The organism is Dactylosporangium siamense (assembly GCF_016862795.1).
GTDB lineage: Bacteria > Actinomycetota > Actinomycetes > Mycobacteriales > Micromonosporaceae > Dactylosporangium > Dactylosporangium siamense.
The window spans coordinates 57672-115342 of sequence record NZ_BONQ01000156.1 but is presented as its reverse complement, the minus strand read 5'-3'; the positions used below and the strand labels follow the sequence as shown (position 1 = coordinate 115342).

46 protein-coding genes (2 of these 46 cut by a window edge) are annotated in these 57671 nt (G+C 72.4%); 22 read left to right on the top strand and 24 right to left on the bottom strand.

The window, feature by feature from the left end:
• A protein-coding gene (locus tag Dsi01nite_RS48095; protein WP_203853193.1) for a lysophospholipid acyltransferase family protein crosses the window boundary here: on the bottom strand, positions 1-106 show its 5' end (the start). 608 nt of this gene lie to the left of the window's left edge; only the first 106 of its 714 coding nucleotides appear in the window; its start codon is at positions 104-106; its stop codon lies off the left edge, out of view.
• Positions 107-266: 160 nt separating this feature from the next.
• On the opposite strand from Dsi01nite_RS48095, the gene Dsi01nite_RS48090 reads away from it, so the two are divergent.
• Positions 267-1331: an AI-2E family transporter gene (locus Dsi01nite_RS48090; RefSeq protein ID WP_239136845.1), complete on the top strand. Its 1065-nt coding sequence runs from the start codon at positions 267-269 to the stop codon at positions 1329-1331.
• A 235-nt stretch (positions 1332-1566) separates the two neighbouring features.
• Here the strand turns inward: Dsi01nite_RS48090 and Dsi01nite_RS48085 are convergent, their stop codons facing one another.
• Positions 1567-3459, bottom strand: coding sequence for a hypothetical protein (locus Dsi01nite_RS48085; RefSeq protein WP_203853192.1), 1893 nt, complete (start codon positions 3457-3459; stop codon positions 1567-1569).
• 24 nt (positions 3460-3483) lie between these two features.
• Positions 3484-4002 (bottom strand): YflT domain-containing protein, encoded by a 519-nt coding sequence (locus Dsi01nite_RS48080; RefSeq protein ID WP_203853191.1) that lies wholly within the window; start codon positions 4000-4002, stop codon positions 3484-3486.
• A 120-nt stretch (positions 4003-4122) separates the two neighbouring features.
• On the opposite strand from Dsi01nite_RS48080, the gene Dsi01nite_RS48075 reads away from it, so the two are divergent.
• The 3 genes from Dsi01nite_RS48075 to Dsi01nite_RS48065 are packed head-to-tail and all read left to right on the top strand — an operon-like array spanning position 4123 to position 6217.
• Positions 4123-4371 (top strand): PspC domain-containing protein, encoded by a 249-nt coding sequence (locus Dsi01nite_RS48075; protein ID WP_203853190.1) that lies wholly within the window; start codon positions 4123-4125, stop codon positions 4369-4371.
• Positions 4372-5082 carry an alpha/beta hydrolase gene (locus Dsi01nite_RS48070; RefSeq protein WP_203853189.1) on the top strand — a complete coding sequence of 237 codons (711 nt, stop codon included), beginning with the start codon at positions 4372-4374 and terminating at the stop codon, positions 5080-5082.
• Positions 4985-6217 carry an ATP-grasp domain-containing protein gene (locus tag Dsi01nite_RS48065; protein ID WP_203853188.1) on the top strand — a complete coding sequence of 411 codons (1233 nt, stop codon included), beginning with the start codon at positions 4985-4987 and terminating at the stop codon, positions 6215-6217. The genes Dsi01nite_RS48070 and Dsi01nite_RS48065 overlap by 98 nt, the downstream gene beginning before the upstream one ends.
• A 19-nt stretch (positions 6218-6236) precedes the next feature.
• On the opposite strand, the gene Dsi01nite_RS48060 is transcribed toward Dsi01nite_RS48065, so the two are convergent.
• Positions 6237-8420, bottom strand: coding sequence for an acyltransferase family protein (locus Dsi01nite_RS48060; RefSeq protein WP_203853187.1), 2184 nt, complete (start codon positions 8418-8420; stop codon positions 6237-6239).
• A 177-nt stretch (positions 8421-8597) separates the two neighbouring features.
• On the opposite strand from Dsi01nite_RS48060, the gene Dsi01nite_RS48055 reads away from it, so the two are divergent.
• Positions 8598-8879, top strand: a complete 282-nt coding sequence (locus Dsi01nite_RS48055) for a hypothetical protein (RefSeq protein ID WP_203853186.1) — start codon at positions 8598-8600, stop codon at positions 8877-8879.
• On the opposite strand, the gene Dsi01nite_RS48050 is transcribed toward Dsi01nite_RS48055, so the two are convergent.
• Positions 8839-9444: a nucleotidyl transferase AbiEii/AbiGii toxin family protein gene (locus tag Dsi01nite_RS48050; protein WP_203853201.1), complete on the bottom strand. Its 606-nt coding sequence runs from the start codon at positions 9442-9444 to the stop codon at positions 8839-8841. The two genes, Dsi01nite_RS48055 and Dsi01nite_RS48050, sit on opposite strands and share 41 nt — an antisense overlap.
• Positions 9445-9588: 144 nt before the next feature.
• A complete protein-coding gene (locus Dsi01nite_RS48045) occupies positions 9589-9927 on the bottom strand; it encodes a hypothetical protein (protein ID WP_203853185.1) in 339 nt (112 codons plus the stop codon).
• Between the two features lie 174 nt (positions 9928-10101).
• On the opposite strand from Dsi01nite_RS48045, the gene Dsi01nite_RS48040 reads away from it, so the two are divergent.
• On the top strand, positions 10102-10554 hold the full coding sequence (locus Dsi01nite_RS48040) for a hypothetical protein (protein WP_203853184.1): 453 nt from the start codon (positions 10102-10104) through the stop codon (positions 10552-10554).
• A 41-nt stretch (positions 10555-10595) separates the two neighbouring features.
• Positions 10596-11252: a hypothetical protein gene (locus Dsi01nite_RS48035; protein ID WP_203853183.1), complete on the top strand. Its 657-nt coding sequence runs from the start codon at positions 10596-10598 to the stop codon at positions 11250-11252.
• Between the two features lie 546 nt (positions 11253-11798).
• On the opposite strand, the gene Dsi01nite_RS48030 is transcribed toward Dsi01nite_RS48035, so the two are convergent.
• A complete protein-coding gene (locus Dsi01nite_RS48030) occupies positions 11799-13682 on the bottom strand; it encodes an MDR family MFS transporter (protein ID WP_239136842.1) in 1884 nt (627 codons plus the stop codon).
• Between the two features lie 157 nt (positions 13683-13839).
• Between Dsi01nite_RS48030 and Dsi01nite_RS48025 the strand changes: the two genes are divergently transcribed.
• From Dsi01nite_RS48025 to Dsi01nite_RS48015, 3 genes are read left to right on the top strand one after another with little or no spacing between them, the layout of a single operon-like run.
• On the top strand, positions 13840-15465 hold the full coding sequence (locus tag Dsi01nite_RS48025; RefSeq protein ID WP_203853182.1) for an ABC-F family ATP-binding cassette domain-containing protein: 1626 nt from the start codon (positions 13840-13842) through the stop codon (positions 15463-15465).
• The gene (locus tag Dsi01nite_RS48020; protein ID WP_203853181.1) at positions 15462-15863 is read left to right on the top strand and encodes a PPOX class F420-dependent oxidoreductase; all 402 of its coding nucleotides are present in this window, start codon (positions 15462-15464) and stop codon (positions 15861-15863) included. Before Dsi01nite_RS48025 ends, Dsi01nite_RS48020 begins: the two co-directional genes overlap by 4 nt.
• Positions 15850-16356 carry an NUDIX hydrolase gene (locus Dsi01nite_RS48015; protein WP_203853180.1) on the top strand — a complete coding sequence of 169 codons (507 nt, stop codon included), beginning with the start codon at positions 15850-15852 and terminating at the stop codon, positions 16354-16356. Before Dsi01nite_RS48020 ends, Dsi01nite_RS48015 begins: the two co-directional genes overlap by 14 nt.
• A 1-nt stretch (position 16357) precedes the next feature.
• Here Dsi01nite_RS48015 and Dsi01nite_RS48010 read toward each other — a convergent pair whose 3' ends face one another.
• Positions 16358-17647, bottom strand: a complete 1290-nt coding sequence (locus Dsi01nite_RS48010; protein ID WP_203853179.1) for a hypothetical protein — start codon at positions 17645-17647, stop codon at positions 16358-16360.
• A 102-nt stretch (positions 17648-17749) separates the two neighbouring features.
• Between Dsi01nite_RS48010 and Dsi01nite_RS48005 the strand changes: the two genes are divergently transcribed.
• Positions 17750-19561 carry a tetratricopeptide repeat protein gene (locus Dsi01nite_RS48005; RefSeq protein ID WP_203853178.1) on the top strand — a complete coding sequence of 604 codons (1812 nt, stop codon included), beginning with the start codon at positions 17750-17752 and terminating at the stop codon, positions 19559-19561.
• Positions 19562-19637: 76 nt separating this feature from the next.
• Here Dsi01nite_RS48005 and Dsi01nite_RS48000 read toward each other — a convergent pair whose 3' ends face one another.
• The 4 genes from Dsi01nite_RS48000 to Dsi01nite_RS47985 form a co-directional block, all read right to left on the bottom strand.
• Positions 19638-19793 (bottom strand): DUF6131 family protein, encoded by a 156-nt coding sequence (locus Dsi01nite_RS48000; RefSeq protein ID WP_203853177.1) that lies wholly within the window; start codon positions 19791-19793, stop codon positions 19638-19640.
• A gap of 74 nt (positions 19794-19867) precedes the next feature.
• Positions 19868-21820 carry a vWA domain-containing protein gene (locus tag Dsi01nite_RS47995; RefSeq protein WP_203853176.1) on the bottom strand — a complete coding sequence of 651 codons (1953 nt, stop codon included), beginning with the start codon at positions 21818-21820 and terminating at the stop codon, positions 19868-19870.
• 4 nt (positions 21821-21824) lie between these two features.
• Positions 21825-23222, bottom strand: coding sequence for a sigma 54-interacting transcriptional regulator (locus tag Dsi01nite_RS47990; RefSeq protein ID WP_203853175.1), 1398 nt, complete (start codon positions 23220-23222; stop codon positions 21825-21827).
• A gap of 18 nt (positions 23223-23240) precedes the next feature.
• Complete coding sequence (locus Dsi01nite_RS47985) at positions 23241-24092, bottom strand: LysR family transcriptional regulator (RefSeq protein ID WP_203853174.1); 852 nt, start codon at positions 24090-24092, stop codon at positions 23241-23243.
• 71 nt (positions 24093-24163) lie between these two features.
• On the opposite strand from Dsi01nite_RS47985, the gene Dsi01nite_RS47980 reads away from it, so the two are divergent.
• A complete protein-coding gene (locus Dsi01nite_RS47980) occupies positions 24164-24814 on the top strand; it encodes a type 1 glutamine amidotransferase domain-containing protein (protein WP_239136840.1) in 651 nt (216 codons plus the stop codon).
• Positions 24815-24854: 40 nt separating this feature from the next.
• Here the strand turns inward: Dsi01nite_RS47980 and Dsi01nite_RS47975 are convergent, their stop codons facing one another.
• From Dsi01nite_RS47975 to Dsi01nite_RS47965, 3 genes are read right to left on the bottom strand one after another with little or no spacing between them, the layout of a single operon-like run.
• Positions 24855-25379, bottom strand: a complete 525-nt coding sequence (locus Dsi01nite_RS47975) for a hypothetical protein (protein ID WP_203853173.1) — start codon at positions 25377-25379, stop codon at positions 24855-24857.
• A 21-nt stretch (positions 25380-25400) separates the two neighbouring features.
• On the bottom strand, positions 25401-26015 hold the full coding sequence (locus Dsi01nite_RS47970) for a hypothetical protein (protein ID WP_203853172.1): 615 nt from the start codon (positions 26013-26015) through the stop codon (positions 25401-25403).
• A complete protein-coding gene (locus Dsi01nite_RS47965; protein WP_203853171.1) occupies positions 25988-26563 on the bottom strand; it encodes a hypothetical protein in 576 nt (191 codons plus the stop codon). The genes Dsi01nite_RS47970 and Dsi01nite_RS47965 overlap by 28 nt, the downstream gene beginning before the upstream one ends.
• A gap of 137 nt (positions 26564-26700) precedes the next feature.
• Between Dsi01nite_RS47965 and Dsi01nite_RS47960 the strand changes: the two genes are divergently transcribed.
• Positions 26701-27078 carry an FKBP-type peptidyl-prolyl cis-trans isomerase gene (locus Dsi01nite_RS47960; protein ID WP_203853170.1) on the top strand — a complete coding sequence of 126 codons (378 nt, stop codon included), beginning with the start codon at positions 26701-26703 and terminating at the stop codon, positions 27076-27078.
• A gap of 170 nt (positions 27079-27248) precedes the next feature.
• Positions 27249-27899: an adenylate kinase gene (locus Dsi01nite_RS47955; protein ID WP_203853169.1), complete on the top strand. Its 651-nt coding sequence runs from the start codon at positions 27249-27251 to the stop codon at positions 27897-27899.
• A 53-nt stretch (positions 27900-27952) separates the two neighbouring features.
• Here the strand turns inward: Dsi01nite_RS47955 and pgm are convergent, their stop codons facing one another.
• On the bottom strand, positions 27953-29578 hold the full coding sequence (gene pgm / locus Dsi01nite_RS47950) for a phosphoglucomutase (alpha-D-glucose-1,6-bisphosphate-dependent) (RefSeq protein WP_203853168.1): 1626 nt from the start codon (positions 29576-29578) through the stop codon (positions 27953-27955).
• 183 nt (positions 29579-29761) lie between these two features.
• Between pgm and Dsi01nite_RS47945 the strand changes: the two genes are divergently transcribed.
• Positions 29762-30277, top strand: coding sequence for a DinB family protein (locus tag Dsi01nite_RS47945; RefSeq protein ID WP_203853167.1), 516 nt, complete (start codon positions 29762-29764; stop codon positions 30275-30277).
• Positions 30278-30283: 6 nt separating this feature from the next.
• Here the strand turns inward: Dsi01nite_RS47945 and Dsi01nite_RS47940 are convergent, their stop codons facing one another.
• Entirely contained in the window at positions 30284-32188 is a 1905-nt protein-coding gene (locus Dsi01nite_RS47940) for an endonuclease/exonuclease/phosphatase family protein (RefSeq protein WP_203853166.1), read from the bottom strand.
• Between the two features lie 167 nt (positions 32189-32355).
• Between Dsi01nite_RS47940 and Dsi01nite_RS47935 the strand changes: the two genes are divergently transcribed.
• A complete protein-coding gene (locus Dsi01nite_RS47935; RefSeq protein WP_203853165.1) occupies positions 32356-33645 on the top strand; it encodes a hypothetical protein in 1290 nt (429 codons plus the stop codon).
• Between the two features lie 9 nt (positions 33646-33654).
• On the opposite strand, the gene Dsi01nite_RS47930 is transcribed toward Dsi01nite_RS47935, so the two are convergent.
• Together Dsi01nite_RS47930 and Dsi01nite_RS47925 are read right to left on the bottom strand one after the other, a co-directional pair.
• The gene (locus Dsi01nite_RS47930; protein ID WP_203853164.1) at positions 33655-34773 is read right to left on the bottom strand and encodes an acyltransferase family protein; all 1119 of its coding nucleotides are present in this window, start codon (positions 34771-34773) and stop codon (positions 33655-33657) included.
• A 94-nt stretch (positions 34774-34867) separates the two neighbouring features.
• A complete protein-coding gene (locus Dsi01nite_RS47925; RefSeq protein ID WP_203853163.1) occupies positions 34868-35440 on the bottom strand; it encodes an SPW repeat protein in 573 nt (190 codons plus the stop codon).
• Positions 35441-35785: 345 nt separating this feature from the next.
• Between Dsi01nite_RS47925 and Dsi01nite_RS47920 the strand changes: the two genes are divergently transcribed.
• Positions 35786-38713 carry a glycoside hydrolase family 48 protein gene (locus Dsi01nite_RS47920; protein ID WP_203853162.1) on the top strand — a complete coding sequence of 976 codons (2928 nt, stop codon included), beginning with the start codon at positions 35786-35788 and terminating at the stop codon, positions 38711-38713.
• 41 nt (positions 38714-38754) lie between these two features.
• Here Dsi01nite_RS47920 and Dsi01nite_RS47915 read toward each other — a convergent pair whose 3' ends face one another.
• A complete protein-coding gene (locus tag Dsi01nite_RS47915) occupies positions 38755-42024 on the bottom strand; it encodes an ATP-binding protein (protein ID WP_275423474.1) in 3270 nt (1089 codons plus the stop codon).
• A 41-nt stretch (positions 42025-42065) separates the two neighbouring features.
• Entirely contained in the window at positions 42066-42452 is a 387-nt protein-coding gene (locus Dsi01nite_RS47910) for a hypothetical protein (protein ID WP_203853160.1), read from the bottom strand.
• A 57-nt stretch (positions 42453-42509) separates the two neighbouring features.
• Between Dsi01nite_RS47910 and Dsi01nite_RS47905 the strand changes: the two genes are divergently transcribed.
• The 4 genes from Dsi01nite_RS47905 to Dsi01nite_RS47890 all read left to right on the top strand — a co-directional run bounded on the left by Dsi01nite_RS47905 (position 42510) and on the right by Dsi01nite_RS47890 (position 47434).
• A complete protein-coding gene (locus Dsi01nite_RS47905) occupies positions 42510-42863 on the top strand; it encodes an MmcQ/YjbR family DNA-binding protein (RefSeq protein ID WP_203853159.1) in 354 nt (117 codons plus the stop codon).
• A 23-nt stretch (positions 42864-42886) separates the two neighbouring features.
• The gene (locus Dsi01nite_RS58585) at positions 42887-44491 is read left to right on the top strand and encodes a serine/threonine-protein kinase (protein ID WP_203853158.1); all 1605 of its coding nucleotides are present in this window, start codon (positions 42887-42889) and stop codon (positions 44489-44491) included.
• A gap of 333 nt (positions 44492-44824) precedes the next feature.
• Positions 44825-45544, top strand: a complete 720-nt coding sequence (locus Dsi01nite_RS57935) for a class F sortase (protein ID WP_239136838.1) — start codon at positions 44825-44827, stop codon at positions 45542-45544.
• 72 nt (positions 45545-45616) lie between these two features.
• The gene (locus Dsi01nite_RS47890) at positions 45617-47434 is read left to right on the top strand and encodes a CHASE3 domain-containing sensor histidine kinase (protein WP_203853157.1); all 1818 of its coding nucleotides are present in this window, start codon (positions 45617-45619) and stop codon (positions 47432-47434) included.
• Between the two features lie 277 nt (positions 47435-47711).
• Here the strand turns inward: Dsi01nite_RS47890 and Dsi01nite_RS47885 are convergent, their stop codons facing one another.
• Positions 47712-48596, bottom strand: a complete 885-nt coding sequence (locus Dsi01nite_RS47885; protein WP_203853156.1) for a hypothetical protein — start codon at positions 48594-48596, stop codon at positions 47712-47714.
• A 59-nt stretch (positions 48597-48655) separates the two neighbouring features.
• Here Dsi01nite_RS47885 and Dsi01nite_RS47880 point away from each other — a divergent pair, with 59 nt between their 5' ends.
• Positions 48656-49189, top strand: a complete 534-nt coding sequence (locus Dsi01nite_RS47880) for a GNAT family N-acetyltransferase (protein WP_203853155.1) — start codon at positions 48656-48658, stop codon at positions 49187-49189.
• Here Dsi01nite_RS47880 and Dsi01nite_RS47875 read toward each other — a convergent pair.
• The gene (locus Dsi01nite_RS47875; protein WP_203853154.1) at positions 49180-50796 is read right to left on the bottom strand and encodes a hypothetical protein; all 1617 of its coding nucleotides are present in this window, start codon (positions 50794-50796) and stop codon (positions 49180-49182) included. The genes Dsi01nite_RS47880 and Dsi01nite_RS47875 overlap by 10 nt on opposite strands.
• 12 nt (positions 50797-50808) lie before the next feature.
• Positions 50809-57671: the 3' portion of a hemopexin repeat-containing protein gene (locus Dsi01nite_RS47870; protein WP_203853153.1), read on the bottom strand. The gene runs 6526 nt beyond the window's last position; the window shows 6863 of its 13389 coding nt (coding positions 6527-13389); its start codon lies beyond the right edge, outside the window — the gene reads right to left on this strand; it ends in the stop codon at positions 50809-50811.

Below are 57671 nucleotides of genomic sequence, written 5' to 3'. Positions count from 1 at the left end.
CCGTCGTCGGCACGTGCTCGGCCCCCTCGACGGTGATGCGCATGTTGAGCAGCCGGAACATCGTCTTCGCGAGCGCGATGACCGGGGGGTACACGAGATCAGCCATGTGCTAACGCTAGCGGTCTTGCCTGGACGTCACCCGGTACCCTGCCCCCAAGGTCGTTTTCTTCATCTTTGCTGTGGGAGTCCGGGTGTCCATCGACCAAGACGTCGAGAACGACGAGAACGAATCGCCGGCGGACGAGACGCCCGACGACGACGTCGACATCATTGTCATCCCGCCGCCGCGGTTCGGCACGCCGGGGCCGCCGATGCGGCGCTCGCCGTTGCTCATCGGGCTGTTCGGCGGGATCGGGCTGCTGCTGGCCTACAGCCTGTACCTCGCGGTCGACCAGGTCCGCTCGATCCTGGTGCTCATCTTCATCGCGATGTTCCTGGCCATCGGCCTCAACCCCGCCGTGGTGCGGCTCACCAGGTGGGGTGTGCCACGGGTCCTCGCGGTCGCCACGGTCGGGCTCGGCGCGATGCTGCTGCTGTGCGGCGGCCTGCTCGCGCTCATCCCGCCGCTGGTGACGCAGACCGGGGCGCTGGTGGAGCACCTGCCGATCTACATCGACAACCTGCGCCACCAGGACCAGCTCAACAAGCTCAACGAGGACTACAAGCTGCTCGACCAGCTGAAGGCCGTGGCCACCGCCGGCAACGTCACCAAGGCCCTCGGCGGCGTCTGGGGCGGCGCGCAGGTCGTGTTCGGCGCGCTGTTCAACATCGTGACGGTGGTCGTGCTCACCCTGTACTTCATGGCCGCGTTCGACCGGTTGAAGGACGGCGGCTACAAGCTCGTCCCGGCGTCCCGCCGCCCGCGGGTCATCCTGCTCGGCGACGAGATCCTGACGAAGGTCGGCGCCTACCTCGGCGGCGCGCTCGCCATCGCGGTCATCGCCGGGCTGTCGTCGTTCGTGTTCCTGCTGATCCTCGACATCAAGTACTCCTATGCCCTGGCGGTGCTGATCGCGATCACCGACCTCATCCCGCAGATCGGCGCCACCCTGGGCGCGATCGTGGTGAGCGTCGTCGGCTTCGCGACCAGCATCCCGGCGGGCATCGCCTGCGTCATCTTCTTCGTCATCTACCAGCAGGTCGAGAACTACCTGATCTACCCGACGGTGATGCGCCGGGCGGTCAAGGTCAGCGACCTGGCCGCGATCCTGTCGGTGCTGCTCGGCGTGGCGCTCATGGGCGTCGTCGGCGCGCTGATCGCGATCCCGGTCGTCGCCGCGGTCCAGCTGATCGTCCGCGAGGTCGTCATCCCCCGGCAGGACGCCCGCTGAGGCGCCGGCATGATGCCGCCCAGGTGCTACGTCTGCGGCCTCGACCGGCGCACCGCCAGGCCGGGGCCGCTGCACCGGCGGTTCGTCCTGGTGCACTTCGGCGGGGTGCGGCCACTGCCGGGAGGCCGGGTCGGCCATCCGCCCAACGCCGTCTGGTTCTGCTCCGCGCACGCGGGGCCCGCCAAGCGCCGCAGGCGCCTGCCGAAGGGCGAGGCCCTGCGCCAGATCGACGCCCTCAGGTCCGGCTCAGGACCCTGGTCAAGCCTGCTGCGACGGTGGTGGCCAGGGTCCAGCCGGCGATGATGAACCCGAACGCGAGCCACTGCCCGGCGCCGGTCGGGCGGTAGGCGGACTCCTGACCGAAATCGATGATCGGCAGGAGCAGGTCCAAGGTGTAGACGACCGGGTGCAGCTCGGGCGGCTGACCGGGATTGACCGGCGCCGGCCGCCACACGGTGAACACCGCGGTGCCCACGACGAGCAGGGCGAGCAGCCAGACGGCGGCGCGCTGGGGGCGGTACCCGTAGCCGACGGTGACGTCCTGCAGCCAGTTCCACGGCCACGTCCACCACGGCCGGGTCGCCCGACGGCGGCGCTGCTTGGCGAGCAGCACGGTGCGGGCGTCCTCGTCGTGGCCCAGCTGCCGGTAGACCGCGGCGAGCTGCTCGTAGGGCTGCGGCGGCAGGCCGTCGGGGGTCCGCGCCAGCCATTGGAGTCGCTGCGCGGGCTCCAGCAGCGGGTTCAGCGTCTGGTACGTGAGACCGTCGAGCCGCACGTCGGCGGGCCACGTGGCAGGATCATCCCGCAGCCGTCCGACCCGCATGTAGCGCAGGTCGAGCCAGCCGGCCGGCGGCTCGGCGAAACGCAGGTCCACCTCAGCCACCTCGACTCCGGTGCACTTGAGCTCGCGCAGGTGCGCATCCAGGAAGCAGAGCTTGCCGCCGATCCGCGCCGAACTCAGCCTGATCTGACCGGTCGCGGTGAACCCTCGGCAGCAGTTCATCATCGACGCGACCACGATCGAGGCGGCTCGCAGCGAGGTCCCGTCGGGGTTGTCGAGGCGGGCGCCCTCGAGGAAGACCGCGCCGTCCACCCGCGCCTCGAGCAACGACACCTCGCCGGTCGCCGTGAACCCGTCGCGGCAGTCCAACGGCCCGTCGACCGTGCAGTTGTCGGCGCGCAGGGCGTGGCCGCCGGGGTTGGCGAGGGTCGCGCCGGCAAGCCGCAGGATCCGCCCGACGCGGGTGCCGACGAGGCGCAGCTCACCCTCGACCGAGCAGCCGCCGAGCAGGTGGACGCCGCCGGCGACGTCGGCGCGGTCCAGCCGCATCGCGACGGCGCCCGGGTTGCGCAGGGTCGCGCCGGTGAACGTGGCGACGCCGCCGATGGTGGAGTTGCGCAGGCTGACCTCGCCGTGGACCGTGGCGTGGCGCCCGAACACGCCTCCCTGGACGGTCGCGCTGTCCAGGTCGACGCCCATGGCGGCGCCGGGACGCGGGGTGAGCGTCTCCCCGTCGCCGAGGTGCTCGAACGTCTCCAGTGGGGCATCCGGCGCGGCCGGTGGCGCGATGACGGTGGCGTCGTTGAGGTGGATGCCGCCGGTCACGGTGGCCTGGAACAGCCGCAGCGTGCCCTCGGCGCGGAAGCCGTGCTCGGCGACGAGGTCGCCGCTGAGCTCAAGGCGCTCGGCCAGCAGCGCGGTGCCGCCGGGACGCAGTAGGTGCGCCCGGTCCAGCAGCAACCCACCGGCGATCTTGGCGCCCCTGAGGTTGATCACGCCGGTGCACCGGATCCCCGACAGCCGCAGGTGCCCGGCGACGGTCACCCCGGCCGCGTGCAGGCCCGGCAGGCGGGTGTTGCGGAACCCGGTGAAGGCCAGGCGCGCCCAGTACAGGTCCGGCGCCTCGAGGAACTCGCTCTCCTGCACCAGCAGCGGGCAGGTCACCTCGGCGAAGGACAGCACCAGCTTCCCGGTGACCCGCGCCTCGTGCAGCCGCAGCGCCGCGCGGCGGGTGGGCAGCTCCCCCGTGAGCAGCTCCATGAGCAGGGCGGCGGGCACGTCGGCGCCGCCCAGGTTCAGTGGCTGACCGACCGCGAACGCCTGCCGCACCCGCTCATCGACGTCCACGACTGTGGATCGTAGCCGGAACCGTCAGCCGTTCGCGGCCCGCCAGGTCGCCCGGGTGATCAGGACGCGGGCCTCGTCGGCGACCTCGGCCTCCACCGTGACCGCGTACTGGCCGGCCTGCAGGGAGCTGCGGGACGTGAAGTCGCGCCGGCCGCCGGTCGCGGCGTGCGCGAGGGCGCCGAAGATGCCGCCCCACAGGCCACCGACGAGGATCGCGGCGAGCATGATGCCGACCCACGACGACGTGCTGAACAGGGTGAACAGGATGCCGAGGAAGAGGCCGAACCAGACGCCGCTGAGCGCGCCGGCCATGGCGGCCCGGCCGATGGTGAGCCGGCCGAGGACGTTTTCGACCAGGCGCAGGTCGGTGCCGATGATCGCGGTCCGCTCGACGGGGAAGCCGTTGTCGGAGAGGTAGTCCACGGCCCGCTGGGCCGAGGCGTAGTCGGAGTAGCGGGCGACGGTGACCGTGCTGCGTTCCAGCTCGACCAGTTCGTCAGAAGGGGACGGGACGTTCGATTCGGGCTGTGGAGGGGTCGTCATGGGCGAAATCGTAGGGCCACCCTCCACTGGATCACAGCCGGACTACGGGACAGGGACTCAGGGATCGTTCAGGGCCACACCCGAGGTCGTCAGGCCCTTCCACCGGGCAACCTTGGGGACATGACCGAGATCAAGCGCCTGCGCCGCTCCCGCGCCGACCGCACCCTCGCCGGTGTGATCGGCGGCCTCGCCGAGTACTTCGGCGTCGACCCGACCATGGCCCGTGCCGCCTTCCTGCTCGCCGTGCTGCTCACCGGCGGGACGGCCGTGCTGGCGTACCCCATCCTCTGGATCGTCATGCCCGACACCCCCGCCGACGTCAAGCCCGTGAGTCCTGCGTCCGGCGATCATCTGCCCTATGGTGCGTGAGTGACCGCGTTGTGCGTGCCGGTGCTGGGCGGCACCCTGGAGGTCCGGGTGGTGTCGCCCGCCGGCGGCGCCGGCGTGGTCCTCGTCGCGCACGACGGACCCGCCTATGAGGACGGCGCCGCGCTGACCCGCGTGGCGAGCGGCGCGCACGTGGCGCTGCTGTCCCCCGGCGACCGCAACGAGTGGTATTCGGCGAACCCCGCCTACGCCGACGCCCTCGTCGACCGGGTGCTCCCGCACCTGCCGGCCGGCCCCCTGGTCGGGCTCGGCGCGAGCCTCGGCGCCCTGGCCCTGCTGCACGCCGAGCACCGCCGGCCCGGCACGTTCGACGGGCTGTTCCTGCAGTCGGGGAGCTTCTTCACCGCCGAGCTGGACCCGCAGGAGGCCGGTTTCCCCCGGTTCCAGCGGATCCTGGACTTCGTCGACGTCGCCGCGCCGACCGCGGCCCGGACGGTGTTGACCTGCGGGCGGGACGAGGAGAACCTGCACAACAACCGGGCCATGGCGCGGCGGCTCGGTGTGCCGCTCGTCGAGGTGCCCGGCGGTCACTCGATGACGACCTGGCGCGACGCACTCCGCCCGCACCTGCCACCGCTGCTCCGGGAGTTCACGGATGGACCATCTCATCGGCCTGCTGCTCGGCACGGAGCAGGACTGGCCACGGGCGTTCGAGACCTTGATCGGCCGGATCGGTCCGATCCGCGGCCGTGACGGCACCGCGCACGACCTGCGGACCTCGCGGGTCAGCATCGAGCCGTTCAACCTGCGGGACCAGCCGTCGCACGACCTGGTGATCGACCGGCTGGCCTATTGGTACTACCACCCGCGCGAGTGGCTGAAGAAGGTCGCGCTGATGGACGACGTGTACCTGCTCAACAGCCCGTTCACGTTCCAGTCGATGGAGAAGCACGCCGCGTACTGCGCGATGATGCGCCTCGGGCTGCACGTGCCGGAGACGGTGCTGGTGCCCTACAAGAACCCGGTCGACCACGCGAAGTGGGCCTACACCGCGGAACGGTACAACCAGCCGTTCGACCTCGACGCGGTCGCCGAGGATATCGGGTATCCGCTGTTCATGAAGCCGTACGACGGCGGCGCGTGGGTCGGGGTGTCCCGGATCACGGACTCGACCGCGCTGCACACCGCCTACGACCAGTCCGGTGAGCGGCTCATGCACCTGCAGCAGTCGATCGAGGGCTACGACGTGTTCACCCGGTCCCTGACGATCGGGCCCGAGACGATGGTGATGAAGTTCCGCCCCGAGCTGCCGATGCACGAGCGGTACGCGGTCGAGCACAACTTCCTCGACGCGGCCGTCGGCGACGAGGTCGTGACGATCTCCCGCCTGGTCAACGCGTTCTTCCGGTGGGAGTTCAACTCCTGCGAGTCCCTGGTCCGCGACGGCGTGGTCTACCCCATCGACTACGCGAACGCGTGCCCGGATGTCGCCCTCACCAGCCTGCACTACTACTTCCCGTGGGCGATGACCGCGCTGGTGCGCTGGTCGGCGTTCTGCGTGGTCACCGGCCGGCGGCCGAGCCTGGACCTGGACACCGCCCGCTACTTCGCCGTCGCCGACGACCCGGCCCTGGACTACCGGGGCAAGCTCGCCGCGTATCGCCGCATCGCCGACGACTACCTCGCCGTCGACGACTACCGCGAGTTCTGCGACACCGCGCTGCCGCACGTGCCGTCGCTGGTCGCCGAGTGGGTGTCCTCGCCGGACTTCGACGATCTGTTGGTGTCGACGGTGCGGGCCACGTACCCGGCGCACGAGCACGACCGGTTCATCGCACACTTCCGCGGCCTGATCGACCTGTGGAAGCGCGAGACGATCAGCCCTTGAGCTGCGCCTGCAGCAGCGGTCAGCCCTTGAGCTCCGCCTGCAGCAGCGGGGTGAGCAGCTTGATGTAGCTGGTCGTGACATGGCTGCCGTCGCGGTAGACGAGGGCGTTGCCGATGATGACCGGGCAGACCGTGTCGGTGCAGAACCACGGGGTGGGGTCGATGACGGTGAACCCGGCCTTCGTCGCGGCGTCCTCGTTGGCGGTCTTGCGGGTGGCGTAGATCGCGGTGGCGACCTTCAGCGCGCACTGCTGGACGGCCGCGGGGTGCGCGGCGACGCAGTCCGGGACGCTGGTGCCGCGCGGGTCCGGTGTGTCCTGCATGATGACCGGCCGGGCGCCGAGTTGCTGGACCCGCTTGGCGGAGCGGATCAGCGCCTGGGACCACGCGGTGTCGGCCTCCGCCTTCCCGACCGTCACCGCGCCGGCCTTGTCCACGGGCGGGTCGCCGTAGGTGCGGGTCGACATCAGTACCAGCGCCGGTTTGAGCTCTTTGATCTTCGCGAACGCCTCTTCGCGCCAGGTGGCGCACTCGGTGAAGGCCCGGCGCGCGTTGACCTTGATCGTGTACGCGTCGGCGGGGGTGCACCCGGACTTCGTCAGCACGACCAGCTTCTGGTGGTTGCGTTTCGCGACCGCGTCGACGGCGTCGAACCACTGCTCGGTGTGCGAGTCGCCGAACAGCACCATCGTCGTCTTGCCCTGCGGGTCGCCGTGCTTGTCGCAGCCCTGAGCAAGTGCCGGCTTGATCGACGTCTCGTCCAGGGAGGCGAGGCAGTCCTTCGACCCCTGCGGGCGGTCGCCGGTCGCGGCGGTGACGGGCGGCGTGAGGTTCTGCGGCATCGCCTTGGTGGTCTCCGCTGCGGCGATGAGCTCCAGCAGCCGCTTCCGGGCCTCTTCGAGCTGCCGCGCCTCCGCCGCCGCGTCGTTGACGGCGTTCTGCTGTGCGAGGGCCTGCGCGGTGTCCTGGGCGGTGCCCTCGCCCCGCACCTCGTTCGGCAGGCCGAGGAAGATCGCGGCGGCGCCACAAGCGAGGGCCGTGAGCATGGCGCCGAGGCCGAGCCCCCTTCTGGGGCGGCGCTTGAACACGGGGTTGAACCGGACGCGGTTCTCGACCAGCTTCAGCGACAGCCACGCGGGGATCAGGCTGCCCACCGCGACGGCTGCCTTCGCCCAGACGTTCAACTCACCGCCGGCAATGTGCGGGGCCAGCATCAGCGCCGGCCAGTGCCACAGGTACCAGCTGTAGGAGAGCTTGCCGATCGCCTGCATCGGCGGTGTCTTGAGCAGCGCTACCGCGCCTCTGGGGCTCTTCGCGCAACCGCCGGCGATGACGAGGACGGCGCCGGCGACCGGCAGCAGCGCCGCCATGCCGGGGAACCGGGTGGTCTCGTCGAACATGACCGCCGCGGCGACGATGCCCGCAAGGCCGAGCCACGTCAGGGCCGCGGTTCCCCTTGCTTTCGCCAGGCGTTCGGCGGCCAGGGCGACCAGAGCGCCGGCGGCCAGCTCCCAGGCGCGGGCCTGGATGCCGAAGTACGCCCACGGCTGCGAGTGCCCGGTCTGCCACACGCACACCGCGAAGGACACCACGCCCAGCAGGGTCAGCGCGATCGCGGCGCTTCGCCGGTTGGCCCTGCGGGTGGCGGCGACGATCAGCAGCAGCGGCCAGATGAAGTAGAACTGCTCCTCGACGGCGAGGGACCAGAAGTGCTGCAGCGGCGACGGCTCCAGCTCCGCGGACAGGTAGTCGGTGCCGAGGACGGCGAGCCGGACGTTGATGCCGTACGCGGCCGCGGACAGCGCGTCGAACACCACCGCCTTCGCCTGCACCGGCGACATCCACGTCCACGCGGCGGCGACGGTGGCGATGACGACGACCGTCGAGGCGGGCAGGAGGCGCACGATGCGCCGGCCGTAGAACGCGCCGAAGCCGATCCGCCCGGTGCGCTGCAGCTCCCGGAACAGGTGCAGGGTGATGAGGAACCCGGAGATCACGAAGAAGACGTCGACGCCGACATACCCGCCGTGCACGAGCCCGAGCCCGGCGTGGTTCGCGACCACCAGCAGGACCGCGACGGCCCGCAGCCCTTCGATGTCCGGGCGGAACCGGTCCTGCTGCTGTTGTTCCGGCCCTCTGGCTTGTGCGCTTCGTGCTTCTGGTGCCGTTCGGTAGGGCTCATAGGTGGCGTTCCGGCTCGGCACCGGGACACGGTACCGGGTGCCGCGTGCTCGCCTTCCGCCAGGTGACGTGGCTCACTGCCGCGGGTCCCCCGTTGGCGTGACGCTGCGGTAGTCCGCGTCACAATCCGTAGTTGCCGCTGGTAGCGCCTCGTAGCTTCGGTGGTGTTGGTACTGGTGTTGTGTCTTGGAGGTTGTTGCATGCGTCCGTACGACCACCCCGAATGGTGCGCCCGTGGACACCGGTGCGGTCTCGGCGAGCACCGCGCCCACCCGGTCGTCATGCAGGTCGACGGTGTGGGCAAGGTGCTGCTGACCCGGGTCCTCGGCACGAACGGCCGCGAGCGGATGGAGCTGACCGGCTCCGCGTACCTCACCGGGAAGGGCCCCGCCGCCCGCCGCCAGGTCGACCGCACCCTGCGCGGTTTCGCGGACGTGCTGTCTACCGAGGCCACGCTCGCAGGCGCTGCCGCAGCTCGCTGACCCGTTCGGGGGTCAGCCCGTAGTAGGCGAACCGGCCGTCGTCGAGCCGGTCCAGGTAGCGACCCGCGGCGTGGACATCGTCGTCCTCGAGGCCCGGGTCCTGCCGCCGGGCGAGCTCCAGCAACTGCTCCACGTCGTAATGTTGCAGCGCCGCGGCGACGTCGATGTAGTCGCGGACCTCCCGCCGGTTGACCAGCGCCGCGACCTTCGTGGCGATCAGGTCGTCGCGGTGCATGACCGGCCCGACGTCCATCATGACCGGGCTCTCGGTCCGGTCCAGCCGGCTCAGCGTCAACCGCACCGTCCTGGCACCGTCGCCGACGGTGAACTCGCGCTGGTCGAAGCCGGCGAACAGGTCGAGAAGGTCGTCGGCCTCCTCCTCCGCGACGCTGTAGCCGGCGTGCCGCAGCGCCTGACAGACGGCGTCGGCCGCCCGGCCCGCCCCGCCGTCGGTGTCGGTGAACAGGTCGACGTCCTCGGTCGGCCGGCTGACGAGCCCGCTCATCAGCCACGCGAACCCGCCACCGAGCACGAACCCGTGCCGCTCCCCCACCGCGAGCGCGATCCTGGCGACCTCGGTGTAGAACGGGTCCGTCGTCTTTCCGGGCTTTGGCTTTTCGGGCTTTGGCTTTTCGGGCTGCGGCTTTCCGGGCTGCGGCTTTCCGGGCTGCGGCTTTCCGGGTTCGGTGCCTTTGTCGGTCACCTTTGGTTACCGCAGGCGGAGCTGCTGGTGGCGGGCCTCCCACGCCAGGCGGACCCCGCGCGGCAGGTTCAACTCCGGCCACACCCTGACCAGCCGCCGCCCGTTGACCCAGCGGCGCAGCTCCTCGAGGCGGATCGCCTCACGCAACACGTTCTCATACATCCACAGCAGCAGGTCGGGATTGTTGAGGTCGAAGTCGCGCCGCGGGTTCCACATCAGCCGCTGCGGCAGCTCCACCACCCCACGGACCGGCCCGCGCAACTCGGTCAGCGTCCTGGAGACGAGCGCCGGACGGTGCGGCCGCGCGAGAAACGCGACGCGTCCCGGATCCGTCTCGTCCTGCATGCCCGACCCTCTCCCGATCCCTTGCCTGGCGGTAGTGTACCGCCGCCCACCACCCCTCAGCCCAAGCGTGCCCCCACGGTCGCGCTGTGTCGCCGTAAGCTCGGCGGGTGCTGATCTATTTCACCGCCCATCCCCAGTAGTGGCCGCACCCCGCGGCCCCGATTGGGGTCAACCATGTCACGCACCGATCACCACACCCCGTCCTGGACCCGCGCCACCTGGTGGCATCCGCTCCACCGCTGCGCCGCGCTGTTCACCACTGACTACCCCGGCCCTGCCCGTCTCGCTGTTCTTCCTCATCTTCCTTTCGGCCCCGGCATCCGCCGGGCGCGACGGGGCTCCGCCCCGTCGACCACCCAATGCGACCTGCCTCCCGCGCCCGACCTGCGCCAGATCCTCGCCTCCCCGAGCCAGACGCACTGCGGCTGGCGCCCGCTGCACGTGCCGGGGACCAGGTTCGTGTCCGGCCCGACCCGCGAGTTCGTCCTGATCACCTGGACCAGCCGCCAGCGCGCCCAGGTCCGCGACGAGTGCCACCTGGCCATCCAGCAACACCGCGCCACCGGCACCGTCGACGTCGACCCCTCCACCGCCCACCACCGCCACGACGCCCACTGGGCCATGTGACGCCCGGCTTCGTTGATCATCTGCGGCGTACGATGCCGCGCGTGACCGTCTACGACATCGCCGCCCAGCTGCCTTCCATCGACGTCCTGCGGCAACGATGCAGGGCACTGGCGATGCTCGACGTGATCGTCGGGGGCGACTACTACACCTACGACCTCGCCTGGGGCATCGACCAGGCCGCCTCGATGCGCAACGGAAGCGGCGAGGAGTACGACGTCGTCTTCACCACCGACGGCGTCTTCATCCGCGGCGTCTACCACGAGTCGCCGCTGTTCCAGGCGAACGGGCACATGTGGCCCGGCCTGCTCGACGGCCTCCCCGACGAGTTCAGCTCCCAGGTGACCGAGCCCGCCTTCAGCCACCCGGACGGCACCCTCTACGCCAGTTTCGTTCTGTGGCGGCGCACCGAGGACGACCGCTGGCACGCGGGCGACAACATCGACTTCCGGCCCGCCTCTGACGTCGAGGTCGATCCGGACGGCTCCTGGCTCCTGGACATCCTCTTCGACGACATCACCGAGAAGTACCACCAGCACGCCGAGGAGGTCTACCAGGTCGACGTCCCCCGGCCCGCGATCGACCACGTCGTCGCACTCCGGCCCCTGACCGACGCCGTCATCCGTGCCCTCAACCCGGAAGCCTCACCAGCACACGTCCGAGCCGAGGCCGAGAACCTCAGATACCCACTCATCCCCTGACGTCCCATGATCCAGAAGATCTTGTGTACCCCGGGGTGCACAGGATCTTCCGGATCACGGGGAAGTCACCGGAGTCAATGCATGGACTGGGCAGTACCAGCGCCCTAACGGCGATCTCCCGCCCCACCCGTGATCAAAGGAGCGCCGCGGTCGTCCGGGCGGCCACTCAGCGACTTCGATCAAGCACACAAGATCGAAAGTTCGCGGTGCGGTCCGTGCCGGCGTCCAGATCCGGGTGATTTGTACGAAGCTTTGAACCAGCGACGGCGTGGCACCACCGAATGACGACCTCGACGGCGCTGGATCATGCGAGTGCGGACCTGGCTTGGGATCACCGCAAAGACGGCAGTCACGGTGACCACGCAACCCTGTCGCACGGACGCGCCAGCGTCCGGGCGGAGCCATCAAGTCCCCGCGCCTGTAGCTGAATATTTGAAGGGCACGACGACCAGAACGCCGAACCGCGACCACCCGCCAGCCGCCGACCAGCGCAACCACCGCAGCCAGCGAGACAGGCAGGCGAACGCAGACAGGCAGGCGCCGGGGTCAGCGGGAGTGGCGCGGCTCCACGTTGTCGTGCGCGCCGGCCTCCCCGTCGGCTTCGTGAGCGCCCGCCGCGTGGCTGGGCGTGTGGCCGACGTGAGGTTCCGCCACGTCGTCCGCCGCATGGGCGGCCGAGCCCCCACCCCCGTTCGACCCGTTGCCGCCGCTGCTCACTCCGCTGCCGGGCAAGCTGCTACCGGCCAGATCGCGGCCCGGCAACCCGGCTGACGCGGCAGGGGCGGCGGCGGAGGCGCGGGCGTCCTGGGCTTCCTCCTTGGCGCGTTCCTGGGCGGCCGACATGGAGCGCAGCGGGACCTCGGGCAGGAACAGGATGACGACGAAGCCGACGACCATGATGGCGGCGGCGACCATGAAGACGACGCTCATCGAGTCCGCGAAGCCGACCTTGAACGGGTGGGCGAGGGCGTCGGCGAGGCGGTTGACGAACGAGGTGTCGTTGAAGGCGCTGGCGCTGCCCGAGGTGCCGGCCCGCGCGATCTCCTGGACCTGGGCGGGGTTGGCCCGCGCGGCGGCCTGGAACTCGGGAGTGGACTGGGCGGCGGTGAAGGCGGCCTTCGTCTTCTCCGGCAGGAGGCTGAACAGGACCGAGAGGAAGACCGCCGCGCCGACGGTGCCGCCCATCGAGCGGAAGAACGTCACCGTGGAGGTGGCGACGCCGATCTCACGCGGGTTGGCGGCATTCTGCGCGGCGGTGATGACCGGCTGCATGTTGCCGCCGAGGCCGAGGCCCATGAGGGCCATGACCAGCATCGTCTGCCAGAGCGGGGTGTCGGCGCCGATCCGGGAGAACAGGGCGAGCGCGGCGACCATCAGCAGGGAACCGATGATGGGGAACTTGCGGTACTTGCCGGTGCGGGCGATGACCTGGCCGGAGATGATCGAGCCGCTCATGATGCCGAGGACCAGCGGCAGGAGCATGAGGCCGGCCTCGGTGGGGCTGGCGCCCTTCACGATCTGCAGGTAGAGCGGGAGGGTCAGCAGGCCGCCGAACATCGCGATGCCGAGGATGAAGCTGCTGGTCGAGGCGACGGAGAAGGTGCGGCCCCGGAACAGGCGCAGCGGCAGCAGCGCCTCGTCCTTGTAGGACCACTCGGTGACGAGGAACAGCACCAGGCCGACGACGCCGATGCCGTAGCACAGCAGGGACCTGCCGGAGTCCCAGCCCCACTCGCGGCCCTGCTCGGCGACGGTCAGCAGCGGCACCAGGCAGATGACCAGCGCGACCGCGCCGGGCCAGTCGATGCGGTGGTCCTGGCGGCGGTGCGGGATGTGCAGCACGCGCATGACCACGAGGAACGCGGCGAGGGCGATCGGCACGTTGATGTAGAAGATCCAGCGCCAGCCGGTGACGCCGAGGATACTGTCGGCGCCGGCGAAGAAGCCGCCGAGGACCGGGCCCAGGACGCTGGAGGTGCCGAACACGGCGAGGAAGTAGCCTTGATACTTGGCCCGCTCGCGGGGCGGGACGACGTCGCCGATGATGGCGAACGCCAGGGAGAACAGGCCACCGGCGCCGATGCCCTGCACGGCGCGGAACGCGGCGAGCTGGTAGACGGACCCGGCGAGGCCGCACAGGACCGAGCCGAGGATGAAGATGCCGATGGCGAACAGGATGAACGGCTTGCGGCCGTAGATGTCCGACAGCTTCCCATACAGCGGGGTCGCGATCGTGGACGTGATGAGGAACGCCGTCGTCGCCCACGCCTGGATGGAGAAGCCGCCCAGGTCGTCGGCGATGGTCCGCATGGCCGTGGACACGATGGTCTGATCGAGGGCGGCGAGGAACATCGCCATCATCAGACCGCCCAGGATCGTGAGGATCTGGCGGTGGGTCAAGGCCGTGTCGTCGGCCGTCGTCGTGCTCAAACCGTCCCCCAAACACCAAAGCTCGTTACGAGCCGATCGCGTTCCGGAAATCACGCTACTCCATGCGGAGAAGCCATGCGGAGAAGCCCTGCCGAGAAGCCCCGGCCCGCTCAGACACAATATGCCCGGGGTACGACAAGACTTGGGAGGTAACTGGGTGAGCGCCACGCTCGTGGTGAAGGAGCTCGCGGCCGGTCACGGCGATCGGGCGTTGTTCTCCGGACTGAACCTGGTCGTCGCGCCGGGCGACGTGATCGGCCTGGTCGGGGCCAACGGGGCGGGCAAGTCGACGCTGCTGCGCACGCTCGCCGGGCTGCTGCCGACCGAGGCGGGAGGGTTCGGGCTCAACCCACCCACTGCGATCATCGGGTACCTGCCGCAGGAGCCGGACCGCCGCGAGGGCGAGTCGCTGCTGCAGTTCCTGGCCCGCCGCACCGGGGTCGCCGAGTCCCAGAAGCGCATGGACGACGCCGCGGAGCGGATCGAGCAGGATCCGGACGAATACGGCGACGCCCTGGAGCGCTGGCTCGCCCTCGGCGGCGCCGACCTGGACGAACGCGCCGCGGCGGTCGCCGCCGACCTGGGGCTCGCCGTGGACCTGGACCTGCCGATGACCGCACTGTCCGGCGGTCAGGCCGCGCGGGCCGGGATGGCGTCGCTGCTGCTCTCGCGATACGACGTGTTCCTGCTCGACGAGCCGACCAACGACCTGGACCTCGACGGCCTGGAGCGGCTCGAACGGTTCGTGCAGGGGCTCAAGGCGGGCGTGGTGATCGTCAGCCACGACCGGGAGTTCCTGGCCCGCACCGCGACGGGCGTGCTGGAGCTGGACCTCGCCCAGCAGCAGGTCAACTTCTTCGGCGGCGGTTACGCGGCGTACCTGGAGGAGAAGGCGATCGCCAAGCGGCGGGCCCGGGAGGCGTACGACGAGTACGACGACAAGAAGTCCGACCTCGAGGCGCGGGCCCGGATGCAGCGCGCGTGGATGGAGAAGGGCGTGAAGAACGCCCGGCGCAAGCAGCCCGACAACGACAAGATCGGCAAGAGCAAGAAGATCGAGGGGACGGAGAAGCAGGCGGCGAAGGCCCGCCAGACCGACCGGATGATCGAACGGCTCGAGGTGGTCGAGGAGCCCCGCAAGGAGTGGCAGCTGCGGATGGAGATCGCCGCCGCGCCACGGGCGGGTGCGATCGTGGCGACGCTGAACCGGGCCGTGGTGACCAGGGGCGGGTTCACGCTCGGACCGGTGGACCTGCAGGTCGACTGGGCCGATCGGGTCGCGATCACGGGCGCCAACGGCGCCGGCAAGTCCACGCTGCTCGGCGCGATGCTGCAGCGGATCCCGCTGACCAGCGGCACCGCCGCGCTCGGCCCGGGGGTCGTGGTCGGCGAGGTCGACCAGGCCCGCGGCCTGTTCCTCAACGATCAACCGTTGCTGGACGCGTTCTGCGCCGCCGTGCCGGACCTGCAGCCGGCCGACGTGCGGACGCTGCTGGCGAAGTTCGGGCTCAAGGCGCACCACGTGCTGCGCCCCGCGGCGAGCCTGTCCCCCGGCGAGCGCACCCGGGCGGCCCTCGCCCTGTTGCAGGGCCGCGGGGTCAACCTGCTCGTCCTGGACGAGCCGACGAACCACCTGGACCTGCCCGCGATCGAGCAGCTGGAGTCGGCGCTCGACGGGTATCCGGGCACGTTGCTGCTGGTCACCCACGACCGGCGGATGCTGGCGGCGGTCAGCACGAACCGCCACATCGACGTGCGCGACGGGAAGGTCAGCGTCAGGTGAGCGACGACGGGTTCTGGACCGAGCGGCACCTGTGCACGATCACGACGATCCGGGCCGACGGGACCCCGCACGTGGCGCCGGTCGGCGTCACGTACGACCCGGGCACCGGCCTCGCGCGGGTGATCACGTCCGGCACGTCGCAGAAGGTCCGCAACGTCCGCGGCAACCCACGCGTCGCGGTCTGCCAGGTCGACGGGCGCCGCTGGACGACCCTGGAGGGCACCGCCGTCATCGAGACGGATCCCGGCGCCGTCGCGGACGCCGAGCACCGCTACGCCCAGCGGTACCGGACGCCCCGGCCGAACCCGGCGCGGGTCGTCATCCTGATAGCGGTGACGCGGGTGCTGGGCACCGTGCGGCCCGACGTGCCGGTAGGTTCGCCGGATGGGGATTCCTGACTACATCCGGGTCATGCGCACGCATATCGGTCACGACCTGCTGCTCCTGCCGGGCGTCGGCGCGATCGTCGTGGACGACCGCGGCCGGCTGCTGTTCGCCCGGCGCAGCGACACCGGCCGCTGGGCCGTCGTCGCGGGCATGGTCGAGCCCGGGGAGCAGCCCGCCGACACGATCGTGCGGGAGGTGCACGAGGAGACCGGCGTCGACGTGACGGTCGAACGGATCCTCGGCGTGGCCACCCACCCGGTGGACTACCCCAACGGCGACCGGTGCGAGTACCTGAGCATCACGTTCCTGTGCCGCGCCGTCGGTGGCACCGCGCGCGTCAACGACGACGAGTCCCTCGATGTCGGCTGGTTCGAGCCGACGGAGCTGCCGGAGCTGGAGCCGTACTCGCGGCTGCGGGTCGAGATGGCGTTGCGCGACGCGAAGGAGGCATGGTTCGCCCCCGTCGGGTCGCGCCACCCGGCCCTGGTCGAGCCTTCCATGTGAGTCAGTTGTTCGGCGCCGGGGGCCAGCTCGGCGGCGGCGTCTGCGGGTAGCCGGGCGGCGGGTCCGAGTTGGGCGGCCCGCTCACCGGCGGCGAGACGGGCTGCGACGGCACCTGCGGCGCGGCGCCGCCCGTGCCGGGGACCGTCCACGGCTGCGGGATCACCGGCCCCGGCGGGGGCGGATACGTAGGCTGACCGAACGCGGGTCCGCCCGACGTCGGCAGCGGGGGCGGCGGGAAGCCACCGGCCGACTGCGCCGGGATGCCCGCCGGCGAACCGGGCGGATAGGCGAACGCCGGCGGCGGGAAGCCAGCGGGTGCCGGCGGGAAGCCACCAGGTGCCGGCGACCCGCCGGCGGTTGCGGCCAGCGGGGCGAAGCGGCGGCCGAGCAGCTCCAGCAGCCACACCGCGATCAGTCCGACGACCGCCAGCGCTCCGGTCGTCAGCAGCGCGATCGCCGCGCTGGCACCTTCGAGCACCTCCCAGCGGCGTACCCCGTCGACAATGACGACACCGAGCACGACCCCGAACACGCCGGCCCGCCGACCGAACAGGCTCACCCCACCGAGGAGGACCGCGGCGAGCGCGTACGGCAGCTGGCCGCTGTCGCTGAAGGCGGCCGCGCTGGTCAGGCGGGCCGACAGCACGCCGGACACGCCGGCCAGGACGGCGGATCCGGTGACGCCGACGAGCGCGCCCACCAGCTTCGCCGGGCGCCACCGGCCGGGGTCGTCACCGCCGGCGACCGGGCGGTTCGCGGACAGGAACCCGCGGACGGCGGGCAGCGTGAACAGGACCGCGCCGGCGAGGGAGACGACGACGAAGACCGCGGCCCACACCCCGAAGGACGACGAGCGGCCGTCACCGGTCACGGGGACCAGCCGGCCCTCGGTCGCCTCGAGCAGCGCCGCCGAAACGATGAAGCCGCCGCCGAGGGTCACGCCCCAGGCGGGCAGCGCGGTGAGCCCGACGAGCAGGGCGAGCAGCACGCCGACCCCGGCGGCCGCGAGGACCGCGACGATGAACGCGACGGTCACGGACGTGCCGTCGTTGACCATCTTGGCGAACACCCAGCCGGACAGCACGGCGATCGACCCGATCGCCAGGTTGGGGGTGGCGGTGCGCAGCGACAGGGCCAGGCCGCAGGCGGCGAAGCCGAGGATCGCGATCCCGCCCCACACCTGCCCCCGGCTGAACACGTCGGAGTTGGCGTTGTACTGGCCGGCGACGACGGCGCCGGCGGCGAGCAGGAGCACCGCCTCCCAGACCAGGTGCGGTGCAAGCTCACGCATGGGACGGACCTGGGTCATGCGGCGACGCTACCGCGCATCGACGGGGAGCGCTGCACACACGCCGCCCGACATCATCCCCTCGGTGTGCTCTACTCTCCGCGGGTGGCCGACGATGTCGAAGACCCGGTGGCGCAGGCGCACGGTGAGCTGTCCCTGGCGCGGGTGGCGCTCGCCGAGGGCGACCTCGAGCACGCCGCCGACCACCTGGCCGGCGCGATCGCCTGGGCGCCGGGGCTGCCGGAGGTGCACGAGCTGCTCGCCGCGCTGACCGTGCGCGCCGGTGGCGGGGTCGCGGACCTGTTCCCGCTGCGGGAGCCGGCGTTCATCGGCACGGTCGTGGCGCGGGCACACGTGACGGCGCCGACCGACCCGATCGGGTCGCTGCGGATGCTGGCGCAGGCGACCGGGTTCGACCCGGAGCAGCCGTGGGCCGACGTGAGCTGGGTGCGGGCCGTCGACCCGGCCCGGCTGGACCCGGACGAGCTGGCCCGGCTGTTCGTCGGGGTCATGCAGCGGCTCGGTGACCCGGCGCCGCCACCGGTCGCGAAGGCCAATGAGGTGTACCTGGACCTGGCCCGCCGGTCGCTGCGCGTACACCCGGACCATGCGCTGCTGCACGGCGCCGCGGCCGGGCTCGGGCGCCGGTTCGGTGACACCGCGGAGGCGGTCCGGTGGGGCGCCCGTGGGCACCGGCTGCACCCCGACAAGCTGACCTCGGTCTGGTACGCGTACGCCCTGCGCGCCGACGGCCGCCTCGACGCGGCGTTGAAGGTGATGCGGCAGGCCTGGCGGGCCGCCCCGCAGGAGATGGACCTGTGCGCCGACATGGCCAACTGGCTCGCCGACTCCGGTCGGGTCGACGAGGCGATCGCGCTGCTCGACGAGGGCCTGCGCGGCCAGTCGGACTACGACTGCGCCGTGCACACCGCGCAGCGGCTGCGGTTCCGGCGGGACGGCGACGTGCGGCACCTGGTGGCGCTGGTCGACTTCATCCGTGAGCATCCCGTCGTCAGCCACGAGCACAGCGACCTGGCCCAGGCGTGCGAGCGCCGCACGTGGCTCGGCCGGGTCGCCGGGCCGACGGAGGCGTCCGTGAACACGCTGCAGCGGGTGCCACCCGATCAGCGGGGCACGATGGACGGTGGCATGTCACTGTCGGCCCTGGAGGTGCCCAGCGCCCTCGCCCTGCTGCGCCGGGAGGTGCCACGGGTGGCCGTGGAGGTGGCCGGCCCGCCGCCGCCGGACCTGGTGCAGCCGCTGAAGCCGGTGCGGGTGCTGTGGCGGTACGACGCGACGACCGCCTACCCGACGGTCGAGCCGGCCTCGGCGGCGAGCCAGGCACTGCTCGCGGGCCTGGCGGGTCCGGCGTGGCCGCATCCGGTCGCCGCCTACGACCACGCGCTGCCGCTCGGTGAGCTGCCGGTCGAGCAGCTGCTGTCGCTGCTGGTGCACCCGCCGGCCCGCCCCGAGCGCTACGCCGACCTGCCCGACGGCTGGTGGGAGCGTTCCGCGCAGGTGTTCGCGTGCCTGGGCCTGCTGCACTGCGGCGAGTTGCGCAACCCGGCCGACCCGGGTGACACGGCCGCCCAGCGGCGGCTGCTCACCGACGTCGCGTGGGGTGTGGAGGACTGGACGACGGAGGCGGCGCTGTTCGCGTTGACGGTGGCGGCGTGGCTCGACCCGACGTGCCGGGTGGAGGTCTGCGACACGGTCGGCCGCCGGTTCCTGGCCGCGGTGCAGGCGTCGCGGACCAGGCCGGTCACGATCCGGGACTCCCTGGCGGCGCTGGTGCACATCGTGCCGGACATGGTCGGGGACGTGCTCGCCCTGGCCGACGAGGTGACCGGCGCCGCTCCCGCGCCGAAGGCCACCCCGTCCCGGCTCCGCCGCTGGTTCCGGCGCAACGACACATAGGGCACGCAGACACGTAGCCCGGAAATACCACTGGCCGGCGGGGGGACCGCCGGCCAGCGCATGAAGTGCGGGAGAGTTACCAGTAGTGGCGTCGCCCGGCGAGCGGACGGCCGACGGCGCCGAGGATCCAGAGCACCGCTCCCACGATCAGCAGCACGATGCCGATCGTCTCCAGGATGCCGACGTGCAGGAAGAGCCCGAGCAGGAACAGGATCAGGCCAAGGACGATCATTTCAGCTCCCGGGGAGGAGGGGTGTTCATGGACAATCTTCAGATACCCCTCCCCCGCCTCGTCTGAAACACGGATCACCCGCGGCGGCCCCGACGTGCGCGGATGTAGTCGGAGACGACGTATCGGCCCAGGTCGCCGGCCTCCGGGGTGAAGACCCGCCCGCCGCTGCGGCGGGCCACGGCGTCGACGAACCGGCGCAGGCCGGGGTCCTCGCCGAGCATGAACACGTTGAGCACGGCGCCGTAGCGGGTGAGCTGATCGACCTCGTGCACGGTCGAGGTCACCGTCTCGCGGGTCGACGGCCAGTGGAAGTAGGACGTGCCGTCGTCCAGCAGATGCGCGGTCGGCTCGCCGTCGGTGACGACGAGCACGACCGGGTCGGAGCCCGGGTGCCGGCGCAGGTGCCGGCCGGCGAGCATGAGGGCGTGCTGCAGGTTGGTGCCCTGCACGTAGTCCGGTTCCACAGCGGCGAGCTCCTCGACGGACAGCTTCGTCGCGTACCGGCCGAAACCGATGATCTGCAGCGCGTCCTGCGGGAAGCGGGTCGCGACGAGGTGCGACAGCGCCAGGGCGGCCTGTTTCATCGGGCCCCACCGGCCGTCGGCCATCATCGAGAAGGACAGGTCGACGCAGAGCGCGACGGCCGCGGAGACCCGCCGCTCGGTCTCGGCGATCTCGAAGTCCTCGACGTCCAGGCCGATGGGCAGGACCGCGGTGCCGCCGGTGGCCTGGCGGCGGACCGCGTTGCCGATGGTGCGGACCACGTCGATGGGCTGTTCGTCGCCGTACTGCCAGCGCCGCGACGCCCCGGTCAGCTCGCCCGCGGCCCCGGCGTCGCGCAGGTCGTGCTGGCCTTTGCGGCCGGCGGCGAGGTCGGCGAAGACGGTGCGCAGGGCGGTGCCGCCGAGCCGGCGCAGGGCCTTCGGGCTGAGCGTCAGCCCGTCGGCGCCGCGGGTGACCCAGCCCTGCCGGCGCAGCTGCTGCTCCAGCTCCCGCAGCCGGCGCAGGTCGTCGGCGGCGGACCGGCCGAGCTGCCGCTCCACCGCTTCCACGTCCACGTCGTCGAGGGTGGCGCCGGGGTGCTCCTGGCCGAGCTGGTCGAGCAGGTCGTCGAGGTCGCCGATCTCCTCGAGGGCGCCGGCCGCCTCGCCGTAGCCGAGGTCGCGCTGCCCGCGGACCCGTTCGCCGCGGCCCCAGTTGAGGTCGGGGCGCAGCGAGCGCAGGTTGTCGGTGAGGGCGGCCATCTCCCCGGCGAGGCTGCCGAGGGACTGCTCCATCAGTGCCTGCAGCTCCTCGCGCTGCTGCGGGCTGAGCGAGCGCAGCAGCCGCTCCCCGGCGGCGGCGCGGCGGGCGAGGGCGTCGATGAGCTCCTCGACGGTGCCGGGCTGCTCCGGGAAGAAGTCGCCGTGCTGGGCCATGAACTGCGCGAACGCGTCGTCGGTGTTCTCGCCGCGGGCGTGCTTGCCGAGCAGGGCGTTGAGGTCCTGCAGCATCTCCCGCATGCGTTCCTGCATGGCCGGGTCCTGCATGGCCTCCTTCATCCCCTGGAACCGCTGGCCGAGGACCTCGTCGCGGAGCTGGTCGAGGATCTGCTGGTACAGCGCCCGAGCTTCAGGTGATGTCCAGCTATATTCGGACAATTCCGAAACAGCCTTCGAGGTCGACCGTGGCAGATTCGCCAGCTGCGCCTCAGCGAATCGGGCGTCGTCGGAGTCCAGAGCGGCCAGGGCGTCGCGTTCCGTGGCGACCGCCTGGTCGAGCAGCTGCTGGGCGCGGGTCACGGCACCGTCGAGGTCGCCGCGGCGCATCGCCTCGCGGCGCAGCCGCCGGGCCCGGGCGAGCAGGTCGTCCAGGCCACGCCCGCCGTCGGGGCCGTTGCGCAGCAGGTTGCGCAGCGCCTCCCGGAGGCTGCCGCCGTCGAGGACCTCGGCGCCGACCTGGTCGACGGCGGCGCGCACGTCGTAGGGCGGGGCCAGCGGGTCGGGCCCGCCGCGCCACGCCCCGTAGCGGAACCTGTTGTGGCGCACGTGCTCAGCCTCCGTAGACGGTGCGGCCGTCCTCGGTGAGATCCTTGGACAGCCGTCTGGTGAGGTGCAGTCCTTCCAGGACGAACTCGATGCCGGCGGCGGCCTCGCCACGGCTGGGCGCGTCGCCGAGGCCGAGCCGCTCGAGGACCTTCGCGAGGCCGGGCACGGTGCCGACCTGCTGCAGGATGTCGTCGGCGCCGGCGAGTTCGCCGGTCTCGATGACGGCGCCCTCGGCGACGAGGTCGGTGAAGCCGGACAGGTCCAGCCCGGCGAGCCGGGACCGGAACGTGTCCGCGGTCGCGGTGCGCAGCAGGTGGGCGAGGATCTCGATCTCGCGGCCCTCCTCGCCGCTGTCGAACTCGACCTTGCCGCGCAGCGTGCTGGTGACCGACACGGTGTCGCCGACGCGGGCGACCGGTTTGTCGTCGCCGAGCAGCCCGCCGCGGCGCAACGCGGACGCGGCGACGGTCTCGGCGGCGGCGATCGCGAACCGGGCCGACACGCCGGAGCGCGAGTCGACGGCGGGCGATTCCCGCACCGCGCGGGTGAAGCGGGCCAGGACCTCGATGACGTGGCCGGGGACCTGCGCGACCAGCTGCGCCTCCTGCTGGATCAGGTCGGTCTCCAGCTCCAGGTCGAGGGGGTAGTGGGTGCGGATCTCGGCGCCGAAGCGGTCCTTGAGCGGCGTGATGATCCGGCCGCGGTTGGTGTAGTCCTCCGGGTTGGCGCTGGCGACGAGCAGCACGTCCAGCGGCAGGCGCAGCTGGTAGCCACGGACCTGGATGTCGCGCTCCTCCAGGACGTTGAGCAGCGACACCTGGATGCGCTCGGCGAGGTCCGGCAGCTCGTTGACGGCGAAGATGCCGCGGTTGGTCCGCGGGACGAGTCCGAAGTGGATGGTCTCCGGGTCGCCGAGGGTCCGGCCCTGCGCGACCCGGATCGGGTCGACGTCGCCGATGAGGTCGCCGACGGACGTGTCGGGGGTGGCCAGCTTCTCGCCGTAGCGCTTCGACCGGTGCAGCCACTCCACCGGCAGCGCGTCGCCGGCCTCGAGCGCGAGCCGCCGGGACGCGGGCGTGATCGGCTCATACGGGTGCTCGTTGAGCTCGGACCCGGCGATGACCGGGGTCCACTCGTCCAGCAGCGACACGAGGCCGCGGATGACGCGGGTCTTGCCCTGGCCACGCTCGCCGAGCAGCACCAGGTCGTGGCCGGCCAGGATGGCCCGCTCGAGCTCGGGCAGGACGGTGTCTTCGTAGCCGACGATGCCGGGGAAGCGGGGCTCGCCGGAGCGCAGCTTGGCCAGGAGGTTTTCGCGGAGCTCTTGCTTGACGGTGCGGAACCGGTGGCCGCTCGATCGCAGCTCGCCCACGGTGCGGGGCAGGTCCAAAGGCTGGGTCACCGTCTGAACGTAGCGCGGTTACGTTTCCATCGGCGAAACGGACCGGAACTCCTCCAGCAGACGGGTGCGGACCGCGGCGACGGCCGGTGCGAGCGGGCCGTCGCGGTGCGCGAGGAACAGGGTGTTCAGCGGCGGCACCGGCGGCTCGTGCAGCAGGACGAGCCGGCCCGCGTCCAGATCCGCGCGGACCAGATACTCGGGCAGCACGCTGCACCCGCCGCCGGCGAGCACGAGCGCGCGCACCGCGTGCAGGTTGGGCACCACCACGTCCGCGGTGCGGTGCTGCCGCTGGTCGAAGACGCTGCGCCAGTACCGCCGGATGATCGGCAACTCCTCGGCGTAGCTGACGAGCGGGGTCGACGCGACATCGCACCGATGGGCGGCGACCAGCACGAACTCCTCGTCATACAGCGGGTCGGCGCGCAGCTGGCGGCGGCGGGGGCGGCTGGTCAGGACGGCGAGGTCGAGGGCGCCTCCCACCAGGGCGTCGGCGAGGTCGTCGGACAGGCCCAGCGTGACCCGCAGCTTCAGCCCGGCGGCGACGAGCCCGGCGAGCGCCGGCAGGGCCAGGTCGGTGAGGAACTCGGCGGCGCCGCCGAGCCTGGCAGTGCCTTCCTCGGGGCGTTCGGCGACGCCGGCGAGGTCGTCGAGCGGCCCGGCGATCTGCCGGGCCAGGAGGTCCGCGGCCGGGGTCGGCGTGACGCCCCGGGGCTGCCGCACGAACAGCGGCCGCCCCAGCGCCGCCTCCAGGGCCTGCAGCTGGGCGGTGACGGTCGGCTGGGACAGGGCGAGCCGGCGAGCGGCGCCGGTGACCGAACCTTCCCGGTGCACGGCGAGGAACGTGCGCAGCAGATCCAGCGAGAGTGCCATAGAATTTCCGATGATACCGGCGCAGCCCGGCTATTGGCGCCGATGGCAACCGGTGCGGCAGGCTGGCCGCCATGACAGCGACTCTGATTGTCCTGACCAGCCACGCGACCCTCGGCGACACCGGCCGGAGCACCGGTTTCTACGTGTCGGAGGCGGCGCACCCGTGGGAGGTCTTCAGCAAGGCCGGCCACACCGTGTCGGTGGCGTCGGTGCTCGGCGGCGACCCGCCCCGCGACGGCGACCCGGCCGGCCACGAGGACTTCCTGGCGTTCCTGGGCCACGACACGCCGGCCGTCGGCGACCTCGACCCGACCCGGTTCGACGCGGTGTTCCTGGCCGGCGGCCACGGCACCATGTGGGACTTCCCGGACAGCACGGCGCTGCGGTCGTTGGTGCGGCAGGTGTACGAGCAGGGCGGCGTCGTGGGTGCCGTCTGCCATGGTCCGGCCGGACTGGTCGGCGTCACGCTGACCGGCGGCGGGCACCTGGTCGCCGGCCGGGACGTGGCCGCGTTCACCGACGAGGAGGAACGCGCCGTCGGGCTGACCGAGGTCGTGCCGTTCGCGTTGCAGCGGCGCCTCGAGGCGCTCGGGGCGCGGCACACCGGCGCGGCCCCGTTCCAGCCGTGGGTGGTCCGCGACGGCCGCCTGGTCACCGGCCAGAACCCGGCCAGCGCCACGGGCGTCGCCGAGGCGATGCTCACCGCGCTCGACGAGCGCTGACGAGCGCCGACGAGCGCCGACGAGCGCCGACGGTCGGGTCCTACCCCAGGTAGTACTCGACCGCCGGTTGCCGGCCCATCCGGGCGAAGGCGATGCCGAACAGCACGACGGCGCCGACCACGGCGCCCGACGACAGCGCGGTGAACCACACCGGCAGCAGCGTCTCGTAGAGGGCTACCTCGGCAGCGCCCTGCGCCTGCACCAGGTTCTCGGGGCTGAACACCACGCCCAGGAGCAACGCGACGGCCGACAGCAGCGCCGCGCCGCCGACGAGCGACCGCGAGGTGTCCCTGCGGCGCGGGACCGTGAGGGTGGCGAAGCCCAGCAGCAGCGCCACGGACCCGGCGAGCACGACCGCGGCGGCGAGCCGGAACCGGATCGACTCCGAGATGTCGTAGATCTCGAGCGGCCCGCACACCGCGGTGCAGGCGTCGTCAAAACCGGCGAGCACGACCGCGGCCGCGACGCTCTGCCCGAGCACGAGCAGAAAACCCGCGGCGGCCAGCCAGAACGCCTGGCGCACGGGGCGCGGCGCGGGCCGTTTCTGGATCACTTCGTCGGTCATCGGGCACACGATAGGGCCACGTCACGGCGCGCGCGATCCCTCATTTTCGGCGGTAGCGGGCCGGCGGTTCCAGGCCGCGACCGGGCCGTGGTAGTGGTAGTACTCGTAGGCCGGCTCGCGGCCCATGACGACGAACGCGACGGCGAGCGCCAGCATGGCGCCGGAGACGGCGATCGACGACAGCACCGAGAACCACATCGGCAGCACCAGGTGCAGGTGCGCCTCCTCGGCGGCGCCGTAGGCCAGCAGCGCGTTGTCGGGGTTCATCACCACGCCCAGGAGCAGCCCGACCGTGGCGAGCAGCGCGGCGAGGCCGACGAGCGGGCGGGTCCCGGCCGACCTGCGCGGCACGGCGACGGCGACCCCGGCGAGCAGCACCGCGAGGCCCGCGCTGAGGACGGCGGTGAGCGCCAGCCGGGTGTGCATGCTGTCGAGCTGAACCTGCTCGAGGACGCTCCACGGGGCGTGCGCCGCCACGGTCGCGTCGAAGCGGACGAGCAGCACGGCCGCCGCGACCGCCTCCGCCGCGATCAGCACGATGGCGCCGATGACCAGCCGGAACGCCTGCCGGACCGGGCGCGGCGCGGCGGCGAGCCGGCCCGCGGCCGTCAGCGCCGGCTCGCGATGTTGAGCCACGAGATGAAGCCGCGCCACGTCGCGGTCGGGTCGTGGTGCTGGTAATAGTCGAGGGCCGCGTCCCGGCCGAGCCGGGCGAAGGCGACGCCGAGCAGGACGATCACGGCGGTCACCGTCGAGCTGGCCAGGGCCGTGAACCACACCGGCAGCAGCATCTCCAGGTGGGCGAGCTCGCCCGCGTCGCCGGCGAGCACCGCGCCGTCCGGGCCGACCACGATGCCGAGCAGCAGCGCGCCGGCGAGGACCACGGCGGCGCAGCCGACGACCGTGCGGGTGCGGGTGGATCGGCGCGGGACGGCGAGGGCGGCACCGGCAAGCAGCATGGACATCCCGGCGCCCAGGATGGCCGCGCCGACCAGCCCGGCATGCAAGCTGTCGGCCTGGGCCTGCTCGCTGAACGTCCACGGTCCGTGCGCGTCGTAGGCTGCGCCGAAGCGCACGAGCAGGAACAGCGTGGCCAGGGTCTGTGCGGCGAGCAGGACAAAACTACCGGTGACCAGCCAGAAGGCTTCCCGCACCGGCCTGCTCGGCGGCTTGCCACGTGCCATCGCCTTCAGGGTACGGCCGGCGACCGAGCGTGGTCCATATCACCTCAGGGCCAGATGCCGGGTGGTTGGCGGCCGGGCGGCGACGCATGGGGCAGGATGGACCGCGACACACAACCATCCCGCCGAGGAGTTATCGCATGGCGCTCAGCAAGCCCGACGTTTCCCTGCCCGACGGCCCGCCGCCGGCGGACCTGGTCATCGAGGACATCACCGTCGGTGACGGTGCGGAGGCTCAGCCCGGACAGCAGGTCAGCGTCCACTACGTGGGTGTGTCGCTGTCGACGGGCAAGGAGTTCGACGCCTCGTGGAACCGTGGCGGCACCTTCGACTTCGGGCTCGGCCAGGGCCAGGTCATCGCCGGCTGGGACCAGGGCGTGGCCGGCATGAAGGTCGGCGGCCGGCGCAAGCTGGTCATCCCGCCGCACCTGGGCTACGGCAGCCGGGGCGCCGGCGGTGGCCTGATCAAGCCGGGTGAGACGCTCGTCTTCGTCGTCGACCTGGTCGGCACCCGCTAGATCGTCATACCCGTCTGTGGGTCCGGTATTCCCCACCGGACCCACAGATGGGAATGCGGTAATTCACAGCGCTCCCCAAGCCCAGCTCGGACATCGAGGTGGGATGCTGGACCATCGGCGTCGGCCGGCACGCTTTTCACCATGTCATAACGCCATAAAGGGGTGTGCAGATGACAATGCAGTCGGCGACACCGCGCGCGAAGCGGATTCTCATGATCGGCGCACCAGGTGCGGGCAAGGGCACCCAGGCGCAGCTCATCGCGCAGCAGTTCGGCATCACCCACATCGCCAGTGGCGATCTGCTCCGCAAGAACATCGCCGAGGGCACGACGATCGGCCGCACGGTCGAGGAACTCGTCAACAAGGGTGAGCTGGTCCCCGACTCGATCATCATGGACATGCTCCGCAAGCCGGTCCTGGCCGCGAACGCCGACGGCGGCTACGTCCTCGACGGTTTCCCGCGCACCGTCGAGCAGGCCGAGGCGGCCTACCGGACCGCCGGCGACCTCGGCGTCGGGGTGCAGATCGCGATCCACCTCGAGGTGCCCGAGGACGAGCTGACCCGCCGGATGCTGGCCCGGGCCCGCGGCAAGGACGACACCGTCGAGGTGATCAAGCACCGGATCAAGGTGTACGAGGAGAAGACCCGCCCGCTGCTCGACTACTACCAGCAGCGCGAGCTGCTGATCCAGGTCAACGGCGCCCGCCCGGTCGGCGAGGTGACGTGGTCGATCGTGGTGCAGCTGCAGCGGGCGTTCAAGCAGCGGCCGTCCGCGGGCCGGGCCGCCGCCGCCGCGCCATCGGACCGCGCGGTCGCCTGACACCGCTCAACGACGTTGGCGAAAGCCCGGCCCTGGGGCCGGGCTTTCGTGCGTCATGCCGACAGTGCCGCCGACACGACCCCGCGGGCCTCCTGCTGGATGCGCTCCAGGTGCTCGGGACCCTGGAACGACTCGGCGTAGACCTTGTAGACGTCCTCGGTGCCGGAGGGCCGCGCCGCGAACCAGCCGGACGCGGTGACGACCTTCAGCCCGCCGAGGGCCGCGCCGTTGCCGGGGGCCGCGGTGAGCTTCGCGGTGATCGGCTCGCCGGCCAGCTCCGTCGCCGTCACCTGCTCCGGCGACAGCCTGCCCAGCACCGCCTTCTCCTCGCGGGTCGAGGCGACGTCGATCCGCGCGTACGCGGGCGCGCCGTGCCGCGCGACCAGGTCGGCGTAGTGCTCGCTGGGCGACCGGCCGGTGGTCGCGATGATCTCCGCCGCGAGCAGGCAGAGCAGCAGGCCGTCCTTGTCGGTGGTCCAGACCTCGCCGTTGCGGCGCAGGAACGACGCGCCGGCGCTCTCCTCCCCGCCGAAGCCGACCGACCCGTCCAGCAGGCCGGGCACGAACCACTTGAAGCCGACCGGCACCTCGATGAGCGTGCGTCCGAGGTCCGCGGCGACCCGGTCGATCATCGAGGACGACACGAGCGTCTTGCCGATCGCGGCGTCCTTCGGCCAGCCGTCGCGGGCCTGGAACAGGTACTGGATGGCGACGGCGAGGAAGTGGTTGGGGTTCATCAGCCCGGCGTCGGGGGTGACGATGCCGTGCCGGTCGGCGTCGGCGTCGTTGCCCGTCGCCACCTGGTAGTCACCCCGCTTGCCGATCAGCGACGCCATCGCGTTCGGCGACGAGCAGTCCATCCGGATCTTGCCGTCCCAGTCCAGGGTCATGAACCCGAACGTCGGGTCGACGTACGGGTTGACCACGGTCAGGTCCAGCTTGTGCCGTTCGGCGATGGCCCCCCAGTACGCGACGCTGGCCCCGCCCAACGGGTCGGCGCCGATGCGCACGCCGGCGTCGGCGATCGCGGCCACGTCGATGGCGGACGGCAGGTCGTCCACGTAGGCGGCGAGGAAGTCGAACCGGCCGGCGTGGTCCTTCGCCCGGGCGTACGGGATCCGCTTGACGCCCTGCAGCTTGTCGGCGAGCAGCGCGTTGGCGCGGTCCTGGATCCACTTGGTGACGTCGGTGTCGGCGGGCCCGCCGTGCGGCGGGTTGTACTTGAACCCGCCGTCCTCCGGCGGGTTGTGCGACGGGGTGACCACGACCCCGTCCGCGCCCAGGTGCCGGTGGGTCAGGATCGCGTGTGACAGCGCGGGCGTCGGCGTGTAGCCGTCCCGGCTGTCGACGAGCACCTGCACGTCGTTGGCCGCGAACACCTCAAGGGCGCTGACCGTCGCCGGCTCCGACAGGGCGTGCGAGTCCTTGCCGATGAAGAGCGGCCCCGTGTACCCCTGGAGCTTGCGGTACTCGCAGATCGCCTGGCTCACCGCAACGATGTGATCCTCGTTGAACGAGCGCCGCAGGCTCGACCCGCGGTGCCCCGACGTGCCGAACGCGACCTGCTGGGCAGGATCCTCGACGTCGGGGTGCTCGGCGTAGTAACTGGTGATGAGTCGCGGGACGTCGACGAGGTCGGAGCGCTGCGCCGGTTGTCCTGCGCGGGGATGGACGGACATAGCGCATACGTTGCCATGTCGGGCTGCCCGCTGCGACATGACCGGGGCAACGACGGAAACAATCCGTGGCCGCACTGCCGCGCATCGATGCCCCTTCACCCTCGTGAGGCGATGACGACCGGACATGGTCGCGGCCTGGCCAGGCCGGGCCTGCCGGGGCGGCGGGCGTGGCATGATCGCCGTATGACGTGGATCGCGCCGGCGGCGCCGCCCTTCGGGGGTTCGCTCGTGGCCGACGAGCGGACCCTGCTCGAGGGGTTCCTCGACTGGCAGCGGGCGGTGCTGGTCGGCAAGTGCACCGGCCTCACCGGCGAGGAGCTGGCGCAGCGTTCCGCTCCCCCGTCGACGCTGTCGCTGCTCGGGCTGCTGCGGCACGTCACCGATGTGGAGCGGGAGTGGTTCCACGCCCGGTTCCGGGGCACGCCGGTGCCGTTCCTGTACCGGCGCGACGACGCCAAGGACGCGGCCTTCGACGAGGCCGACCCGGCCGGGGCCGAGGCCGACTACGACCGCCTGCTCAAGCAGTGGCAGTCCTCGCGGGTCTCGGTGGCCACGGCGGCGCTCGACGACGCGTTCGAGGACCAGCTGCGTGGCCCGATGTCGCTGCGGGCGGTCTACCTGCACCTGATCCAGGAGTACGCCCGGCACAACGGCCACGCCGACATCCTGCGCCAGCGCATCGACGGCGAGATCGGCTGACGCCCGTCACCAGGTCAGGGTCACCGCCAGCGGCGCGTGATCGGATGCGGTGGTCGAGCCGACCGCCGGTTCGCTCGCGGTGAGGCCGCCGCGCACCAGGACGTGATCGATCTGCTGTGTCGGGTGATCCGCCGGGAACGTCGGCAGCGGGCGGAACCCGGCGAGGGCGTCGGCGAAGCCGGAGCTGGCGAACGCGTCCATCGACTCGTCCCCGGGCTGGATGTTGAGGTCGCCGGCCACGATCGTGGGCCGGTCACCGCCGAACCGGGTCGCGAAGTCGCTGATCTGCCGCGCCTGGGTCAAGGGGGCGCGGCCCGCCGGCGGCTGGATGTGGGTGGAGACGACGGCGATCTCGCGGTTGCCGGCACGGACGGTCACGCCGAGCGCCTGGGCGCCGGTCGGGGCGCCGTCCGCGCTGAGAGCGACCGACTTTCGGCTGGTGACCGGCAGGTTGGTGAGCACCGCGTCGCCCCAGACCGGGTCGGCGGCCGGGGCGAACGTGTATCGCATCCCGAGCTTGCGCGCGAGGATCGCCAGGGTGTCGTGGCCGCCGTTGAGCAGCCACCCGCGGTCGACCTCGGACAGCACCACGACGTCTGGATGCTGCTGCCGCACGGCCGCGGCGGCCGCCGAAGGGTCGAACGTCCCGTCGAGGCCGAAGCCCATGCGGATGTTGTACGCCACCAGCCGCACCGACCGCAGCTCCGGCCGTTCGGGCGGCGTCGGACCGAGACCGATCAGCCCGAACAGGCCGGTCATCAGGACCGACAGCACCACATAGGACCACCGCATGTCACGTTCGTCCACGATCTCGCCCCGCCCGGCGAAGGCGGAGGCCCGCAGGGCGACGTAACCGGCGACCACGACCGGCACCCAGCGGTTCGGGTATCCGAGGTCGTAGGCGGCGTAGTAGACGACCGCGGCGACGGCGAACAGCAGCATCCCGCCGAGCGCCGAGAGGCCGGTCAGCACCGGGCGGTAGGTCTCGCCCTGCCAGGTGACGGAGAGGCACCGGCCGAGCGCCCAGGCGCCGAACCCGATCGCGGCGAGGCGGAAGATCGGACCGTACCCGTGCACGGGAACGTACATGTACACCGCGACGCAGACCACCAGCAGCACACCGAAGATGATGATCACTTCCGGCATGCCGTTGCTCAACCGGATCATGCCGCGCCAGAAGGCCACCACCGGGAGCACGAACAGCAGCCCCAGCCACGCGGACACGGACACCCCGACGCCGGGCCCGGCGAGATCGCCACCCGGGGCACCGGCCAGATAGGACACCTCGACCATCGTGGCCGCGGGCGACAGCACCACGACCGACGCCAGGAACAGCACCGGTCCGGCGGTCGACCAGCCGGTGCTCAGCGTGCCGACGTCCCACGGCCGGCGGATCGCGAACACCAGGAACGCCAGCAGTTCGAGCGCCACGATGACGACCGCCCACCACGTCCCGGTCCAGGTCAGGTCGACGGTGCCCAGCGCCAGGTGCCCGGCGGCGGCGAGCGCGATCCCGGCCGGCACCCCGGGCACCGGCGGGGCGCCGTCCATCGCCTGCACGACCAACCAGATCAGGCCGCACAGCACCCCGGCCGAGGCGACGTACAACTGTGGCTGTCCGCCGTGGACGAACAGCAGCGCGGCCCGGCACCCGGCCAGCCCGACCGCCGACCCGTTCATCAGCAGCCGCCGCGGCCAGTCCGAGAACCGGTCGTCCCACAGCCACACCACGGCGAACGGCAGCACGAACCACAGCAGCGCGAACCCGCCCAGGTGCGCCGGCGGTGTCGCGCCCGCCTGACCGAAGATCGTGATGGTCGACGGCAGCCACACCCGCAGCACGTCGACGAAGAGCAGCGTCCCGAACACGAGCATGGGCCCGCTGCGACGCTGCCGCTCCCAGATGTCCATGCCGGCTCCCCCGCGTGATCGGACCCGGTCGATGCCGGGACCCGGCCTGATTCTGCCGGACCGTCCCGCACCACGAGACCCCGTCCGGACGGACGGGCGGGCATACTCAGGTGAGCTGAGTACATCGACGGATGGCGCTGTGGACGGGGCGCCGGAATGCTGTGCGCATGGGGGAGGTCGACGGCGGGGAGCGCGCGGCGCTGGTGGTGGGGCAGTTGGCGGCGGTGTGGGCGATCGGCGCGGCCGGGTTACCCGTCGCGGCCGGCCTCGTGTTCCTCGCCGCGTACAGCGGCGGCACCGGGGCGCTCGCCGTCGGGGTGCTGGTGGCGCTCGCCGCGATCGGCGGCCTGCTGTGGCTGACGGTCAAGGGCACGGCGGCGGCCTCGGTGCTCGGGGCCACGACCGCCGGGCAGGTGGTGTGGGCGCTGCTGGTGGCCGTGGCCGGCGGGGTGCTGTGGGGGCTCTGGTGGTCGATGAGCGACAACCCCGAGGGGATGCTCGGCAAGGGCGGGGCGCCGGGCCTGCTGGTCAACGGGTTGCCGTTCGCGGCCGTCGCCGGGGTGTTGCTGCGCGGGTGGCCGGCCCGGCTGGCCGGCACCGGCGTCGTGGCCGTGGCCGCCGTGCTGACGGCGGTCACCCCGACCGGGCGGCCCGCAGCACCCGACGACCTGTCGGCGCGGCTCGACCGGGCCCGGCTGGACCGGGAGCTGCTGTACGTCGTCAGCATCCCCGGGTATCGCCCGTCCAGCGACATGTTCGGCGACGACCTCGGCACCGGCACGTTCATGCCCGTGGACCCGCTGGCGATCCCGGGGCTGCGCTGGATCACGATCATCGCGTTCGACCGGGCCACCGCGGTCCAGCAGTCCGGCGGGTGTGGTGAGGGGGTGCCGGGCTCGGTCCTGGAGACCGCCGCGTGCACCACGGAACCCGACGGGTGGGTCTACCGCCGCACCGGCGTGGAGCACGGCTACCAGGTCGTCGTCGGGGCGCACCTGGTCGTGGTGTCCGGGACGCAGGCGGTGCCGCGGGAGGTCGTGCGGGGTGTGGCGGGCACGATGCGCAGGGCGCGCCCAGAGGACGGTTTCGGGGCTCCCGGCCAGGTGTTGTTCACCGCCGACGTTCCCGGCTACGGGATGTACGGCCATGACGCCCCGCCCGGCATCATGCTGCAGTCCAGGGACCCGCACGCGACGCCGGAGAGCGTCCGGATCGAGGTCCTCGTCGACCGGTTCGACGACCCGTGCGCCCCGGCGACCTGCCCGGAGGACGGTGACGGCCTGCGGTACCACGAAATTCAGGACCTGCACGGTTACGTCATCCGCCGCGGCGCCGTCAACGTGTCCGTCCTGGGCGGCGTCGGCGTCGACCGCGCGGTGCTGCGCCGGGCCGCCCTCGACGCGCGACCTGTCACCGAGGAGGAGTTGCTGCGCGCCCTGCCGCCGGCATCGAAGTGAGGCCTGAAGCTACCGGACGGGGATGGGCAGCGGGGTCTCGACGGTGGTGTCGGGGTCCGGCGGTGCCGCGGGCAGCGCTCGCCGGCGGCGGCGCAGCAGGCGCAGCGCCGGGAGCTCGACGCCGTGGTAGACCGCCATCGCGCCGAGCAGGCTGATCGAGAACACCGAGACCGTGACCAGGGCCGCGACGAGCGGATGCGCATGGTGCGGGAGCAGGCCGAGGCGTTCGTAGGTCAGATACGTCAGGTAGTGCACCAGGTAGAACGCGAACGACACCTCCCCGAGGTATCGCAGCAGCGGCCGGGTCCACACGGTCGGCACGCCGGCCAGGTCCGCGCGGGCGGCCGCGGCGACGACGAGGGTGACCGGCACGAGGGTCAGGGCGTGCTGGTTGAGCGGGTAGGGCGCCCGCAGCGCGGCCACGGCGCCGAGCGCCACCAGGACGAACGACCAGCGCAGGCCCGGCCCCCGCCACGCACCGGCCCGGACGAGCAGCGCCACGACGATGCCGAGGATGAACTCGGCGATGCGTACCGGCGGGAACATGTACCCGAGCCAGAGCGCCTGGGAGCGCGGCACGGTGGTGAGGGCGGCGCCGAAGAGCAGGACCCCGCAGGCCAGCGTGCCGGCCGTGGCCCACAGGCCGCCCGGGCGCAGCCGGCGCAGCGCCGGCAGCAGCAGCGGGAAGCACAGGTAGAAGAACGCCTCGCAGGACAGTGACCAGCTGACCGGGTTGAGCGCGCCGAACACCGACGCCTGCGGGAACCAGGTCTGGGTCAGGGTCAGGTGCGCGGCGAGCTGGCCCGGGCCGGCCCCGACGACGAGCAGCGCGAGGAGCGTGGTGACGAGCGTCGCCGGGTAGATCTTGGTGAAGCGCCGCCACCAGAACCCGGCGGCCCCGCTCCCGGGCGTGTCGGACCAGGTCAGGACGAAGCCGGAGAGCACGAAGAAGAACGACACGCCCATCGCGCCGCCGTTGACGAGCAGCGCCCACAGCGCGGCCCGGACCGGTCGCGGCGCGACCAGGTCCGGGTCGTAGAACAGCTCCAGGGTGTGCTGGCCGAACACGACGAGCGCCGCCGCCCAGCGCAGGCCGGTGAGGGCCGGCAGCCGGCTGTCGCGGTTCACGTTTGATGTCTAGTCAGTCTTCCCGGCCGGCGCATGCCAGGCCGGGAAGAATTCACCCCGATGTGACCGGTGGTGACGTCACGTCACCGCGTGTTTACCGAATGGCGTCCCCCGGGCGGTTACCGCGACCACCGCGGTCACCCCAGCCGGCGCTGGCGCCGCCGCTGCGTTCGCCGCCACGTTCGCCGCCCCGCTCGCCACCGCGCGTTTCGCCGCGGGCTTCGCCCCTGAGGTCACGGCCGTGGTCGCGCAGGCCGGGCAGGCGCATCGTCAGCAGGCCGAGCGCGATGATGACCAGGCCGATGACGATGTTGTTCGCGATGGCCCCGCCGCTCGGGTAGGCGCCCAGGATGACCCACGGTGCGACGAACGTCCACACGCCGATGACCACCGGCACCCAGGTCATGCCGTGGGTGCGGCCGTACGCGATGCTGAAGCCGGCGGCGAGCGCGCCGACGACCGCCCCGCAGATGAAGTTGTTGACCGCGAGGTCGGATTCGAACATCGCGAACCCGATCACCCATGGCGACACGGCGAGGTAGAGCCCGGCGAGCAGCAGTCCGCCGTCGGTCACGTGTGCGGTCGGCGTCTCCGCCGCTCGGTCGTAGCGGGCCCGCAGCTCGAGGATGTCCGGGTGCTGGTCGAGGTCCGCGATCGGACGGGTCATGACGGTCCCCTTTCCTTCGTCGGAGAAGGGTTCTCTAACCCGAACGGAGCAGAACTAACCCATGGTGGGCGCGGCGGCGGCGCTGCAGACGCCGTCCGCCGCACCCCGGTTCGCGATGGGAGCCGCGAAAAGGGTGGGCATCACCTCCAGGTGGATCGATAGCCGTCGCGACCATAGGTGAATTCGGAGGTGCTTGTCCCGGGAGCGCTCCCATGCCAGAATCAGCGCCACCTCGCGTCTGGGAGCCGACGGGGCACACGCAGCGACTGGCTTATGTCACAACGCCGTCGCGCTGTCGCGTGCCCTCTCCCCGCCCCCGAAACTTTCACGAGGAGCACCCCAGACATGACCACCCGCAATCATCGCCGGCTGCGTGCCGCGGCCGTCGGCCTCCTGGCCACCGGCACGCTGTTCGCCCTGCCGGCCGGGATCGCACACGCCGCCACCGGCTGTTCGGTCGTCTATTCAGTCCGCAGCCAGTGGCCGACCGGATTCACCGGCGACCTCGTGGTGAAGAACCTCGGCGACCCGCTCACGAGCTGGAACGTCAGCTGGACCTTCGCCGGCAACCAGCAGTTGCAGCAGAGCTGGAACGGCGACTTCACCCAGACCGGCAACCAGGTGACGATCCGCAACGCCCCCTGGAACGGCAGCCTGCCCAGCAACGGGACCGTCAACCCGGGCTTCAACGCCGGATACAGCGGCACCAACGTCAACCCGACCAGCTTCTCCCTCAACGGGGTCGCCTGCACCGGCCCGAACGCCGCGCCGTCGGTGAGCATCACCGCCCCGGCCGCCAACACCCGCTACACGGCGCCGGCGTCGATCCCGATCACCGCCACCGCATCGGATCCCGATGCCGGTGACTCGATCGCCAAGGTCGAGTTCTACCACGACGGGCTGCTGCTCGGGACCGACACGTCGGCCCCGTACGCGTACACCTGGACCGGCGTGCCGGCCCAGAGCGCGGCATACAGCCTGCAGGCCAAGGCCTACGACAGCAAGGGCGCGGTGACCACGTCCACGGCGGTGCCGGTGTTCGTCGACCCGGTCGTCGGGCCGTCGATCGTTGCCACCCCGTCGCCGCTGACCGTGCCCGAGGGCGGCTCCACGCCGCTGTCGGTCAAGCTGAACCAGGCGCCTTCGGCGAATGTCACGGTGGCGGTCGCCCGTACCGGCGACACCGACATCACCGCGGCGCCGGCCTCGTTGACGTTCACCGCCGCCAACTGGAACGTCGCCCAGGTCGTCACCGTCAGCGGCGCCCAGGACACGGACACCACCAATGGCACCGCCACGATCAACCTGACCGCCTCGGGTTGGGCCGCGGCAGCGGTACCGGCCAACGAGAGCGATGACGACGTCGCCGGCGGCGTGTACGTCCAGCGGTTCCTCGAGCAGTACCAGAAGCTGCACAGCTCCGGGTACTTCTCGCCGGAGGGCGTGCCGTACCACTCGATCGAGACGCTCGTCGTGGAGGCGCCGGACTGGGGTCACGAGACCACGTCCGAGGCGTTCAGCTTCTGGCTGTGGCTGGAAGCGCAGTACGGCCGGGTGAAGCAGGACTGGGCCCCGTTCAACCAGGCCTGGACCACGATGGAGAAGTACATCATCCCGACCCACGCCAACCAGGTGACCGGCGGCTACAACGCGAACGACCCCGCCGACTACGCGCCCGAGGCGGCGCAGCCCAGCCTGTACCCGCAGCAGGGCGGCCACCTCGACTCGTCGGTGAAGGTCGGCGTCGACCCGCTGTACAGCGAGCTCACCTCGACGTACGGCAACACCGACGTGTACGCCATGCACTGGCTCGAGGACGTCGACAACGTCTACGGCTTCAGCTCGTGCACCCCGCAGGCCGGCTCCACGGTGTCGTACATCAACACCTACCAGCGCGGCCCGCAGGAGTCGGTGTGGGAGACCGTCGCCCACCCGTCCTGCGAGGACTTCCGCTTCGGTGCCAAGGCCAACGGCGGCTTCCTGCCGCTGTTCATCGACGGCACCCCGGCCAAGCAGTGGCGCTACACCAACGCCCCCGACGCCGACGCGCGCGCCATCCAGGCCGCGTACTGGGCGCAGCAGTGGGCGACCGCGCAGGGCAAGGGCGCGGACGTGGCCGCGGTCGTGGCGAAGGCCGCCAAGATGGGCGACTACCTGCGCTACGCGATGTACGACAAGTACTTCAAGAAGCCCGGCTGCACGTCGACGGCCTGCGCCGCCGGCACCGGCAAGGACTCCGCCGCGTACCTGCTGAACTGGTACTTCGCGTGGGGCGGCGACGCGGGCGGCCAGTGGTCGTGGCGCATCGGCTCCAGCCACAACCACCAGGGCTACCAGAACCCCCTGGCCGCCTACGTGCTGTCGAACGTCTCCGGCTTCGCGCCGCAGTCGCCGACGGCGAAGGGCGACTGGCAGACCAGCCTCGGGCGGCAGCTCGAGTTCTACCAGTGGTTGCAGTCCTCCGAGGGCGCGTTCGCCGGTGGCGCCACCAACAGCGTCGGCGGCAACTACTCCGCGCCGGCCGCCGGCACGCCGACGTTCTACGGCATGTTCTACGACGAGAAGCCGGTCTACCACGACCCGCCGTCCAACCAGTGGTTCGGCTTCCAGGCGTGGTCGGTGGAGCGGGTCGCGGAATACTACTACGCGACCGGCGACGCCAAGGCCAAGACGATGCTGGACAAGTGGGTCTCCTGGGCCATCGCGAACACGACGTTCGCCGCGAACGGCGACTTCAAGATCCCGGACACCCTGCAGTGGACCGGCGCCCCGGCCACGTGGAACCCGGCGTCGCCGGCCGCCAACACCAACCTGCACGTCAGCGTCGTCAGCACGGGCACCGACGTCGGCACCGCCGCCGCCTACGCCCGGCTGCTGACGTACTACGGCGCCAAGGCGAACAACGCCGCGGCGAAGACGACGGCCAAGAAGCTCCTGGACGGCATCTGGCTGCACACCGACAGCAAGGGCGTCGGCATCCCGGAGACCCGCACCGACTACAACCGCTTCGACGACGTCTGGTCCTCGTCCAACCAGCAGGGCCTGTACATCCCGTCCGGGTACAGCGGCGTCATGCCCAACGGTGACGTCATCGCCCCCGGCAAGTCGTTCCTGGACACCCGTTCCTTCTACAAGAACGACCCGAACTGGCCGGCCGTGCAGGCCTACCTGAACGGGACCGGCCCCGCGCCGGCGTTCACGTTCCACCGGTTCTGGGCCCAGTCCGACATCGCCATGGCGATGGCCGACTACGGCCTGCTGATCGGCGCATAGGTTCCAACGGTGGCCCCCGTCGTTCCCGGCGGGGGCCGCCGCTATGCGAGGGCCTCGACCGCTGTCCCGGCGCGGGTCTCGGCGGCCGCGTAGTGCAGCTTCCTGGCCACTCGCAGCGCCTCCTCGGCCTCGGCCGGGTCGCCGGTGGCGAGGGCCTGGACGCGGCGCAGGTCGGGTTCGGCGAAGCCGGTCTGGCCCGGCAGGCCACCCTCGAGGGCCTTGCCGGCGATCGCCGCCGCCTCCGCCGACTGCTGCAGCGTCAGGCACGCGTCGGCGTGCAGCGCCTCGAGGCGGCCGAAGCGGCGCATCGCGTCGCCGAGGTGCGTGCGGCCCTCGACGATCCGGGTGAGCCCGGCGTCGTCGCCGGCGCGGACCTCGGCCCAGCCGAGCAGGATCGCCGACATCGCCTGATACTCCAGGTGCCCGCCGCGCTTGGCGAGGCGCAGCGTCGTGCGGGCCGCCTCCGCGGTCGCCGGCGCGTCGTACCGGTCGGCGGCGACGGACGCGGCGTAGTGGCTGACGTACATCTCCAGGAACGGCTCGCCGACGCGGGCGGCCCGCTCCCGGGCGGCGCGCAGGTGCCGGGCGGCGGCGGGGTGGTCGCCGAGCATGCCGCAGACAATCGCGGCGGGCGCCTGGGCCCCGATGACCGGGTCCCAGTTGGCGATCGGAAACACGGGCAGGTCGCCGCCGGGCAGCGCGTCCAGCGCGGTCTCGAAGCACGTGCGGGCGGTCGGCAGGTCCAGCACGGCCAGGGCCGCGGCGCCCTCGTGCACCTCCGCGACGATCGACGCCCACGGGTCGGTGCTGCCCTGCTCGCTCGCGGAGCGGGCCATCGCGACCGCGCGCGCCACGTCGCCGGCCGCGGTGTGGAACGACGCGTACCCCCACAGCGCCGGCAGGATGTCCAGCACCGGCCGGCCGCGCAGCCGGACGAGCAGCGGCTCCATCGCGGCGTACTGGGCCGTCACGAACGGGGCCAGGTAGCCGTCGGTCGCCTGGTGCATGTACGCGAGCCGGATCCGCAGGTCCAGCTCGGCGACGTCGCGGCGCTCCCCCGGCGGCGCCCGGTGCAGCACGCCGACGGCCTCCTCCAGCAGCGCCGAGGCCTGCTCGTGGGCCGTCTGGTCGTACGCCTCGCCGGCCGCCTCGACCAGCGCCGGCACCACGTCGAACGGTGACAGCACCGGCAGCGCGGCGCGCAGGTGCCCGGCCAGTTCCGCCACGGTCGCCAGGCCCGTGTCCCGCAGCGCCTGCGCGGCCCGCGCGTGCAGCCGGGCCCTTCGCAGCGGGCCCTGGTCCAGGTACGCGGTCTGCCGCACCAGGTCGTGGGAGAACCGCAGCAGCCCCGGGTCGTCGGTGGCGGTCAGGATGCCGCTGACCACTGCGGTGTCGAGGGTGTCGAACAGCGCCAGTTCGTCGATCTGCACGACCTCGCGCAGCACCGGCACCGACACGTCCCGCCCGAGCACCGAGGCCACCGCGATCACGGCGTTGACCTGCCCGGGCAGCTTGGCCAGGCGGCGGCGTACCACTTCCTGAACCCGGACCGGAACATGCTCCGGCGCGAGGGTGTGCTCGGCGACCAGGACCCGGAGCAGCTCGACCACGAAGAACGGGTTGCCGCCGGTGCGGTCCAGCAACATCGCGACGGTCTCGTCCGGCACGTCGGCGCCGGTCACGTCCCGCGCGAGCGCGGCGACCCCGCCGGCGCCGAGGCCCTGCAGCGGCAGCCGCACCGCGGACGGGTCGGCGAGCAGCTCGCCGAGCGCGGCGGCGAGGGGTGCGTCCGGTGCCAGTTCGGCCTCGCGGTATCCGACGGCGAGGAGGACCCGGTTGTGGCGGACCGCCCGGGCGAACATCGTCAGCAGCACCGTCGACGGCGCGTCGAGCCAGTGCGCGTCGTCGACGATGAGCACGAGGGGCCGGTGCGCGGCGAGCCGGCACAGACCGTCGACGATGCCCTGGTAGAGCCGGGACCTGGCCAGCTCCGGGTCGGCGATGCGCTCGGCGGCGGGCAGCGGCAGGGCCTCGATCAGCGTCGGGTCCAGCACGGCGGGCAGGTTGCCGTACGGCGCGAACGCGGCGGCGAGGGCCTGGGCGGCGTCGGGGGCGGCGGCGATGGTGCGCAGGATCTGCGCCCAGGGCAGGAAGACCGGCGGCGCTTCACCGTCGACGCCGGTGCCGGTGCCGACGAGCCCTTGCGCGCGGGCGGCGAGCTCACGCAGCAGGGCGGACTTGCCGATGCCCGGGCTGCCGGAGACGAGCAGGAGGCGGCCGCGGCCGGTGGCGGTGCCGGCGAGGAGCTCGTCGACGGTGCGCAGCTCGGCGTCCCGGCCCACGAGTCCACCGTCGTCGGCGACGTCCCGTCCCGCCGGTGCGCTTCCCTCCATCACGACGGACATTTCCGAAATGCCCGTCGGGCTGGGATGAAAAGCCTGCGGTGCCCCGGCCGCAGCCGGCGCACCTGAGATCGGCGCGCCCGAGATCGGCACACCCGAGATCGGCACACCTGAAACCGGCGCACTTGACGTCGGCGCGCCTGAGGTCGGCGCCGTGGCCGGTTGCGCCGCCGTCAGGTGCGGGGCCTGCCGCAGGATGTCCTGCTCCAGCTGCTGCAGCGCCGGCCCGGGCTCGATGCCGAGCTCGTCGACCAGTCCCGCACGGGCCCGCGCGTACGCGGCGAGGGCCTCGGCCTGCCGCCCCGAGCGGTACAGGGCGAGCATCAGCTGCCCCCAGAGCCGCTCCCGGTACGGCGCCTCCACGAGCGCGCTCTCACTCAGATACGCGACCTCGGCGGCCCGGCCGAGCCGCAGCAGCGCCTCGGACCGCTCCTCGATCGCGATCAGCCGCAGCTCCTGCAGCCGGCTGCGCTCCGCCCGGGCCAGGGGCGAGTCACCGAGCTCCGGCAGCGGATCGGCCCGCCACAGCTGCAACGCGTCGGTGAGCGCCCCCAACGCCTCGGCCGGGTCGGTGCCGGCGCGCGCCCGCTCGACCGCCGCGGCGAACCGGGCGGCGTCGACCGCGTCGGCGGGCACCATCAGCTGATACCCGGGCGCGCGGCTGACCAGCACGGTCGAGCGGTCGCGGGCGGTCCGGGCCGGTTCCAGGGCGCGGCGCAGCCGGGACACGTACGCCTGCAGCGAGGCGATCGCCCGCTCCGGCGGCTCGTCGGCCCACAGCTCGTCGATCAGCCGCTGCACCGACACGGTCCGGCCGGGCTGCATCGTCAGCATCGCCAGGACGGCGCGCTGCTTCGGGGTGCCGGTGTCGACCGGGCCGCCCTCCCCGACGACCTCGAGCGGGCCCAGGATCCGAATCTGCAGGATGCGAAACTCCCGTCCCGGGAGGCCTACAACTCCACGGCGTACGACCCGTCGTCGAACGGTCCGAAGCCCGCTCGACGCAGCAGCTCCTCGCCGTGCGCCAGAGGCGCCGCGACGAGCCTACGGGCAGGACCGGCCCGCAGGGCGTCCACCAACGAGATCAGCACCTGAACGGCGAGGTCGGTGCGTCCGCCCGGCGCCACGAGACCGACCAGACGGACGATGTTCTCCCCCGGCCGCACGGCTGCGAGGGCGGCCGCGGGCTGTTCGTCCCCGTCGGCCGGGTCGATGAGCTCCCACCACTCGAGCCCGTCGAACAGGAACTCGTCGACGACGTCCACCCCGAGCGCGAGCCGGGTCACGGCGCGCCGCCCGGCCGGCACACGCCGTACCAGCCGCAGATCTTCTTTCACCACCCCAGCAAACCCGCCCGCACTTGCAAACGACTTGCCTTTGCTACCGTCGCAGGCGTGACACGGGCCGAACTGATCGCATATTGCCTGGCCAAACCGGGTGCGTGGCAGGACACACCGTGGGAGGGCGACGTCGTCGTCAAGGTCGGACCGAAGATCTTCGCGTTCCTGGGCGCCGACGGCGAACGGCCCGCCGTGGGCGTCAAGTGCGCGCCGACGCGGGAGGCCGCCGACGAGTGGCTGGCCCGGTTCCCCGACGACGCGCGGGTGATGCCGTACATCGGACGCTCCGGCTGGAACTCGCTGACGGTCGGCGCGGCGATCCCCGACGACGAGATCCTCGAGGCGGTCGAGGAGTCCTACCGCTGGGTGGTGTCGAAACTGCCGAAGAAGGACCGACCCGTCCAGTAGGCAGCCGGCTCCGAATGACACTCATGAATTCGGGGACGGTTGCCGGTCGGTACCGGCTGCTGCGCGTCATCGGCACGGGCGGGATGAGCCGGGTGTGGCTGGCCCGCGACGAGATCCTGGCCCGGGAGGTCGCGGTCAAGGAGGTCATGGCGATGCCCGGGTTGCCGGCCGGGCAGGCGGACCTGTGGACCCGCACGATCGCCGAGGGCCGGGCGGCCGCGCGCCTGGCACATCCGAACGTGGTGCGCGTCTACGACGTGCTGTTCACCGGCGGGCGGCCGTGGATCGTCATGGAGTACGTGCCGTCGCGCTCCCTCGAGGACGTGGTGCGCACGGACGGGCCGCTCGCACCGGACGTCGCCGCCCGCGTCGGCCTCGCGGTGCTCGACGGGCTCGCCGCCGCGCACCGGGCGGGCGTGCTGCACCGCGACGTCAAACCGCCCAACGTGCTCATCGCCGACGACGGCCGGGTCCTGCTCGGCGACTTCGGCATCGCGGTGCTGCACGACGAGGTCGACGGCCCGGAGACGCCGCTGATCGCGTCGCCGTCCTACGTCGCGCCGGAGCGGGTCCGCGACCACGTGTCCAGCGTCGAGACCGACCTGTGGTCGTTCGGCGCCACGGTGTACTGGTGTGTCGAGGGCCGCCCGCCGTACGCCCGTGCCACGACGGCGGAGGTGCTCGACGCCCTGGCCACGTCGCCGCCCGACCCCGTTTCGCTGGCCGGGCCGCTGCGGGAGGTCGTCGAGGGGCTGCTGCGCCGCGACCCGGCCGAGCGGCTGACCGCGGCGCAGGCCAGGACGCTCCTGGCGGACGTGGCACCGGCGCCGCGGTCCGCTGTGGTGCCGGCCCTGGTCGCGCCGCTCGCCGCGACGATGCGGCTGTTTCGTTCTCCGGCTGCCGCGCCGGTGCCGGCACCGGCGGGCGACGACCGACGGCGCACGGCCGCCCGGATGCTCACGGCGGCGATCGGGGTGCTACTGGTGGCCGGCGGGATCGCCGGGCTGGTCTCGGCCTACGGGGACGACGGCCGGCCGCGGTTCGTCGACCGGGCCCAATCCGTTGGCGGGACACCGCAGAACGGCGCGGCGGCCGCCGCCCGGGCCCCGGCCACCTGCGCGGACGGCGCGGTCCCACCCGGCACCGGGCCCCTGCCCGGCGGCACCGCGTCAGCTGCCGCCGGTGGGGACGGGCTGCCGGCGGGCTGGGTGTGGCATGACGACCCCGCCGGGTTCCGGATCGGGCGGCCCGCCGACTGGGTCCGCGCCACCGCCGGGGGCATCGTGTGCTTCCTCGACCCCACCGGCGGGCGGCGGCTGACTGTCGGCCTGGCCCCGTCCGCCGTGGCCGACCGGGTCGCCTACTGGCGGGCCGCCGAGCAGGACCTGCTGCGCCTCGACCCGCCCACCGGATACACCTCGATCGGCATCGCTCCGGTGGTGTACGCCCGCGGCGCCGCCGACTGGGAGTTCACCTACGCCGGCGGCGCCCAGTGGCACACCCAACGCCGGTTGTTCGGCGTCGCCGACGGCCGCGAGTTCACACTGTCCTGGACCACGGCCGACGGCGCGTGGAGCCCGGGCCAGTCCACCTTCCGCACGTTCACCGCGTCGTTCCAGGCCAGGTAGTCATGCCCATCGATCTCCTGCGGCAGAAGTGTCAGGGGGTCCCGGTAGCGTGCGGCTCGTGGATGAAGGTGCGTACGTGCCGCACCCTCCGGCGGGGACACGTCGACGAGGCCATGGCGGTGGTCCACGGGCGTGAGCCGCTTGTCCTGTGGCCTGCCCGGGCGGCGTGATCGGCATGGACCAGTTCTGCTGGCCGGTCCCGAGGTGTGATCGATGGAGAGCAGCGCGGTCGGCCGGCGGGGAGCCGTGACCGGGGCGGACCGGCCCGGTCGGTCCTGGGGCAGCGGCATGGTTGGCCGGTTGCGGTGGGCGGCTTCGGGGCACGCTTGGGCGATGAGGGTGCGACGGTCGACGGTGGCGGTGTTCGCGGTGGTGCTCGTCCTGGCCGCCGCGGGGCTGAGCCGGGCCGGCCCGACGCCCGAGGGGCCGGGCCTGGCGAGCGCCCCGCCCACCGCCGGCGTCGGGTCGGGAGCGTCGCCGGGCTTGGAGGCGGGCGCGTCGCCGGGGTTGGAGGCGGGCGCGTCGCCGGGGTTGGAGGCGGGCGCGTCGCCCGGGTTGGGGGCGGGAGGCGCTGGTCGTACACCGGCGGCGGGCGCCTCCGCGATGGACGGGTCGCCGCCGCTGCGGGTGTCGATTCCCCGGCTGCGTGTCGACAGTGAGCTGGTCGCGTTGACGCTGCTCGGGGACGGGGCCATGGAGGTGCCGGACGACGCGTCGACGGTCGGGTGGTTCACCGGGGGCCCGACGCCCGGGTCGATCGGGCCGGCGGTCCTCGCCGGGCACGTCAACTGGAAGGGGCGGGACGGAGCGTTCGCGCGGCTCGGCACGCTCGTCGCCGGGGACGAGGTGCAGGTGGAGCGGCTCGACGGCAGCGTCGCGGTGTTCGCGGTGACGGGGTCGGGGCGGTATCCGAAGGACCGGTTCCCGACCGACGCCGTGTACGGGCCGGTGGACCACGCCGGGCTGCGGCTGATCACGTGCGGTGGGGAGTTCGACCGCGCGACCGGGCACTACCGCGACAACATCGTCGTCTGGGCCGTGCTGCGCCCGTGAATCGCCTCTGTGCGTGCGCTCGGGGCGATAGCGTAGGACTGGCCTGGGGGCGACGCGGCGGGGGAAATGCGCGTGCCGAAACCGATCGCGGCCACACTGCGCCGGCAGTTCGTCTGGCTGGTCGTCGTGCTGCTGTCCGTCGGCGCCGCGCGGTTCCTCGGCGGGCAGTATCTCGGCGAGGTCTACGACGGGCAGTTGCAGCGCATCGCGGACACGTCCCGCGCCAACCAGCGGATGCTGCAGGACCTGACCGACGTCGAGACCGGCGTGCGCGGGTATCAGCTGACCGGCGAACCGCCGTTCTTGGACCCGTTCCGGGCCGGCGCCGCCGACTATCCCGTCGCCCGGGACGCCGCGCTGCGGGCCGCGCCCGACGACCGGACCAGGGTCCTCGTCCGGGACCAGGACCAGGCGGCGCAGCGGTGGCTGGCGCAGGTGGCGCTGCCGATCAGCGCGCTGCCGCCGGGGTACCCGGGCCTCGAGGCCGACCGCAGCGGGCGGGGCAAGGAGCTGTTCGACGCCGTCCGGGCCCGCAACGCGGCCGTGGCCGGCGCGGTCGAGGACGCGCAACGGGCGGCGACGGCGGGGTACCGCACCGCGAGCACCGTCCTCGAGGCGTCCCTCGCCCTGCTCGCGCTGCTGTCGGTGCTGGTCGCGCTGCGCATCCACCGGACCGCGAAGCGGATGCTCGTCACCCCCCTCGGAGCGTTGGAGGACCTGCTCGACCGGCGCGCCGGCGGTGACCTGTCCGCCCGCGCCGCCCTCACCGGGCCGCCGGAGGTGCGCCGGCTGTCCGCCGCGCTCAACGCCGAGCTCGACGAGAGCGGCCGGGCCCGGGAGAGCCTCGTCGCCGGCGCCGACGCGGTGGCCGCGCAGAAGGCGTACCTCGACCAGGTTCTCGACGTCATCGAGGTCGCCGTGCTCACCTGCGACACCGACGGGCGGATCGTGCACCTCAACCGGGTCGCCCGCAGCCGGCGCCGGGACGGCGTCCCGCAGACGATCGCCGACCTCGACCCCGTGTGGGTGCCCGGGGCCAACGTCGCCGACCCGCGCCCGCACCCCCTTGCCCGCGCGCTCGCCGGCGACACCGTCAAGGCGCAGGAGATGGCCCTCGTCGGGGCGGCCGGCGAGCGGCGGGTCGTCGCCGACGCCCGTCCGCTGCGCGACGAGGCCGGCCGGGTCATCGGCGCCGTCCTCACCGGCTACGACGTCACCGACCTTCGCGAACGGGAGGCCGACCTCGCCGCGTTCGCCGCCATCGCCGCCCATGACCTGCGCTCGCCGCTGACCACGATCTCCGGGTACACCGAGATCCTCGCCGAGGAGCTCACCGACCCCGACCACGTCGCGGTCGCCACCCGCATCGGGTCCGGCGTTGAGCGGATGCGGCGGCTGATCGACGACCTTCTCGCCTACGCCACCGCCCGGGACGCGCCGCTGGAGCCCGCCCCCGTCGACCTGTCGGCGCTGGTCGCCGCGATCTCGCCGCAGGTGCGGGTCGCGGGGACGCTGCCGGTGCTGGATGCCGACCCGGGGATGATCCGGAGGCTGTTCGAGCATCTGATCAGCAACGCGCTCAAGTTCACCCCGCCGGGCCGCGAGCCTGACGTGTGCGTGTCCGCCGCGTGGGCGGCCGGTGGGGGCGTGCAGCTGACGGTGGCCGACCGGGGCATCGGGATACCCGCCGAGGAGCTCGGGCGGGTGTTCACGTCGTTCCACCGCGTGCACGGGCGCGGCTACGCCGGCACGGGCCTCGGTCTGGCGATCTGCCAACGGGTCGTGGCCCGCCACGGCGGCACGATCACGGCCGCGGACAACCCGGGCGGCGGCACCGTCATCCAGATCGTCCTGCCGGCCGCGGCCATCGCGCAGCCGGTCAGTCCATGACGGCGGCCACGGCACAGTAGGCCGGTCCGTGGCTGCGGTCCCGGACGCGACCGTCAGCCACGGCACAGTAGGCCGGTCCGTGGCTGCGGTCCCGGACGCGACCGTCGCGGAGCCGGTCAGGCCATGACCGCAGCCGGTCGCGACCGGAACGCAACCACCACCATCGCGCCGCCGGGCAGGCCATGACCGCAGCCGGTCGCGACCGGAACCCAACCACCACCATCACGCCGCCGGTCAGGCCATGACCGCAGCCGGGTCGCGGCCGGAGCGCAGCCGGTCAGGTCGTGGCCTCGGTCCTGGTGCGACCGGCGCCCACCGCCACGAACAGCGCGAGCACGCCGGCCACCAGGAGCAGGCCCACGGGATCGACCAGTCGCGTCCCGGTCTCCCACGGCGGGGCGCTGTTGCGGATCCAGTCGTGGCTCAGCGGCAGCAGCCCGTCGATCGCGGCGGCGAGGACCACGGCGGTCACCATCGCCGCGACCGCCGCACCGACCGCCACCCGCGGCCGCCCGTCACCCGCCACCCCCGGCCGGTCGTCGCCCGCCATCCCTGACCGGCCGTCGCCGGGCACGGCCCGGGCGCGGCGCTCGATGAGGGCGGCCGCGACGCCGCCGGTGGCCATCATCAGCAGCAGCGCGGGCACGTTGCTCGACGCGACCCCGGGCAACAGCGCCGCCAGCCCCAGCCACCCCGCCGCCGCCGCGAACCCGCACCCCGCCGCGATCCCGACGGCCCCGGACCGCACCGCGGCCCGCCGGCGGGTCACCCGCACCGCGGCGAGCAGGACCAGCCCGAGCAGGACCAGCCACACGGTCAGCACGACCGTCCCGTCACCGGTCCGCGGTCCCCCGTCGCCCCTGACCGGCGGCACCACCCGGATGACCTGCGCCACCCCGAGCACCTCGAGCGCCACCACGCACCCGACCGCGGCGCGCACCACGCCCGCGAGGCCTCCCCCGGCCGCCACCGGACCGACCGGGAAGGCCGCGACGCCGACCAGCACGGCGACGACCGCGACCATGACGTCGACGCGCTGCCGCAACACCGAAAACCCGACGTCCCGCGCCAGGACGGCCGCCCCGACCAGGGCAACGGCCGCCGCCGCCCACAGCAGCGCGGCCGCCGCGCGCCCGACCCGTCGTGCCGCCACGCTCGTCATGACTCGTAACTCTATCTAGATAGAGTTACGAGTGGAAGAGGTCGTGCCAAGGTGTCCGCATGACGTTGCGGACCGAGCGGCTCATCATGCGACGGTGGCGGGAGTCGGACCGGGCGCCGTTCGCCGCGTTGAACGCCGACCCGGAGACCATGCGGTTCTTCCCCGCCACGCTGGACCGCGCCGCCAGTGACGCGATGGTCGAGAGCATCGAGGCGCGGTTCGACCGGCACGGGTTCGGGTTCTGGGCCCTGGAGGTCGCCGCGACCGGCGCGTTCATCGGGTTGACCGGCCTGAACCCGTTGCCCGACGGGCTACCGGGGGCCGGCCAGCTCGAGGTCGGCTGGCGGCTGGCACGGCATGCCTGGCACCGGGGGTACGCCACCGAGGCCGCCCGCGCCGCGCTCGGCGTCGCCGCCGGCGAGCTGGGACGGACCGAGATCTGGTCGCTGACCGCGGTGCTCAACACGCCGTCGCAGGCCGTCATGCGCCGGTTGGGGCTCACGGAGGCGGCCAGGTTCGACCACCCCCGGATCCCACCCGGCGATCCATTGCGGCCGCAGGTGGCGTACCGCGGCCTGCTGCGTCAGGCGTAGGGCGCGATGCCGAGAATCGGGCCGCCCACCTCGCGCAGGATCGTGTGCAGCTCCGTCCACGCCGCCTTGATCTCGTCGGGCACGTCGTCGTGCGACTGGATCACCGCGTCGTAGGCGTCGACGTCGCCCATGGCGAAGGTGGAGAAGCCCTCGGCGCAGATCTCGATGAACGTGGTCGCCTGGTACTTCTGCCGGTTGACCTCGTCCATGTCGACCGTGTCGGAGGCGCGGCCCTGGTCGGCGCCGATCAGGAACTCGCCGTCCTTCTGACGCAGCGTCAGCCACGCCTGGTAGTACCGGCGCGCGACCGGGGACAGCGCGTTCCACAGCCGTTCGCCCTCGTCGATCTCCGGGGTGCGCGGGGGGTCCTGCGTGCCCGCCCGCGCCGCCACGGCACGTGCCTGGATGTGGGTGACGTAGGCCCTGAGCGCTTTGTACCTGCGTGCGGTGAAGACATCGTTGTGAGCGGTCATCGTCTCGCCGATCAGCGCACGCTGGAAGCCCGCGTGTCCGGACTCGTGCAGCGCCAGCCGGACGAACGCGTCGGCCGGCTTGTCCGGCAGGGCCCTCAGGTGCACCTCGCGCTTGTCGGAGACGTACTCACCGACGGGATCGTTGATCTCCTTCGATCCGAAGACGAATCCCCTGACGCCGATCTGTCTGAGGTTCGTGAGGTAGCTCGGATGAGCGGTGAGCCATTGGCGCAGCGCCCGGCACTGCGATGCCGTGGCGCCGTCCGTCTTGACGGTCAGGCCCGCATCGGTGAAGGCCTTCGCCAGCTCGCCGCGCTCGGCCGCTTCCTCGGCGAGCAGCTCCTGCACCTTGTCGGCGACACCGGGATTGGCGTCCACCGCGGTCTTGCCCTGGGCGAGCTGTGCCGTGCCCGGGTCGGGCAGGCACCGGTGCACGGCGCAGACCAGGTTCACCAGGTCCTGCATCGTGCCGTTGAAGTTGAAGCCCTCCATCACCAGGCCGAGCGCCCGGGTGTCCTTCTCGCTGGACTTGCCGAAGCACGCCCGCTGGAGCTGCTGGATCTGGGCGGTGTTGAACGACGTGATGTCCTGGCCGTCGACCACGACCTTGTAGGTGTCCGGGGTGAGGCTGGGGCCACGCTGCTGCCGCAGGGCGTCCGCGACCGGCACCATGCCCTGGCGGGCGATCAGGATCATGTCCATGGTCGTCATGGCGATGCGCAGGTCGGCCTCGTCCAGGGCGTTGTTGCCGTGCGCGGCGACGACCTGGCGCATGTGGTCGAGCGACGCCTGCATCCTGGTCCCCCGGGGCAGGTCGGGCCGTTGGAGGAAGGCCTGCAGCGTCGCGATCTGCTCGTCCCTGGTCGGCGCCCGGTTCACGACGGGCGGCGGCGCCGGGGCCGCGATCACGGGCTGCGGCTGTGGGTTCGTGTTCCGGCGGGTCAGCGGGTCCACCTGCGGCTGCGGCTGCCCGGCAGCGCTGGAGCTGTCACTCTCGCTGGTGCTGTCGGTGTCGTTGACCTGCTGCGCCGTCGACATGGCGTTCGCCCGGCGCCGCTGCGGAGTGACCTGCGTGCGCTTGGCCAACGGATTCTTCAGGTTCTTCAACTTCTTCAGAAGATTCGGACTCGCCATGAGCTGCCTCCCCTACTGGACCTGTGCCTGGTACGTCAGCACCAGGCCGACGTTCTGCAATGAACCCTTGTCGCCCTCGATGACGAAGCGCAGCGGTGCCGCGCCGTCGATCGTCAGGCCCGGCGTCTCCTGCAGCGTCGCCGCCGGCAGGGACAGCTGGTGGCTGCCGTTGAGGCGCAGCCGGGCCGAGCCGCCGTTCACCATCTCGTACGTCGGGTAGATGGCGCCGATCTGGCGGTTGCCCATGCCCGGGAACTGCTGCGGCGTCAGCGGCAGCGCCAGCTCCGGGCTGTCGCCGTCGATGAACGCCGACCACTGCGCCGGGAACTCGCGGGCCACGTCGATGAAGCGGGCCGCCGCGTAGGGCCGTAGCATGCCGCGCACCGCGTTGGTGAACACGTCACCGCCGTCCAACGCGGTGTAGCGCACGGTGATGAGCACGTCGTACGGGTGCTCGGCGAACCGGCCGGATCGGCGCAGCCGCCACGTGGAGACCGCGCCGGTCCGCTCGAACGGCAGGTAGCGCTCGTCGTCGTAGCGCAGCTCGAACAGGCCGTTGTTGTCGCCGTCCACTTCGGACAGCGCGATCTGCTGGCTCGGCCGCCAGTCGGCGCGGACCGTCTGCGGGGCGAGGCCCTTCGGGTCCAGCAGGTGCCGGACCGCCTGCGGGTCCGGCTCCAGCACCGTCTTGTGCCCGAGCTGGGTCAGCGTCGCGTTCATCCAGATCGGCTGGCCGTCGGCGTTGGTGAACGTCACGGTCAGCGTGCGCAGCTGCCGGCGGTAGTGGCCGGGGAAGTCCTGGTCGAACTCGCTCTCGGTGAGCGCGAACTCGCAGGTGCCGGTCTCGCGCAGGCGCAGCAGCGCCAGCGGGTCGAGCTCCAGCAGCGACACCTGTTTGGTGATCTCCAGGCCGCGGGTGTCGGCGTCGAAGTAGGCCTTGCCGAGCCGTTCCAGGTCGAGGCCGAGGCTCTCGCCGGCGAGCAAGCCGGCGCGGCGGCTGTCCCAGTACGCCGGGCGGATGAAGTCGGCCTCGGACTCGGGCACGCCGCGCTCGAACTGCATCGCCCGTTGTGCTTGCAACGCCGTCTCGTGGGCCAGGTGGTAGGCCTCGAAGTGCAGGCGGGACAGCTGGGCCGCCATCCAGCCGTAGAGCTCGGCGGTGGCGAACTTGCCGCGCATGAACTCGGCGACCGCCTGCTGGTGGGCGATCTCCAGCTCGAGGCTCGCCGCCTCCTGCCGGGCGATCGCGAGCTGCGTCGTCACCCCGGCCAGCTGGTGGCCGATCTGCACGATGTCGTTCTGCGCCGTCTGCAGCTGCACGACCCAGTCCTGCGCGGTGCGCTCGTACTGCGCCTTCACGCCGAGGATCTCGCCGGCGACGCTGAAGCCCTCCCCGAGCGACTCGGAGACCTCGGCGGCCTTCTCCAGGGCGCCGCTGACCTGCACGCCGCCGGACTCCACGCCGAGGATGAACGGGCCGGCCTTCAGCTGCGGCACGGCCGCCGCGATGCTCGCCGCGACCTTGAGCACGCTGGAGGCGAAATGCGCCGACGCCGCGGTCGACATGAGGTCGAGCTGGGCCTGCTCCAGGCCGGACATGCCGGCGGCGATCAGCCCCTCGTAGTGCGCGACCCGAGCTCGTGCCGCCGCCTGGCCGGCGCTGAGCTCGGCGACCTGTTCCTCGGCGACGCGGACCTGCGCCTCCTTGATGCCGCGGGTCAGCCCGAGGATCGCCGCCTCCTGCCGGCCGCGCAGCAGGTTGAGTTCCTCGGCGTCGCGGCGGTCGAGCGTGTCGAGCAGCTGCGAGCCGAACTGGCGCAGCTTCTCGGCCAGGTCCTGCGCCTTGCGGAACGCGGCGGCGAACCGGTACACCGGCGGCGACGCGGTCACGGCGGACCCCACCACCTCCGCGTCCAGCCCGCCGGCGACCCCCTGCACCAGCACCATCGGGTCCAGCGGCGGCGCGAACAGCGGCAGCGGCTGGCTGATGCCGAGGATGTTCATCGACTGCCGGATCTTGCGCAGCCGGTCCGCGACCCGGCCGCGGTACTCGGCGAGCGCCGCGTTGCCGGGGATCTCGAAGTACCCGTCGGCGACGCCGGCATGCACCGCGCCGCCGCCCTCCAGCAGCGCGCCGTCGGCGGTGAGGTATCCGGCGAGGTCGAGCTCCCCCGGTGCGGCGTCGAGCTCGGCGAAGCCGGCCGCCGCCGGCAGCCGGTGCGGGCCGAGCTCCGAGCCGGTCCCGAGCAGGTCGTAGGCGAGCACGTAGAGCATCCGGGCCTCGTCGACGCTCTCCGGGGTGTACTGCCCGAACAGCAGGTCGGCCCAGTCGAGCAGGTTGTCGATGTAGCCCATGACGACGGCGCGCCGGTAGGCGATCGGGCGCACGTCGGCGATGGCGTGCGGGTCGAACGGGTGCTCCCGGTAGGCCTTGAGCAGCCCCTCCCGGTCGCCGAGCCGGCCGAACAGCTGGCGCAGGTCGGCGATGACCGCGGCCCGCTCGCGAATCCCGGTGACCGCGTCGCGCTGCGGGCCGGGCAGGTTGCCGGGCAGGCCCTGCAGTTTCAGCTCGATGTCGCGCTGCGTCAGCGCCGACGTGAGCCGGGTCAGCGCGGCCGTCTCCGCCGCGGTCAGCGGCGGGCGGTTCTGCAGCGCCGCCGGCGCGAGGGCCCGCAGGTCGGCGACGACCGGCGCCAGGACCTCCCTGAGCTCGGCCACGCCGCGGCGCCGGCCCAGGTCGGCCAGGTCGGCGGTCACGCCGTCGGCGAGCTCGTCGAGGTCGGCGGCGAGGAACGGCAGGAACCGCCAGGCCGCCGGCTGGGTCGGGTCGAAGACGTACTCCCACCACTGCTTGGCCGCCTCGAAGCGTTGCGCGGCGTTGAGGGCCTGGGCGATGAGCACCGGCGCGTGGAAGAAGATCTCCCAGTAGTAGAGGCCGTTGGCGCTGCCGAAGTCGAGGTGCGAGCCGGTCGGCAGGCGGTCGACGTCGACGATGCTCGCCTCCACGGCCACCGCGCCCGGCTCGCGGCGGGTCGACACCCGGACCTCGTCGAGCTCCTGGGTGGCCAGGTCGAGCAGCGCCGGTACCCCTCCGGACAGCAGCCGCCGGTTGAGCTCCGAGGCGGTGCCGGTGGTGAGCCGGACCAGCTCGAACGGCACGGCCGAGCGCTCATACGGCGGTGCGACCTTGCCGCTCTTGGAATACCGCAGATACTCGGTGCCGTCGACCAGGAAGATCGAGGCGGCGGTCTCCAGCGCGCCGTCGAAGGGCCGGTCGCCGGCGCGTGGCAGGTCGGCCCACGCACCGGCGGTGGTGCGCGGGGCCGGGAGCCTGGAGGGCTCGGTGGTGGCGTTGATCCGCGCGTAGCCCGCGTCGGAGAACAGGTAGACGGACCCGTTCCGGCTGAACGCGGCGTTGATCTTCCGCGGCAGCGGCTTCGGGTAGCCCTCGTCGATGAGGTCGGGCACGGGCGCGTCGGCGGACGGCAGCGTGTACCGGACGTATTCGCCGTCGCGGGTCAGGTACAGGCGGGTCCCACCGACCCAGGCCGCGTCGACGGCACCCTGGTCGCCGACGGTGCTCTGCGGGCCGACCAGGGCCCGGAACTGCCGGCTGCCACCGGAGACGGTCAGGTAGCGGCCGGCGTCGGTGTTGTCGAAGTAGTAGGTCGTCTGGCCGATCCGCGCCGCGGCGTGGATCTTCAGGTCGGTCGGCAGGCCGTCGGGGTTGCCCTCGAGCTTCCTCGCCTTGATGTCGGCCTTGAAGTCGACCTTGTCGTAGGCGGCACCAGCTACCCGGAGGTAGTCCTTGCCACCGATGAAGAACGTGGCCTGATCGGTGACCAGCACCGCCTCGAGGTCGCCGAGCCCGAGCAGGCGCAGCCAGTGCTCGGCGAGGTCGACCGTCGACTGGGTGCCGGTGCTGGGCCGCACGACGGTGACCTTGCCCAGCGTCCTGGAGTAGTAGTACTCGGCCCCGTCCTGCCCGGTGAACGCCACGTCGACCCGGGTCCACTTCGGCAGGTTGTCGGTGTTCGTCGCGAGGTCCCTGGGGTACCCATCGTCGAACAGCCGGAACGGTGTGCCGGTGAACCGCACGTACCGGCCGCCGAAGAGCACGAACGTCTGCTGGCCGCGGACCACGACCGCGTCGATGCCCGCCGTCAGGACGCCGTCGGAGAGGGCGTCGCCGGGCAGCACCGTGGGCCGGCGCCCCCACCGCCGGCCGGTCGAGGCGGGGTCCCCGGGGCCGGCGTCGGCGGTGCCGGTCCGGAAGGTGCGCGCGGTGTTGTCGAAGAAGTACCGCACGCCGTTGGGGAGTTCGACGGCGGCGTCGACCGGTGCCTGCACCGGCAGGTGGTCCCGGTTGCCGGCCAGGGCCTGGCGCTTGCCGCCGGAGCTGGTCACCGGCACCGGGCGGCACAGGAAGCTGCCGCCCTTGTGGTCGACGCTGAACCAGTTGAGGCCCTCGAAGCCGGCCGGCTGGTCGAAGCGGACGATGCCGGCCGGGTCGACCCGGTCCAGGAAGATCCGCGAGACCTGCTCGGCGGTGGCCGCGGCCGCGAGGGTGACCTCGATGTCGGTCATGACCGCGGCGCCGGCCGGGGTCAGGCCCTTCGGGTCGTCGGGGTCGAGCAGGTCGTCGGCGTAGAGCTCCGGGTTGAGGTCGAACAGCACGGCCGCGCGGCGCGGCGTGGGCGGTTCGGCGCCGGTGTCGGGCGCGGTCACCGTGTAGGAGCAGGAGACGGCGATCGACGTGGCGCCGCTGTCGTCCTTCACCCGCGGGCGGACCAGCAGCGTGACGCCGGAGATCGTGCCCTCCTCCCGCGGGCCGACGCCGAGGGTCTGCATCGGCACCCAGTCGCGGTTGAGGTTGGAGAACGAGTAGCGGATCGCGACCCGCTGGGTCTTGGTCTGGCTGCCCGACACCTGCCGGTCGTCGGCGACGACGACGCTGGTCGTGCCGGGGTCGTCGGGCTGCGCGTCGGCCGCGTCGGCCCAGAACACGAACACCCGGCCGAACGCGTGCACCGGGTGCACCTGGTCGGCGCCGATCTGCACGTTGACCGGCTGCCACGCCTCCCACGTCGCCGACAGCGGCTCGGTGGTGCCGAACTCGGCCCGGCGGAAGTAGTACCGGCGTGGGTCGGTCTTGGTCCGGCCGAACAGCACCAGGCGGCGCACCCCGTCCGGCGCCATGTCCTTGGTGTAGACGTAGCCACCGGCGATCGTCAGCCGCGACACCTCGGTGTACTCGTCGAGGTACCGCTTGAACGCCCGCTCGACCCCGTCCGGGGTGATCTCGCCCTGCAGCAGGTCGCTCTCCAGGGCGCGGAAGGCCGGGGTCCTCGCGGCGCGCAGCTCGGGGCGCAGGTAGTTCTCCGGGTACAGGAACACCTTGCGGTTGGCCTCCCACAGCCGGTAGCCGCGCATCCAGGACCACCGGTTTTTGACGAGCGCCCGGACGGCCTCGGGGTCCACCACGTCGTCGGCGGAGTCGTCGGTACCGTCATCGGCCGCCGCGGGCAGCAGGCGCAGCAGGTACCGGTGCAGGTACAGCTGCACGGCCGCGATCGCCTCCCGCACCCGCGAGGTGGTGCCGCTCCCGCCCATCTCGACGTCGATGAGGAACCAGTCGAACAGGTCCCGGGCGGTGTGGAAGTCCGGGTCCGCGGCGATGACGGCGGCGACGAGCGCGTCGCGGCGGGCCACGTTGAGCTCGTCGTGGACGGTGCGGGCCAGGGCCGGCAGCTCGGCCGCGGGCGTGCGGCGGGCCAGCAGCCCGTGCAGCGCGCCACCGGCCGCGTCGAGCGCGGCGGGAGCGGCCGGGGTGCCGCTGTCGTGCAGCCGCGCCCACACCTCGGCGCGCAACGCCGAGGGTCCGGTGCCGAGCCGGCCGGCGAAGGCGAACAGCTCGGCCAGCTCCAGCAGGAACTCGATCTCGAACCGGTCCTCGTCGGCCGGGGCGCCGGACAGGAACCGGCTGTGCCGCCGACACCAGCGCAGCTCGTCGGCGTCCCAGCCGAACAGCGTGCTCAGCCGCAGGTACGGGTCGGCGTAGATCGACGGGCCGGGCAGCAGGAACGCGGCCAGCCCGCCCTCGACCGGGTGCGCGCGGGCCAGCGCGGCGAACCGGCTGATCGCCCGCACGTCGGCCAGCCGGTAGTCGGCGCCGTCGGTGAAGCGGTGCCGGAACAGCTGCGGCACGGTGTGCTCGGTCAGCTCCAGACCGCCGGCCGGCAGCTTGACGAAGGCGTCGCCGCGGCTCAGGTGCACCCGGCCGGCGAGCGTGAACGCGCCGTCGATGCCCCGCTCGAACGCCGCCGGCAGGAACCCCCAGTCGTCCTTGACCGGCCGCGGGTAGCCCGGCTCGACGGTCCCGGGCACACCGTCCGGGTAGCGGATGTAGCGGGTGCCGCGGAACGCGTACAGCTCGCCGGACGGCGCGACGAACGCCGCGTCGATAGGCGCACCCGGCGCGAACGCGTCGCCGAGCACGCCCCAGGCGCCGGCGATCGGCGCGGCCGTGACCTGGTTGCCGTGGATGGTGAGGTACTGCTCGCCGGCGAACAGCACCGTCCGGCCGCCGGCGTCGCGGAACGCGGCGTCGACGCGGTCCTGGAACGCCTCCGGCAGCGCGCCGACATGCAGCTCGTCGCCGAAGCCGGCCAGGTCGCGCGGATAGCCGTCGTCGACCGGGCCGTAGTCGCGGCCGGTGTAGCGCACGTACTGGTCGCCGGAGAACAGGTAGGTGACCTCGCCGTCGACCAGGGCGGCGTCGACGCGCTGCCGCTCGGCGATCGTGTTGCGCACCCGGACCAGGTCACGCAGGTCGAGCGTGGCGGTCGCGGTCCGCGACACGGCGTGGCAGGCAC

Excerpts from the sequence above, each read along its gene's own strand:
- Dsi01nite_RS48045 (WP_203853185.1), bottom strand. The coding sequence starts at position 9,927 with ATGCAGGACGAGACGGATCCGGGACGCGTCGCGTTTCTCGCGCGGCCG.
- Dsi01nite_RS47935 (WP_203853165.1), top strand. The coding sequence starts at position 32,356 with ATGGGGGAGGTCGACGGCGGGGAGCGCGCGGCGCTGGTGGTGGGGCAG.
- Dsi01nite_RS47920 (WP_203853162.1), top strand. The coding sequence starts at position 35,786 with ATGACCACCCGCAATCATCGCCGGCTGCGTGCCGCGGCCGTCGGCCTC.
- Dsi01nite_RS48040 (WP_203853184.1), top strand. The coding sequence starts at position 10,102 with ATGTCACGCACCGATCACCACACCCCGTCCTGGACCCGCGCCACCTGG.
- Dsi01nite_RS58585 (WP_203853158.1), top strand. The coding sequence starts at position 42,887 with ATGAATTCGGGGACGGTTGCCGGTCGGTACCGGCTGCTGCGCGTCATC.
- pgm (WP_203853168.1), bottom strand. The coding sequence starts at position 29,578 with ATGTCCGTCCATCCCCGCGCAGGACAACCGGCGCAGCGCTCCGACCTC.
- Dsi01nite_RS47875 (WP_203853154.1), bottom strand. The coding sequence starts at position 50,796 with ATGGCGAGTCCGAATCTTCTGAAGAAGTTGAAGAACCTGAAGAATCCG.
- Dsi01nite_RS48015 (WP_203853180.1), top strand. The coding sequence starts at position 15,850 with ATGGGGATTCCTGACTACATCCGGGTCATGCGCACGCATATCGGTCAC.
- Dsi01nite_RS48000 (WP_203853177.1), bottom strand. The coding sequence starts at position 19,793 with ATGATCGTCCTTGGCCTGATCCTGTTCCTGCTCGGGCTCTTCCTGCAC.
- Dsi01nite_RS47960 (WP_203853170.1), top strand. The coding sequence starts at position 26,701 with ATGGCGCTCAGCAAGCCCGACGTTTCCCTGCCCGACGGCCCGCCGCCG.
- Dsi01nite_RS47975 (WP_203853173.1), bottom strand. The coding sequence starts at position 25,379 with ATGACCGACGAAGTGATCCAGAAACGGCCCGCGCCGCGCCCCGTGCGC.
- Dsi01nite_RS47945 (WP_203853167.1), top strand. The coding sequence starts at position 29,762 with ATGACGTGGATCGCGCCGGCGGCGCCGCCCTTCGGGGGTTCGCTCGTG.
- Dsi01nite_RS47955 (WP_203853169.1), top strand. The coding sequence starts at position 27,249 with ATGACAATGCAGTCGGCGACACCGCGCGCGAAGCGGATTCTCATGATC.
- Dsi01nite_RS47985 (WP_203853174.1), bottom strand. The coding sequence starts at position 24,092 with ATGGCACTCTCGCTGGATCTGCTGCGCACGTTCCTCGCCGTGCACCGG.
- Dsi01nite_RS48075 (WP_203853190.1), top strand. The coding sequence starts at position 4,123 with ATGACCGAGATCAAGCGCCTGCGCCGCTCCCGCGCCGACCGCACCCTC.
- Dsi01nite_RS57935 (WP_239136838.1), top strand. The coding sequence starts at position 44,825 with ATGAGGGTGCGACGGTCGACGGTGGCGGTGTTCGCGGTGGTGCTCGTC.
- Dsi01nite_RS47925 (WP_203853163.1), bottom strand. The coding sequence starts at position 35,440 with ATGACCCGTCCGATCGCGGACCTCGACCAGCACCCGGACATCCTCGAG.
- Dsi01nite_RS48065 (WP_203853188.1), top strand. The coding sequence starts at position 4,985 with ATGGACCATCTCATCGGCCTGCTGCTCGGCACGGAGCAGGACTGGCCA.
- Dsi01nite_RS48010 (WP_203853179.1), bottom strand. The coding sequence starts at position 17,647 with ATGCGTGAGCTTGCACCGCACCTGGTCTGGGAGGCGGTGCTCCTGCTC.
- Dsi01nite_RS48055 (WP_203853186.1), top strand. The coding sequence starts at position 8,598 with ATGCGTCCGTACGACCACCCCGAATGGTGCGCCCGTGGACACCGGTGC.
- Dsi01nite_RS47940 (WP_203853166.1), bottom strand. The coding sequence starts at position 32,188 with ATGGACATCTGGGAGCGGCAGCGTCGCAGCGGGCCCATGCTCGTGTTC.
- Dsi01nite_RS47980 (WP_239136840.1), top strand. The coding sequence starts at position 24,164 with ATGACAGCGACTCTGATTGTCCTGACCAGCCACGCGACCCTCGGCGAC.
- Dsi01nite_RS47880 (WP_203853155.1), top strand. The coding sequence starts at position 48,656 with ATGACGTTGCGGACCGAGCGGCTCATCATGCGACGGTGGCGGGAGTCG.
- Dsi01nite_RS47965 (WP_203853171.1), bottom strand. The coding sequence starts at position 26,563 with ATGGCACGTGGCAAGCCGCCGAGCAGGCCGGTGCGGGAAGCCTTCTGG.
- Dsi01nite_RS48080 (WP_203853191.1), bottom strand. The coding sequence starts at position 4,002 with ATGACGACCCCTCCACAGCCCGAATCGAACGTCCCGTCCCCTTCTGAC.
- Dsi01nite_RS47885 (WP_203853156.1), bottom strand. The coding sequence starts at position 48,596 with ATGACGAGCGTGGCGGCACGACGGGTCGGGCGCGCGGCGGCCGCGCTG.